Genomic DNA, 56,819 nt, shown 5'->3' with positions numbered 1-56,819 from the left:
GGTTATCTTTACCGTGTTCTTCCTGTGGTTCCCTTCAGGTCTGGTGCTGTACTACATCGTCAGTAACCTGGTAACGATTATCCAGCAGCAGCTGATTTATCGTGGCCTGGAAAAACGTGGTCTTCACAGCCGCGACAAGAAGAAAGCGTAAGACATTAAGGCGGGAGACATCCCGCGTTAAAACGGTCTATCCTGAGGCGGTCAAAGCGACCGCCTTTTGTTTTTTGTAGTGAGAGAGAATTTATGAGCCACAGCGATACTATCGTTGCCCAGGCCACGCCTCCCGGACGCGGCGGCGTGGGTATTCTGCGTATTTCCGGCGCGCGTGCAGCTGAGGTTGCGCAGCAGGTGTTGGGCAAACTGCCTAAGCCGCGCTATGCCGACTATCTATCCTTTAACGATGCCGACGGCAGCGTGCTGGATCAAGGCATCGCGCTGTGGTTTCCGGGCCCTAACTCGTTCACGGGTGAAGATGTGCTGGAGCTGCAAGGTCACGGCGGGCCGGTAATTCTCGATTTATTACTGAAGCGTATTGTGGCGTTACCGGGACTGCGTATTGCGCAGCCGGGTGAATTTTCTGAACGCGCTTTCCTGAATGACAAACTCGATTTAGCGCAGGCTGAAGCGATTGCTGACCTGATTGATGCCAGTTCAGAACAGGCGGCGCGTTCTGCGGTTAACTCATTGCAGGGTGCGTTTTCTACCCGTATCAACCATCTTGTGGAAGCACTTACGCACCTGCGAATCTATGTCGAAGCGGCCATTGATTTCCCGGATGAGGAGATCGATTTTCTCTCTGACGGCAAAATCGAAGCGCAGCTTAATACAGTGATTGGCGATCTCGACAGCGTCCGCGCTGAAGCGCGTCAGGGCAGCCTGCTGCGGGAAGGAATGAAAGTGGTGATTGCCGGACGTCCTAATGCCGGAAAATCCAGCCTGCTGAATGCGCTGGCAGGACGTGAAGCCGCCATCGTGACTGATATTGCGGGAACCACGCGCGATGTCTTGCGTGAACATATACATATTGACGGTATGCCGCTGCATATCATTGATACCGCAGGATTACGTGAAGCCAGCGATGAAGTGGAACGTATCGGTATCGAACGTGCCTGGCAGGAAATTGAACAGGCCGACCGCGTGCTGTTTATGGTCGATGGCACCACCACCGACGCTACAGAAGCCGCCGCCATCTGGCCCGATTTTGTTTCTCGTTTACCCGCTGAATTGCCGATTACCGTGGTACGTAACAAAGCCGATGCTACAGGCGAAACGCCGGGATTGAGCGAAGTAAACGGTCACTCATTGATTCGGCTATCAGCGCGCACCCGTGAAGGTGTTGATGAGTTACGTGATCATCTGAAACAAACCATGGGATTTGCGGGCAACGTGGAAGGCGGATTCCTTGCTCGTCGTCGCCATCTGCAAGCGCTGGAGTTAGCGGCGACGCACTTACTTCAGGGTAAAGATCAGCTGCTGGGTGCCTGGGCGGGTGAATTGTTGGCAGAAGAGCTTCGTCTTGCGCAGCAGGCATTGAGTGAAATCACCGGCGAGTTTACCTCTGACGATTTGCTGGGGCGGATCTTCTCCAGTTTCTGTATTGGTAAGTAGCATTCAAATTCCTTCTCCGGCGGTAAACGGCCGTCGGAGGCCCTCGCTTGAGCGTTAGCCTTCCCCTATTCAACGTTTTTCCTACATTCTTGCGTAGCACTTATGACGCAGCGACAAGCCTAATGGCTTTGGTCAGTGTCTTGAGATGCCCCATCCTGCGCTCCTTCGCTGTGGCTTAATAGCCCTTTCTCTGCATGCATTATTGCGACAATGTTATTTGGCTGCGCCGAAGCATTGCAGTATAACGATCAGTGCCTTGGGCGGTTATTTGTTCACTGCGGCTGTCACTGTTCTTATTGCTGCTTACGCATAGCGCGTGAAGTCATGATTAAAAGCAAAAGCGCACCGGCTAACCTCGGCGAGCCATTTATTGTCGTAAACATGGGTCTTAATTTTGCTGTTAATAAGGAATGTAGAATGAGTACACCGCTTGATACTGCTGCATTAGACACGCTGTTTAACCAAGCCCGCACACACAGTTACTGGCAGGATAAGCCGATAGACAGCGCCTTGCTGGAGCAGCTTTATGCGCTGACTGCGCTGGGCCCGACTTCGGCCAACTGTTCACCGGGACGCTTTGTGTTTGTTACCTCGGCTGAGGGTAAAGAGAAGCTCAAACCTGCACTCTCTTCCGGCAATCTGGAAAAAACCCTGGCTGCGCCCGCGACAGTCATCGTTGCCTGGGACAGCGAATTTTATGAGCAACTGCCCACGCTGTTTCCACACGGTGATGCGCGCAGTTGGTTTACCAGCAGCCCAGATTTAGCAAAAGAAACGGCATTTCGTAACAGCAGCCTACAAGCAGGTTATCTGATTCTGGCGGCGCGTTCGCTGGGGCTGGATGCAGGTCCAATGTCTGGTTTTGATCCAGCAAAAGTTAATGAAGCCTTTTTCTCCGGCAGTAAATGGCAGGTTAATCTGCTGATTAATCTCGGTTATGGTAATGACAGCAAATTGCATCCGCGTTTACCACGCCTGAGTTTTGAACAAGCCTGTAAATTCGCATAATGAGCAGGGCGTCGCGGTAGACTTCGCGACGCAATATTAGCGGCTTAACGCACACCTTGCTTTTCACTTCGCCTGTTTTGATCCTCTGTTTCGATAGTGCCGCGCACGTTTCTTTAATGTCATCATCATCAAGCGACACGGTTATTTGATGACAACCGTGCGCAAAAACAGGCCGTAGCCTTCGTCCTTTTCCTAATTTGTTCTATTCCGGCTTGTGCTGGATGCAATCAGCTCAGAAAATTCTTACAATGTAATTGATGATTATCTGACCATTTTCACGGAGCGACAGATGGCGGGACATTTTGTTCGTTGGACCGGCGACCCCGGATTTTTAGCCGAAGGGTTGCGCATTTCTCAAGACGTATTCGATACAGCACAACATTTTGCCGACAAGCGTCGTGGGCGGTTTCTTGCTGCGCGTGCGCTGTTAGCGCAATTAATGCTGCGGGTTTATGGCATTAATGAACTTCCAGCTTTGATCACCAACAGCAACGGTCGCCCCGCCTTTGCCGACCGGGATTTGCCTGATTTCAGCATCGCCTATGCGGGAAATATGATTGGCGTACTGTTGGCGGAAGAGGGTGGACGCGCAGGTCTGGACATGGAAATTGTGCGTGCTCATAGCCGACAAACACAAGAACAGCTCATGCAGGAGTTAACCTCCGGCGAAGTTGCCTGGATCAATGCCCAGCAAGATTTTATGGAAGCGGTAACGCAAATCTGGACGCTGCGTCAGAGCATCCTTAAATTAACCGGCGCAGGTGAAAGCGGGCTGGATTCGTTGCGCCTCCTGCCCGGCGCGGGTCGTTTGCGCTCAACGCTTTATCCCGACATTCAGGTGGTATGTGATGCAGAACCAACGCTGGTTTGGGCCTGTGCATTATCGCCAGCCACACAGCGTTTGCATCTGTGGGAGATGGACAGCTCGCATCAATGGCGCGCGCTTCGTGAAGTCGAGATGAGCAAACCCAATATCGGCCCGCATACGTTGCGTTTGACCAGTTTGCCGCACGAACGAAGCTTGCACCCTGAAATGTAAAAAAGGCCGCTATTGCGGCCTTTTTTCATTCAACGTGCAGCGATTTGTGGTTAATGTGCGTCGATAAAAGCTATTTTCAACACAAAAAGCAGTGCGACGATAACCACACAAGGGCTAATTTCACGCCAGCGTCCGGTGCCCAGTTTCATCACGCAGTACGCAATAAAGCCCAGCGCAATGCCTTCGGTGATGGAGAAACTGAACGGCATCATTGCTGCGGTCACAAAGGCAGGAACGGCTTCCGTTAAATCATCCCAACGCACGCGTGAAAGGCTGGATGTCATCAATACGCCAACATAAATTAACGCGCCTGCGGCGGCATAACTGGGCACCATTGCTGCCAGCGGTGACAGGAACATCACCAGCAGGAATAAAATACCGGTAACCACCGCCATCAACCCGGTGCGTCCGCCGATCGCTACGCCTGAAGTACTTTCAATATAAGCCGTGACCGAGGATGTCCCGATCAATGCGCCGCTTACTGAGCTGATGCTGTCGACATACAGCGCCTGCTTCATGCGCGGAAAAGTCCCTTTTTCGTCGGTTAATCCGGCTTTGTCCGTGACGCCAATCAGCGTGCCGGAAGAGTCGAACAGATTCACCAACATGAAAGAGAAGATCACGCCCGCCATGCCAATGTTAAAGGCACCTTTGATATCCACCTGGCCGACCACCGAGGTGACTGATGGCGGAGCAGAAAACAGACCAACAAATTTCACGTCACCCAGTATCCAGCCAATGGCGGTTGTTACCAGCATTGAAATCAATACCGCAGCATGAATATTACGTGACGCAAGGATAGCGATAATAAAGAAACCGAGCGCGCCAAGCAGCACGCTGTGCGAGGAGAGATTTCCCACCGCCACTAACGTATCAGGATTCGGCACGATGATACCGGCATTTTTCAGCCCCATCATGGCGATAAACAGGCCGATACCAGCGGTGATACCTACGCGTAAACTCAGCGGGATATTGGCGATCATCCAGTAACGCACACGCAGCAGTGTCAGGATCAACAGTCCCAGCGCACCCCAGAAAATGGCGCCCATGCCAATCTGCCACGAATAACCCATCGCACCTACCACCACAAAGGCGAAGAAGGCGTTCAGGCCCATCGCCGGCGCCAGCGCGACGGGCAGATTTGCAAATAATCCCATCAAAATACTGCCAAAGGCAGCGATCAGGCAGGTCGTTACAAATACCGCCTGGGTATCCATGCCCGCCACCCCTAAAATCTGCGGATTGACGAAGACGATATAGACCATGGTCAGAAAAGTGGTGATACCGGCAATCACTTCGGTACGCACCGACGTGCCGTGTTCCTGCAGCTTGAAGATGCGCTGCAAAAGGCCTTGTTTGTTCATTTCATCCATTCCAGAAGAAAAACTTTCGGCGCGTATCCTGGCGATTTTAACAGCGCAATACAATGATTTTTCGCAACCGATTGCCAATGGTAGAGTGTGAAGGTACCCACAAATCAAAGGATAGAGTCTGATGTCTGTAGAATGTGTATTTTTTGACTGCGATGGCACGCTGGTGGACAGCGAATTACTCTGTACGCAAGGCTATGTAAACACCTTTGCCCGCTACGGTATTACGCTTTCACTGCAGGAGATGTTTGAGAAGTATAAAGGCATCAAGCTTTACGACATCATTCGCGACGTGGGAGACGCGCATCAGGTGACGTTGCCCCTGGAAGAGGTTGAAACTGCCTACCGGGCTGAAGTTGCGCGGCTGTTCGATCTGGAGCTGAAACCGATTCCCGGTGCGAAAGCGCTGGTTGATCAGGTGAAAGTGCCGATGTGTGTGGTATCGAACGGTACGGTGAAGAAGATGCAGCACTCGCTGGGCCTGACCGGCATGCTGGCGCATTTTGAGGAGCATCTCTACAGCGGCTATGACATTTTGCACTGGAAGCCCGATCCCGAACTGATGTACCACGCCGCTGAACAGATGCAAGTACCGATTGAACGCTGCATTTTGGTCGACGATTCTGAAGCTGGCGCACGCGCGGGCATTGCGGCAGGCATTCCGGTATTTTACTACTGCGCTGATGCGCACAATCCTGAACTTGACCACCCGCTGATTACGCGATTTGAGGATATGGCGGAGCTGCCCGCGCTGTGGCGCGCTCGCGGTTGGAACCTGGTTTAACCTTTAACATCAGAGACAATGGATGCCGCAAACCGTCTGGTTCTTAACGCTGCCCGGTGTCATGGCGCTGGATGTTGCTGGCCCCGCTGAAGCTTTCACGCTGGCGGACGGCAACTTTACGCTGCGCTACATCGGTCCGCAGGAAAACGTGCTCTGCTCAACGGGTATGACGATTGGCAATATCGAGCCGCTGCCCGACACGCTGCCGCCTGAAAGTTTGCTAGTGGTACCCGGCGTCTACGACTCACGCAGTTGCTACGACACGCCGCAAGCGAAGCAGGCGCGTGACTGGCTGCAACGACAACAGGCGGCAATTCAGACGCAAACGCTTACGCTGGTTTGTGTCTGCTCGGGGGCTTTATTGGCGGCGCAGGCGGGTTTGCTCAATGGCATTCAGTGCACCACGCATCATGACGTGTTGGAACGCATGAAAGCCACCGCGCCTCAGGCAGTGATCAGAGAGAACCGTGTCTTCGTTGAAGATGGCAGCATCTGGACCAGCGCGGGTATCACCGCAGGCATCGATCTCGCTTTGCACTTGATCACCCGTTTATGTGGGGCGCAAACCGCGCTAGCCGTGGCGCGTGAAATGGTGGTGTGGTTTCGCCGTTCTGGTGATGACCCGCAACTTTCACCGTGGCTGCGTTACCGCAATCATCTGCATCCGGCGATTCATCGGGCGCAGGATGCGATGATGGCTCACCCGGAACATAGCTGGTCGTTGGGGGAACTCGCGACGCGTGTCCATGTGAGCAGCCGCCATCTGGCGCGGCTGTTTCGTCAGCATTTGGGTATCAGCGTGCGGGAATATCACGAGCAGCTGCGGGTAGGCATTGCGCGTCAGCGCCAGCAGCAGGGCGAAGCGGCAGAAAAAGCCGCGCTGGCGGCGGGATTTTCCTCGGCGCGCCAGTTGCGTCGTGCGCGCCAGCGCTGGGACGATCAGCTCACCAAATGATGTTTATCGACACGTTTTAATACCATTGCCAGCAACAGACTGCCACCTAAGGTCACGCCAAATACCCACGGCAGATCCAGCCACGGGCGCGACATATCGTCATAGTGATGAGTGCGGAGATAATGAATAAACAGCGCATGGAAACCATAAATCGGCAATGAATAGCGCGCAATCATCGCCATGCCGGGCACAGTGCGGCTATTGAGGATATTTTTAAATAAAACCAGCAAGCTGATGGCGGCGATAAATACCAGCGGGCCGCAATAGAGATACCAGGTATCGTTGAACGCGCCGTTGATCTTCAGTTCTTGCTTAGTGCCCAATGCAATGCCAATCACGCAGGCGATGAACCCGGTCGCAGCCAGCCAGCTTGCGCGGCGCCCTTGGGTTTCCATTGTGCCAATCGCGCGGCCCAGCAGCGCATAGAGTAAATAATAAATACTGTCACCGCTGACATATAAATTTACCGGTAGCCAGTGAAATCGACCCAACGACTGACTCGCGGTGTTGGGATTAGCCAGCACCGCCAGAACCACCACTAACAGCGCGACGTAGCGCGCCTGCACCGCTTTCACCTGAATCAGTGGCGAAAGCAGATAAATACCAATCAGCGCGAAGAAAAACCACAAGTGGTAGAACACCGGTTTTTGCAGCATTTTCAGCAGCGATCGACCTTCACTAATCGGCGTTAACCAAGTGATATAGGCCAGCGCCACCGCGCTGTAAAACAGCAAACAGAGCACCAGCCGCAGCATATGACGCGGTTGCGCACTGCGCTCACCGAAGAACAGATAACCCGAAATCATAAAAAACAGTGGCACGCAGACGCGCGACGCAGAGTTCAAAATGTTAGCCATATCCCAGTGAAAGCCTGTCACCGCTACCGGGCCGGTGATGTACCAGGTTGTGGTATGAATCACGATCACCATCAAACAGGCAATGGCGCGTAAATTATCGATCCAATAAATCTTTTGCTGCATGGTTTCCTCTTGCGCGGCGCTCCGTGCGAAGAAGGTTAGCCAGACATAGCCGCGCCAACAACCTTTGGCTCAAGGATTCAGAGCCATCCGGGAAAGTTGGCGCATAAACGTTGTTACCTAAACGTGGTCACGAATTTAGTCACGAACTAAGAATTTCTCGATCACAGCTTCATCGGGTTCGACACCTAAACCCGGCTCACTCGGCAGCCAGGCATAGCCGTCAGTGATGCGCACCGGATTTTTCGCCAGCGATCGACTGATTTCGCCCGGCTCGACGCAGTATTCCATCACCAGCGCATTCTCGATTGCACAGAGAAAATGCAGCGAGGCGGCGGTATTAATATCCGTGGTGAAGTTGTGATTGCAGACTTTGCGGCCACGGCTGTGGGCGTAGCTGGCAATTTCCATCGCCTGCGTAAAGCCGGTGCGCGTCAGGTCGATCTGCACGATATCAATGCCGCCTTCGTCGATCAGGCGCTGGAAACCTACCACCGAGCACTCTTGCTCACCGGCAGCAATGTGCTGCTGACAGGCGGTAGAAACCTGGCCATAGCCGGCGTAATTGTCTGGATGCAGCGGCTCTTCTATCCAGAACAAATTGAGATGTTCATAGCGCTGACTGCGACGAACGGTGGTTTTCGCATCCCAGACGTGGCCCACATCCAACATTAAATCAATGTCGTCGCCCACGGCTTTACGCAGTGCTTCAAGGTAACGTAAATCCTGGGCTTCATCGTGGCCAAACGGTTCCCAGCCAAATTTTACGCCGCTGTGTCCGGTATCGACGGCGTGACGCGCACGCGCCACAGTCTCTTCAACACTGAACTGAAACATGTTTGAAGAATAAACCCGCATCTTGTCGCGCATTGCGCCGCCGAGCAGTTCTACGATCGGCTTGCCAAGTGCTTTGCCTTTGATATCCCACAAGGCGATATCAATGCCCGCCATCGCCTGCAATACCGCACCGCTGCGACCGTAATAGATAGTGGCTTTATGCATCTTCTTCCACAAACGCGTCGTTTCCAGTGGATTTTCGCCAATTAGCAGCGATTTCAGCCCAGTAACCATCGTGTGTGAATAGGGAGCTTCAATAATGGCTTTGGTGACGTAAGGGCTGCCATCCACTTCACCCCAACCGGTGATGCCCGCGTCGGTGGTAATTTTGATCAGCAGCGCATCCTGAGAACTGTCGGTACGCGCTTCGATCACGGGAAGCCGCAAATAAAAGGCTTCAACATTGGTGATTTTCATCGTGCTTTTCCTGGTGTTAAAAGGTCAAACAAAGGCGTCAACTGGCGGAAATACGTTGCTGTCGGCGCTGAGTAATAATCGATTCGTAGTCCACATCCAGAGCCTGAATGCGCACGTGGTTTTCAATTTCGGCTGTCATTTTGTCGATATCGCCTTCAGCGAAGACGTTAATCAGCCGTTGGTGCTCTTCAATGATGTCGCTCATCGACTTGCCCATAGTGGAAAGGCCAAATATCACCGTTAGCTGGCGAGCAATCGACTCCCATAAATTGCTGAGCACCGGATTGTGGCCAAAGCTGCACAGCGTGCGATGAAAGTCAGTGTCGGCTGAGGCGAAACCGTAGACATCGTCGCGCTGCATCATCATCTGCATATCAGCCACGGCCTGATAAAGACGGGTTAACTGCGGTTGACCGTTGCGACCAGCCTCAATTGCACGGCGGCAGGCCAGCGTTTCCAGTGGGATGCGTACATCGATAATCTGTTCCAGCCGCTGATGTGAAATCTCCATCAGGCGAATGCCTTTATAGGGTTCGCTGGTCACGATGCCTTGGCTTTCCAGGATGCGCAGCGCCTCGCGAATCGGCACACGGCTCATGCCCAGACGCGAGACCAGGTCCGGCTCGGCGATGCGATCGCCAGGTAAAATTAATCCACGCGAGGCGGCGGCAAGAATAGCGTCCACCGCGTGATCGACCAGCGTTCGTGGGCGGGCGACACGCCATTGATCTGGCGACTGCTCTTTAAGCGCGAGCGGTGCGATATTTTTTTTGCTGCGGCCCGTCTGGGTAGTCGACTTTCCTGCCATGGTGTTGTCCTGTTAAGCCTGCCGGGTCAGAAACTGGCCGAAGCCGGGTTCAACCTGTATGTGATTGTCGTGATAAACCGTCACGCCGCGAATGAGTGTACGCATCACTTTACCCTGACAGTGCATCCCTTCAAATGCGCTCCATTTGCCGAGACCCTGAAAATCAGCACCGCGCACCGTCCAACTGACACTGGCATCGTAAAACACCAAATCCGCATCAAAACCCAGGGCGATGGCGCCTTTACGGCCCCATAACTGAAAGGCTTTCGCCGGGCCGCTGGCGGTCAGACGTGCAAACTCGCTCAAAGAGACGCCGTGTTTGACGTGTGCTTCGCTGAACATCATTGGGCTGAGAGTTTCAATACCGGTCAAACCCATGCCGGCATCCCAAATGCTGTCGAGTCCCGCCCGTTTTTGTTCAGGTGTATAAGGACAATGATCTGAAGCCACCATGTCGATATCGCCGCGTTCCAATAGTTGCCACAGTGCATCGACAACCGGACGTGGACGAATCGGCGGCCCGCAGCGTGCGTTCGGCCCGATGCGTACCAAATCTTCTTCGTCGAGAATCAAATAGTGCGGACAGGTTTCAAAGGTGGCGCGTACCTTTGGTTTGGCGGCGATAATGGTTTCGGCGGCGCGGGCCGAGCTGACATGCACGATATGACAGCGTGCGCCGGTCTCTTCGGCAATCGCCAGCACCCGGCCAACCGCTTCTATCTCAGCAATTTCTGGTCCGGCCTGCGCATGAGCACGAATATCTTTGCGGCCTGCGCGTCGCAATTCGCCCCCCGCGCCGATCAAAATGTCATGATTCTCGGCATGTACGCCTATCAGACCGTCGAAGGTTTTGAGTTCGCGCATGGCGCGCAGCAGGCCATCGTCGTCCAGGCGTGGCAAACCCTTTTCATCGGTAGCTTCGCCATTGGGCGCGCCGCTACACAAAAAGGCTTTAAAGGCGAGGGCGCCTGCGTTATCCAGCGCGGCTAACTGATCGACGTTGCGCCCGTCTAATCCGGCCCACATTGCAAAATCCACTGAGCAATTTTGTGTCAGCCACTCACGCTTGGCGACAAAGTTATCCAGCGTGGTAGCGGGCGGCAGCGAATGGGGCATTTCAATAATCGTGGTCACGCCGTGCGCAGCGGCACCCCGTGTTCCTTCCTGTAATTCTTGCTGCGGAAAGTCATGCGAACCGGTGAAATGGGTGTGCACATCAATGGCGCCTGGCACGATGATCATATCGCTGGCGTCGATCACTTCATCCACCGCAGGGCGCTCGCTGCCACGAGCCATAATGCCGCTGATCTTTCCTGCGTCAATCAACAGGTCGGCGGCCAGTTCGCCCTGCTCGGTAATCACCCGACCATTGATAATCAAGGTTTTCATTGGATCTCCTCCGGTGAAACCACCAGCGTGGCGTAAGGCACGGGCAGCTTGGGATTGAGCCAGCCGATGGCACTCAGCAGCTGGCTGAAGTGTTCAAATTCGCTGCGAGGAATTTGCGGCTTGCGGGCAAAAATATTCGCCTGTTGGTAGGCGTTAATCCCAATAATCAATGCGTCAAAAGCGTAGTCGGGATAATACGCCTGGACTTTTTCTGCTACCTCACGCGCATCAAGCTCTTCCAGCAAGCACAGTGCGTGAGCAATGGCGCGGGTAAAGGCGTTGAACGCAGTGGCTTTGTTTTGCATGACATTAGCGCGGGCGATATAGGCGCTCCACGGCACGTTGCCGCATAAAGCCGCCAGGCTGGTTATGCTAAAAAGTTGACCTTGTGCAATGGCCGGTGCCAGCGCATGCATGGCGTGTAGCGCGTAATCGGCCTCGCCATTCGTAATGGCGGCGTAATCGCGTTCAGCGTCACCGCTGCCAGGAATGAGGGTGACCGCATCGATCAAATCCTGTTGTGTCAGCAGCCAGCGGAAAGTCAGAGTAGCGGTGCCGACATTGCCGACGTCGATCACCCGTTTGCCACGTAATTGCGAGAACACAAAGTCAGGTTGGGGCTGTGCGGCGGCTAAGAACCACGGATTTGCCGCCACCGAGGCACAAAAGCAGCGTAAGTCAGGGCCGTTTTCCTGGAAATTTTTCATCACCACCATCGGACCACCCAACGTGAGATCGGCTTCGCCGTTCATCACTGCCGGAACCTGACCACCCTGAACGGTATGTCCACCGGATTCGCTGGTGGTAAAGGTGATGCTGAGACCTTCATCGGCAAACAGACCCATACTGTCGGCCAGATAATGTGCGCAGTAATATATGCGTGATTCGCTGGCGTCGCCTTGGTTAAAAATCAGATGCATACGCGCGCCTCCGTTAAATAGCTGCCGTTCAGCTCACACATATTGCTGACGCCACACCAATGGCTAACAGCCGCGATCTCGTTCTTCCAACCCTTTAGTAATGCGAAGACGGCTTCTTCACCACCCGCGACCAACGCACTGATCACCGGACGTACGCTGAGTGAAAGCTGTGCACCGAGGCAGCGCGCCACCACCGCGTCACTGCCGCTGCGAACGCTACCATCTAACAGCAGCGGCAATCGCGTTACCGCCTGGAGATCGGGTAATTGATCGACGGGGGTGGACCAGCGTGCGCTCTGTCGCAGTCCAATATTTGAGGCGATCAGCCCGCTGACGCCGTGCTGCGCGGCGGGAGCCGCATCGTCATGATGCAAAATGCCTTTCAGCAGCAGCGGCAGATCGCGGCTGGCGCAAAAGGCGGCGACTTCATCAATCTGTGTCCAGTTCCAGACCGGAAACGCAGGCAGAGGAAAAACGCCAGGCTCAGTGCCGCCAAGGGTGATCATGCCGCGCTTTTTCAGCGCCTCGCCGATGGAAAAACCGCCCGGTTGCAGGCCAGACACCGGATGCACTGGCGCAAGCACCGTGAGCACAATGCCTTTAAATCCAGCGTCTGCGGCCTGGTCGATCAAATCCTGAATGCGGCTAACGTCGCCAGCGGCTCGCAGTTGTAACCAGCAGCGGTCATATTCAGCGCCAATATCGCGCATCGGCGTGACGGTTTCTTCCGAGATCACTAATGGCAGTTGTAGGCGTTTACAGGCGCGAGCAATCGGCAGTAAACCTTCTTCATGGAAAATCTGGTCGCCCGCAAAAGCGCCAACGCCAATCGGCGCGGCCCAACGTTGCTCGAAAAGCGTCACCTCGGTATTAATCTCTTCATTACCTTGCAACACCCGCGGCAGCAGACGAAAGCGTTGCAGCGCGAGGTAATTGCTGTCGCTAACCTTGCCATACGCATCGGCAGGCTGACCGATCATATAGCGAAACAGGTCATCGCCCAGTCGCTGTTGGGCTTCCTGCTGGAAAGGCAAATCAGGCATGGACATGGTGCGCCTCCTTTTCATGCTCCAGAAAGGTGGCAAACTCAGGTGTGCTGGGGTGTTTAAGGATGGAAGGTGGGCCTTCTTCAATCAGCGCACCGTTTTGCAGAAACACGACGCGATCAGCCACACCCGCCGCAAAGGCGATGTCGTGCGTACTGATAACCATAGTAATGCCGGTTTGCGCCAGGCTGCGCATGGTCTGATTTACTTCACGCACCAACTCTGGATCGAGTGCTGAAGTGGGTTCATCAAACAGCAGGATTTGCGGTTCCGCCGCAAGGGCACGCGCAATACCAACGCGCTGTTTTTGACCGCCCGACAGTTCGTGCGGCAATGAAGCGAAGAAATCACCCAATCCGACCATCTTCAAAGCCCGCATCGCTTTTCCACGCGCGATTTCTGGTTGAGCACCCTGTACGCGCAGAGGAATGCTCATGACGTTTTCCAGCGCGGTAAGATGATCGAATAACGCAAAGTGCTGGAATACAATGCCAATCCCGGAACGTGCCCGGTTGACAGGCAAGTGACGCGCCGCCAGTGGTCGACCCAAGTCATCGCTGCCCATAAAATGGCCTTCGGTCTGAATAGTGCCCGATTGGCGTGGCGTTAAAGCGAGAATCGATTTCAGCAGTGTACTTTTACCTGAGCCAGAGCGACCCAGCAGCACCACCACTTCACCCCGACGCACGCTGAGCGACAGCGATTTCAGCACTGGCTTGCCCGCGTATTCAACGCACAGCTTGTCAATCTCCAACACCGGCGCGGCTGTTTGTGTTTCCCAGCGACGTTTCGGTAGCTGCATTTGCACCACCGAGACATCGGGCACCATTTTCGCTATGCGCAGCCGGGCGCGGCGGGCACGCTCATCAAGGTTATAAAATTTTTCCAGCCACCATTGTCCGGCGGCCAGCAGCGTCGACAGAATCAGGTAAATGCCGCCCGAAGCGACCAGCACCGGAATAAACAAGAAGTTTTGCGACACAATGGCCTGACCGCGCATGGTTAATTCGTTCACACCCACCACGGAAGCCAACGACGTAGATTTGAGCAGGCCAACCGTTTCATTGCCCATGGTGGGTAAGATGGCGCGCAACGCTTGAGGAATGACAACGTGGATCATCTCTTTGGTGCGTGAATAACCAAAAGCTTGCGCTGCCATACTCTGATCGCGATCGGTCGCCATAATCCCACCACGAATGATTTCGGCACAGAAGGCGGTTTCGTTGATCATCAACGCTAACATGGCGCTGGCGAATGGGCTGAAGCGCAGGCCAAACTCCGGCAGCACGTTGTATAACAAAATTAATTGCAGCAGCACCGGCGTGCCGCGCAGGGTGTAAATATAAATCTGCACCGGCAAGCGGATCATTCGATGCTTAGAGGTGCTGGCGAGCGCCAGGAAAAAACCAATAAAAATGCCACCCGCTAATGCGCCGACCAGCAGTTGCACTGCGATTACGGCACCTTGCCAAAGATAAGGCAGGGTTAAATATTTTAGAAAATCATCCAAGGTGCTCTCTCCGACAGGAGGTTAATACCCGTCATTTTTCGGGTTGCGGATGCGTTGGCGGCATCGGTTTGCCGCCTTCCTGCACGCCAAATTATTCAGGGTATTGATAAAAACTATTAGCCACGTGAAACCGCTGGTCGCTCAGCGCTGCTGCCCTGGCCCCAGTAATCCAATAATTTTTTCTGTGCGCCGCTTTCCTGAATCACTTTCATGGCATCCAGTACTGCGCTGCGCATGGTGACGTTGTCTTTAGCGATCGGGAAACCGACCATGATCGGCAGATCAACAGTAAAGGCGCTGGCGAGTGTGGGAGCGGCTTTCGCGATAGCGCGGGCGGAGCCTGCTTCAGTGAGATAAATATCCGCACGACCGCTTTTCACTGCCTGGATGCTGTTATCGGTGTTCTGCACCATCAGCATGCTGACTTCTGGCTTACCAGCAGCGCTGCATTTCTGACTTTGCTCAGGCACCAGTTTGGTGGCTTCGTAGGTGCCTGCAGCAGCGGCAACGGTTTTGCCACAAAGATCATCGACGCTATTAATTTTCTTAGGATTACCTTTGGCGACCACGGAACCATCCTGCACTTGCACGGAGGCAACGAAAGCGATCTGCTTCAGGCGCTCATCAGTGACGTATAACATCGGGCCAATATCAGCACGTCCGCTGGTGATAGAGGTCAGTAACACGTTGAATGAGCCGTTTTGATAGGTATGTTTGAAGCCAAGGCAGCTGCTGATGCGCTCAAAAAGGGACGGATCCAAGCCTTCTATAATGCTGGGATCTTTTTCAGATGGCGCTTCGAAGCCTTTGGTGTAGCCCCCAAGGCCGACAACCACCTCTTTACCAACCAAAGAGGTGTATTTCGTTTGCAACGTTTTGCACTGCGTCATGGCGGCAAAGTCGCTGGCGGTGGGTGTAACAGGATCGGTGGCAGCGTGTGCGCTGGATAAGCCAGTAAGTAACGTACCGGTGATACCGGATAACAACAACGCGAGACGAGCAAATTTCATAATAAGGTTCCCTGGTGCTGATGAATGAGTAAGCGATGACCTTGATACTTATGAACGTTTAGGACTTTTTTCTTGATGGGTGTGTGCTGTCCCCCATCCCAACCTTGCCCTGCATGGGAGAGGAATGAAGTCGGGGGCGGCCAGCACAATGTTGCTAAACAGCCTGCACAATCTAATATCCGCGCACCGTATCAACCTGATTGCGCAGCGGCGTTTGCTGGCGATAGCGCGCCAGGTTATCGATAAAAACGTCAAGACAGCTTTCGAGATAGGCGCTGTGATCGTCCAAGCTGCAATGTGGTGTCATGATTACGCCCGGCGTGCCCCACAACGGATCGTCCTGCGGCAGCGGCTCTTGCGGATAAACATCCAGCACTGCACCGGCTAACTCGCCTGCGGTCAGCATTTCGCGTAGTGCGGTGTAATCAAACACATCTGCACGACCCACAATCACCACACCAGCATGCGCAGACAACAGCCCCAAACGACGGCGATCAAACAGCTGATGTGTTTGAGGTGTCAGTGGCAGCGTCGAAACCAAGACATCGACCTGCGGTAAAAAATCGTCCACGTCATCAATGGTGATGCAGTCCGCTACATCAGCCTCACACTTGCCGCTGCGCGTCACGCCCAGCACGCGATAACCTTGCGCGCTTAGCAAATTAGCGGCGGCCGAACCGATGCCACCAACACCTAACAGCATCACGGTTTTACCCCGTGCGCAGCCGCCAAAGCTTGGACGCCACAGACGCAACGTCTGATCCTGTAAAAACCCCGGCATGCCAAAATTGAACATTAGCGACGCCATCAAAATAAATTCAGCGCCTTTATCGCCATGCACACCTGAGGCGTTAGTCAGCGTGATGCCGTCGCGCCAATGCGCCAGCCATTGCTCTACACCGGCTGACATGACCTGTACCCAGCCGAGGCGCGGCGTGTCGAAGCTATCAATCTCCAACTTGCGTCCAGCCCACAGAATGTCGCTCTCGACAAGAAAAGAGGCGGTTTGTGTGGGATCGCTGTTTTCGGTCAGGGTAAATCGATCTTTCAACTGCGGATGATCGTCCAGCGCCTGACGCAGACGCGCGAGCGTCAGCTGTAATGCACTGACAGCGTTAGCATCGTTTTCAATATGAATATTCATTAGCGCATCGCCGTGACTTCCATCTCGACCAGTAGGTCAGGATGGTTGAGTTGAATACCTACAGTGGCGCGGGCCGGGAAAGGGAACGTGAAAAATTCGCTGTAAGCGGCGTTCATCTCGCTGAAGGTGGTGAGATCGGTTAGATAAATGGTCACACGGACGACGTTATCGAACGACATCTTGGCTTCGCCTAACAAATCGCCCACGTTTTTCATGACCTGACGCGTCTGGCTGACAATGTCGTTACCGACGATGCTGCCGCTGTAAGGATCGATAGCAACCTGTCCCGAAATAAACAGCATCGGTTCGTGAAGGACTGCTGCAGAAAGCGGCGCTGGACCCATCGGACGGTCGGCGGCGTTCATACCTGGATAAGTAATCGCGGTTTTCATGGTCGTTTTCCGAACAAAACTGTTTCACCGCAATTTCGTATACGATCATACCGGTGTCAATGTTCGATTTTTGACCATAAGGTCAAAAAGGTGATTTATGTCACATATAAAGGAAGGGTTTTTTTAATCTTAAGTTTTTGAAAATATTGTATTTAAGATGAATTAGAATGCTGAAAAGTCGAGCGGATTTATTTCGTATACGATTTTCTTATCTTAATCCTATCGACACCGGGGAAAGGTTCCAGGCCGCTCAGGATTTCCGGCTGCACAACACGCGGTCAAAGGGTATACTGGCGCACTCTTTTTTCATCTAGCCGAATCGCGTGCGAATTCAACATGCAAAAGTTTGATACCAAGACCTTTCAGGGCCTGATCCTGACCTTGCAGGATTACTGGGCGCGTCAGGGCTGCACCATCGTTCAACCGCTGGACATGGAAGTGGGCGCTGGCACATCTCATCCAATGACTTGCCTGCGTGCTATCGGCCCAGAGCCGATTGCTACCGCTTATGTGCAGCCGTCACGCCGTCCAACCGACGGTCGCTACGGTGAAAACCCGAACCGTTTACAGCACTATTACCAGTTCCAGGTGATGATCAAGCCTTCTCCAGACAACATTCAGGAGCTTTATCTTGGGTCGCTGAGAGAACTGGGTCTGGACCCAACGGTGCACGATATTCGCTTCGTTGAAGATAACTGGGAAAACCCAACGCTGGGCGCATGGGGATTGGGCTGGGAAGTCTGGCTCAACGGCATGGAAGTGACGCAGTTCACCTACTTCCAGCAAGTGGGCGGCCTGGAATGCAAACCCGTTACCGGTGAAATCACCTACGGCCTTGAGCGCCTGGCGATGTATATCCAAAGCGTCGACAGTGTTTACGATTTGGTGTGGAGCGATGGCCCGCTGGGTAAAACCACTTACGGCGACGTGTTCCATCAGAACGAAGTAGAACAATCTACTTACAACTTCGAATACGCCGACGTCGATTTCCTGTTCTCCTGCTTCGAGCAGTATGAGAAAGAAGCACAGATGCTGTTAGCGCTGGAAAAACCGCTGCCGCTGCCCGCTTACGAACGCATTCTGAAAGCCGCACACAGCTTTAACCTGCTGGATGCGCGCAAGGCGATCTCAGTGACCGAGCGTCAGCGTTATATTCTGCGTATCCGCACCCTGACCAAAGCCGTGGCTGAAGCGTATTACGCTTCCCGCGAGGCGCTGGGCTTCCCGATGTGCAAAGACAAAAAGTAAGAGGCAGCCATGACAGATAAAACCTTCCTGGTGGAAATTGGCACCGAAGAGCTGCCACCGAAAGCCCTGCGCAGTCTGGCGGAAGCCTTTGCTGCTCAGGTCACCGCTGAACTGGATGCAGCGAATCTGGCTCACGGCGAAGTGAGCTGGTTTGCTTCGCCGCGCCGTCTGGCGCTGAAAGTCGCCACATTGAGTGCTGCACAGCCAGATCGTGAAGTTGAAAAACGCGGCCCGGCGATTGCCGCCGCTTTTGATGCCGAAGGCAATGCCACTAAAGCGGCTGAAGGCTGGGCGCGTGGCAACGGCATTACCGTTGATCAAGCAGAACGTTTGAGCACCGACAAAGGCGAATGGCTGGTTCACCGTGCGCAAGTTAAAGGTGAAACGGCGCAAGCGCTGCTGCCGGCGATGATCGCCACGGCGCTGAGCAAGCTGCCAGTACCAAAGCTGATGCGCTGGGGTGCGAGCGACGTACAGTTCGTGCGTCCGGTGCATACCGTGACGCTGCTGTTGGGCGATGAGCTGATTCCAGGCACCATTTTAGGTATTGAGTCTGCACGCATTATTCGCGGGCACCGTTTCATGGGCGAGAAAGAGATCACGCTTGAGAATGCCGATCAGTATCCAGAAATTTTGGAAAAACGCGGCCAGGTGATCGCAAATTATCAGACGCGTAAAGCGATGATCAAAGCGGATGCTGAAGCGGCGGCACGTCAATTGGGCGGCGTCGCTGACCTGAGCGATAGTCTGCTGGAAGAGGTGACTTCGCTGGTGGAGTGGCCGGTGGTGCTGACCGCAACCTTTGAAGAGAAATTCCTCAAGGTTCCGGCTGAAGCGCTGGTTTACACCATGAAAGGTGACCAGAAATATTTCCCGGTTTACGACAATGACGGCAACCTGTTGCCGAACTTCATTTTCGTCACCAACATCGAATCCAGCGATCCACAGCAGATTATTTCCGGTAATGAAAAAGTGGTTCGCCCACGTCTGGCGGATGCGGAATTCTTCTTCAATAACGATCGGAAAAAGCGTCTGGAAGATAATCTGCCGCGCCTTGAAACCGTGCTGTTCCAGAAAGAGCTGGGCACGCTGCGTGATAAAACCGATCGTATTCAGGCTTTAGCAGGCTGGATTGCCGCGCAGATTGGCGCAGACGTTAATCATGCGACGCGCGCCGGTTTGCTGTCGAAGTGTGACCTGATGACCAATATGGTGTTTGAGTTCACCGACACCCAAGGCGTGATGGGCATGCACTACGCGCGCCATGATGGCGAAGCCGAAGACGTCGCGGTGGCGCTGAACGAGCAATACCAGCCGCGTTTCGCGGGTGACGAATTGCCATCCAGCCCTGTTGCTTGCGCATTGGCGATTGCTGACAAAATGGACACGCTGGCGGGTATTTTCGGTATTGGCCAGCATCCGAAAGGTGATAAAGATCCGTTCGCGCTGCGCCGTGCCGCGCTGGGCGTGCTGCGTATTATCGTCGAGAAGAACCTGCCGCTCGACCTGCAAACGCTGACCGAAGAAGCTGTGCGTTTATATGGTACCAAGCTGAGCAATGCCAAAGCGGTTGATGATGTTATCGACTTTATGCTGGGACGTTTCCGCAGCTGGTATCAGGAAGAAGGTCACAGCATTGATACGCTGCAAGCGGTGTTGGCGCGTCGTCCAACGCGTCCGGCTGACTTTGATGCGCGCATGAAAGCGGTATCGCACTTCCGTACGCTGGAAGCTGCCGCAGCGTTGGCAGCAGCCAACAAGCGTGTGTCTAACATTCTGGCTAAATCGACGGAAACCCTGAACGACAGCGTGCAGGCTTCGCTGCTGAAAGAGAATGAAGAGATCCAGTTGGCGACCTTCGTGACCGCTTTGAGCAGTAAACTGCAACCTTACTTCGCGGAAGGCCGTTATCAGGATGCGCTAATTGAACTGGCGCAACTGCGTGAAGCGGTAGATAACTTCTTCGATAAGGTCATGGTTAATGCAGAAGATCCCGCCGTGCGCGTTAACCGTTTGACGCTGCTGTCGAAATTGCGTGAACTGTTCTTACAGGTCGCGGACATTTCACTGTTGCAGTAAGCTGAATTCATAATCTAAAAAGGGAGACGAAGATCATCGTCTCCCTTTTTTATGGTGCATTCTGGCTTTAATCATTTTTAAAAAAGCTTTCCTGTCCCACTCTTCTGGCTCACCACTTTCCACCCCTTCTTTTAATCGCGCTTTTAGGGTGTCCAGTTGCGTATTAGCCTGCTTTTCACGTCCCGTCCCGCACCATTTCGCTTTGCGTACGGCAGTCGCCTGATTCATTCAGTGATTCAACAAACTTACGAAGTTCATCAGCTAAATCAAACGCCTGGTACGCGCCACTATCGTTATCTGATGTAAGAGTATTTCTTACATCCTGGCTTATTTTTGGGCAAGGCTGAACAGGCGATGTGTCATGGATCAGGCTGAAGGTGGCGTAGTGCGCGCGAAACTTTCGCGCTTAAACAGCGTTTCGGCCAGCTTGACCAGCGCCGGGCGATTCACGCACCAGTTAGGCACCACACGGCGGAAGTTGAGATAACCAATCATGCAGCCCACAGCGATATCGGCCAGGTTAACCTGCTCACTGTTGAGGTGTTTTTTCTCGGCGGCATTTTTTTCCAGCATATCGAGGCCACGCTGAATTTTCTCACGGTTGCGCAGCAGTACCTCTTCAGATTGCAGATCGCCGGGACGCAGTTGTTCCCGCACGATCACCAAAGCTGCATCGCTGACGCCGTCCGCCAGCTTTTCCAGTTGGCGAATGTGTAAGGCTGCAAGGGGATCATCAGGTAATAACGCGGGTGCGTCGCCACGGAGTTCGAGGAATTCGGCAATAATTGAGGAATCAAACCAGATCTGCTGATCGTCAGCTACCAACGCAGGCACTTTCCCTAACGGATTGTATTGAGGAACGTGGCTTTCATCGCTGTAGGGCGATGCATTTACGAACTCAAATATGATGCCTTTTTCCAGCATGATGATGGAAATCTTACGTACAAACGGGCTGGTATAGCTGCCAATCAGTTTCATTAATGGCCTCCAATAGACGTTTAACTACCTACACGACTTGCCTGAAAATTACTGTTCACCCGGAAATAAGAACGGATTGAGGCTGCTACGAGCAAAACCTTCCTGTTCCATGCGTGCATCTAACACCAGCGAGGCGAGATCGTCCGCCACGGGGTCAACCGCAGGATTTTTTTCCTGATACAACAGCTTGAGATAAGTGCCGCAATCACCACAACTTTCCGCTTTCACTGCCGCTCGCTCGCTGTCCAGCGACCAGTAATGCAGATCGCGTGTTTGCTCGCAATAAGTACATTTGTTGTATGTAACATACCATTCGCTTTCGCACAGATTGCAGTGCAGATAGCGTGAACTGTCGTTAGGGTCCATGTGAACGATGCTGGCAACGGGCTTGCTGGCGCAAACCGGGCAGAACTGACGCTGTTCGCCATATTCGGCACGCGCTTTGCCAGGGATCAGCGACGCCATTTGCGCCCAGTAAATCGACAGCGCTGCCCAAATAAACGGGGATTTGTCGCTGCTGACCTGCGCAAATTCACCGGCAAACAGCGCGCTGGCAAGCGTTTCCAGCTCGCTTGCCGACGCCTTTTCCAGATTCTCCAGCACCGCCAGCGCCTGACCGCTCATCTCTGGTTTAAGTTCGGCAATCAGCGAGTGCAGCAAACGGTGCCAGTGCAGGTCACGCGGCAAAGTGTGAATATCCAGCGGCGGTTTCTCTTCGCTGGCGCTTTGTACCAGTCGGGCATGCAAATCCATGTGGAGCGGATGATCATAAAGGACAATCTCTTGCGCCTCGGCAATGACCGCGGCAAAGCGCAGATAGTCACCCAGTGGATTTTTTGCCGCCAGATCGCGCAATCGCGCCGCGCGTCGACTGTATAAATTTTTCAGCCTGGGGAAAAGTAATGGCGGAATCATCTCCGCCGTCGTTTTATCGCTCTTCTCCGGCTGGTCTTGCGGGATTATGCGAATACTCATCAGGGGCGTATTTCCTGTTTTTTTGGCCGATTACGCTGCTTACGATACCCGCGAGGATGCTGCTGTCTCGCCCAGTTTAACGAGACCCAGCCTTCCGCCATCGCAGTAAGGGTGCCTTTGACCCAAAGCGCGGCATAAATGTGCACCATAATGACGATAATCAGTGCCGCTGCCGACACCGAATGCACCACCAACGCCAGGCGAATCAACGGAATGGCAAACGCGCCAGCAAAGCAAGGGCGTCAGATGACAATGCCGCTGACAAGCAGCAGGACTAAGCTGATGATAGCAGCCCAGAACCGACCTTTCTGACCAAAGTTATCTCTACCGGTGTCACCGTCCTCTTCGTTCAGGACGATTTTATCGATGTTTTTTGCCCAGAACCGATCTTTCCAGTTAACCGGGTTATGTTTCCAGTAATACATAAACATCAGTATGAATGCAGTAAATATCACGACACCAACACCAAGCAGAACGCCAGAATTTAGTGATTAATGCGCGGTGTAGCGTACAAAGCGATCGCGCTTTTTCATGACGGGTTTCTTTATCGTTACCGCTTTGTGCTGTTAGCTTGTCGCCGTTGCGGTGTGGGTTCAGAATAAGCGGTGGCTTGAAAAGCGACGCGATAATGCCTTTTATTCATTGTGGTTTTAGTCGGACAAAGACAAAGTGAAACGAAACGAAGCGGAAAGTGACATGAACGAGATCGAGATCGTGGGGCTGCAAAAAACCCAGGTCTGGCAGCGCAGCGATTTAGCGCAATCACAAGCCGATTGGTTAGCGGAAGAGGTGCCGGTGGCGCTGGTCTACAACGGTATTTCGCACGTTGTGATGATGGCGACACCCAAAGATCTTGAGGCATTCGCGCTGGGCTTTTCGCTTTCAGAAGGCATTATTGATGCGCCCAACGAGATTTTTGGTCTGGATGTGGTGCCGAACTGCAACGGCATAGAAGTGCAGATTGAGCTTTCCAGCCGCCGTTTTATGGCGCTAAAAGAGCAGCGCCGAGCGTTAGCTGGCCGCACGGGCTGCGGCGTGTGCGGTGTCGAACAGTTGGATCAGATTGGTAAACCGGTCACGCCGCTGCCTTTCACTCAGACTTTTGAACTGGCTAATTTGGATCGGGCGTTAGGGCAGCTGAAAGATTTTCAGCCGGTTGGCCAGAGAACCGGCTGTACGCATGCAGCGGCGTGGATTCAACCCAACGGCGAACTGGCGGGCGGGAGTGAAGACGTTGGACGTCACGTGGCACTGGATAAGCTGTTGGGCTATCGCAGCCAAACCCACTGGAATCAGGGCGCGGTGCTGGTTTCCAGCCGCGCCAGTTATGAGATGGTGCAGAAGTCAGCGATGTGCGGCGTTGAAATCTTGTTTGCCGTTTCTGCGGCAACACGCCTTGCCGTTGACGTGGCGGAACGGTGCAATTTAACACTGGTTGGCTTTAGCAAGCCGGGTCGCGCGACCATCTACACCCATCCACAGCGGCTGATTTAAACCATTAACACCTGCGGCAAAACCTGGTGTAGCGCCTCAAGCGCCGCAGGTTTGTCGCCGCCATTATCGGTAATCAACAAATCAATCTCTTGCGGTGGCGCGTACACCGTGCGGCTAACCACGCCTAACTTGCTGTGATCGGCCAGCAAATAGCACTGTTTTGACTGGTTCACCATGGCGCGGGCAATGGCGGCTTCATGGAGATGAAAGCTGGTTGCTCCGCTTTTTGCGTCAATGCCAACCGGTGAAAGCAGGGCGACATCGGCACGATAACGCATGATCTCGCCAACGGTAATCTCACCGCGCGTTTGATGTGCGCCTGCGCTCATATTTCCGCCCAATAAAATAATCTGATTATTCAGGATCTCATGCTCTTCACCCGCGCTAAGCGCCAGCGCGGCTTGCAAGCTGTTGGTCAAAATGGTCAGGCCGGACATGGTGCGTAGCGCTTCTGCCAGTAACGTGGTGGTGCTGCCAGCATCCAGAAACAGCGTTTGACCTGGCTGTAATAATTGCGCTGCCGCTTGAGCTATCGCCTGTTTCTCTTTCGCTTGTGCTGCTCGACGCACGGTTAGCGGCGGCTCCGGCTGCGTAGCAATGGCCACTAAACCACCATGTACCCGGCGCGCCAGCCCTTGGGCTTCCAGCTCAATGATGTCGCGCCGCGCCGTCTCACGTGAAATGCCCAGCTCTTTGATGATGCGCTCAGTACTGACTTGATTGAGCGTACTCAACAAGGCGCGAATACGGTGAAGGCGCGTTTCCTGCAACATGAAAAATTCCTTATGAAGCGTTCAGAGATACCTTGAACATCTGCCTAAGCTTACCTGAGCGCAGTAACGGCGTCATGTGTATTTAGTTGTATTTGTGTATTTGGTTGCATTTAAAATAAAAGCAGGCAAGATGGCTTTATCAGCTGCATCCCTTTTACCTTCGCAACGGGAGTGATCATGGTTACGCGTTCTACCATCATGGATACCAACAGTTTTCGGGCAGAAGATGCTGAGGCGCTGGACGTCGATACGCGAAAGCTAACCGATAAACGCAGCAAAGTGCTGGGCGAATCGTATCGCCTGTTCTACCGCAAACCGGTGCATCTGGTGCGCGGCGAAGGGCAATATTTGTGGGATGCGGCGGGTGATAAATATCTCGACGTTTACAACAACGTGGCGAGCATCGGGCATTGTCATCCCGCAGTGATTGACGCGGTCACGCAGCAGATGAAAATGCTGAATACCCACACGCGTTATCTGCATGAAAACATTCTCAACTACAGCGAAGAATTGCTGGCGACCACGCCGGATGAGATCGATCGCGCCATGTATATGTGCACGGGTTCAGAAGCCAACGATTTGGCAATTCGCGTAGCGCGTGCCTTTAGCGGCGGAACCGGCATCATTGTTACCAAAGAGGCGTATCACGGCACCAGCGAACTGACATCAGGCGCGTCGCCCGCGTTGGGAAGCGGTCAACCTTTGGCTGCGACCACGCGTTTAGTGATGCCGCCGGATGCGTATCGTGTCGATGCGCCAGATTTAGGCGAATGGTTCGCCACTGAAATTCAAAAGCAAATCGATGACATGAAAGCACACGGCATTAAATTTGCTGGCTTCCTCGCGGACTCGATTTTCTCCTCAGACGGCGTGTTGCCTAACCCGCGTGGCTTCCTGAAAAAAGCGGTCGATGTGGTACATGCCAACGGCGGTATTTTTATCGCTGATGAAGTGCAGCCAGGCTTTGGGCGAACCGGTGATGCGTTCTGGGGTTTTGGTCGTCATGGCGTGGTGCCAGATGTGATTACCACCGGTAAACCGATGGGCAACGGCATTCCTGTTTCTGGCCTGCTGGCGAGAAGCGATGTGCTGGCGGCGTTCAGCGACGAGATTCCTTACTTCAACACCTTTGGTGGTAATCCCGTGGCGATGGCGGCGGCGCAGGCGGTATTGAAAGTGATCAAAGAAGAAGGGTTGCAAGAGCACAGCCGCGTAGTGGGCGCGAAGTTACACGCTGAGTTGAGCAAATTAATGGCGCGATTTGAATGCGTCGGTGACGTGCGCGGTGCCGGATTGTTTATCGGCTTTGAGCTGGTAGAAGATCGCAGCAGCAAAACGCCGGACAAAACACTGGCATTGAACGTGATTGAGAAACTCCGTGAGCATCGCGTGTTGACTTCAGTAGCCGGGCCTTACGGCAACGTATTGAAGCTGCGCCCGCCGTTGGCATTTCAGGAAAGCGATATTGACTGGCTGGTTGGCGCATTAGACAAATCACTGCGCGAATTAGGCAAATAACAGGAAAATGTAAACCGGCGGCGTAATTGCCGCCGGTTTACTGTTACGCCGCCGTCTCGCGGGCGAAAATCGATTCCATCTTCTGCCAGGCTTCCGCGACATCATTATCCAGATTGAATAAGCCGGATGTCCCCACGATAAACACCTCTACGCCAGAAGCGGCGACCTGTTTAAAGGTTTTGGCGTTGCAGGAACCGTCTATCTCAGTCAAATAGTGAAAGCCATGCTCTTCACGCATCTCAATCAATTTGCGAATTTTATCCAGCGTTTCCGGGATGAATTTTTGTCCGGCAAAACCGGGATCAACTGACATTACCGTCACTTTATCTAATAAATGTGCATATTCTCGAATGCTATCAGCGGGTGTTGCCGGGTTTAATACCACGCCGCAGCGCCGACCCGCCTCTTTGATCTGTGTTAATAAGCGAAATATTTTATTGTTCGCGGTTTCCGGGTGAAAGCTAATGATATCTGCACCGGATTCAATGCACATGGGAATAATATCTTCTGGATGATTAACCATTAGATGTACATCAATCGGGACGTCTGTGATTTTTCGCAGGTGCTCAATAAAGAAGGGCGACAGCGTAATATTTTTAACGTAGCTGCCATCCATAATATCAACATGATAAAAAGCTGCGTAATTATTCATGGCTTCAATCTGTTCGCGAAAGCGGGTTAAATCCATGCACATCAGCGAAGGGGAAAATTTGGCGATCATAGTGATTCCTCATTATATGAGCGGCTTAGGGCCGCTCATCACCTCAATGGAAGAAAGAGATAATATGGCCGAGAATAATGCCGACAATACCGAAGTCTGCATCACCAAACGTGGTGGAAGCGAAACCGAGATCGCCCATGAGCGGCAGCAAAATGGCGGGCAGGAAAGAGATCAGTAACCCCTGAACGAAGGAGCCGATTACCGCACCACGGCGTCCACCGGTAATATTGCCGTACACGCCTGCGGTGGCTCCGCAGAAAAAGTGCGGAACAAGGCCGGGAACAATGACGCTCAAACCAAATAGCGGGCAGAGAAACATGCTGATCAGGCCAGCGGCAAAGCTACACAGAAAGCCAATAATCACGGCGTTTGGCGCAAACGGGAATACCGTTGGGCAATCCAGTGCGGGTTTCGCGTCTTTAACCAGTTTGTCAGCAATGCCTTTAAAGGCTGGCACGATTTCGGCAATCACCATGCGTACACCAGCAAGGATGATATAGACGCCTGCGGCAAAAGTGATTGACTGAATGATGGCGAAGACAATGAAGTTCTGCCCGTCACTGACTTGCGTTTCCGTGAACGTTTTGCCTGCCACCAGCACCAGCGCGATAAACAGAATCATCATGGTCAGCGAGATGGCAACGGAAGAGTCACGCAGGAAGTTCAGGGTTTTAGGGACTTTTAGCTCTTCAATGGAAGGGCTGCCTTTACCCACCACTTTGCCGACCAGCGCAGCCAGCAGATAGCCGCTTGAGCCAAAGTGACCCAGTGCCAAATCATCTGAATTGGTAATTTTACGCGTAAACGGCTGCAAAATGGCGGGAGAAACCACCATCATGGTGCCGAGAATCAGCGCACCAATAAACACCAGCCAGAAACCACTGATGCCGCCCACCGACAAAATCACCGCCAGCATCGCTGACATATATAAGGTGTGATGGCCGGTCAGGAAGATGTATTTCAGCGGCGTAATGCGCGCCAGCAAAATGTTCACCAGCATACCGAATACCATGATCATTGCGGTTTCAGTGCCGTAATTCTTCTGCGCCAGCGCCGCCATTGCATCGGTATTTGGCACCACGCCCTGAATCGAGAAGGAGTGTTCAAACAGTTGGCTGAAAATGGTGAGCGTGGCGGCAATTAAATTGGCCCCGGCAATAAGAATAACAAAACCCATGATGGTTTTTAGCGTGCCTGAAATAACATCGCTGATCGGTTTCTTTTGCAATAATAAACCGATCAGTGAAAACAGGCCGACAAGTATTGCAGGTGTTCCAAGAACATCCTTAATAATAAATTGCAGCATAAGCGGCTCCATGCAATATCCATCATAATTTACGTTGCATGTGCATTGGCCTTGCCCATTTAGCGCATTAACACGTTTGTCTGTGTGGTAAGCAGCGATGGGCTTGCCGAATTATTGCAGCGAAAAAGAGTCAGGATTTTGAAATAAGGTAATTACAGGTTTTCAGCCAAAATCTCTTTAATACGTGCGTTATCCAATAAATTGGTTAAACCAAATAGGGGGGCGCTGTGGCCTGCGAGTTGTTCGGCAATATCCTTGGCAGCAATAATCAGATCAGCCTGTTCTGATTTGGCCGAGGTTAAATCGGTATGGCTGACGTCAGCTTCCTTACCTAATTCCGCCACAATCTTTTTCACGTTCATTTCAACAATAAAGCTGCTGCCTAAACCGTTGCCACACACAATCAGTACTTTTTTCATGTTCGTTATCTCTGGTGATTTACGAGTGAATAACCGCCTGAATGGCGGGTAAGGTATTTGCCGACAACAGCTGTTGCAGGCGTGAATCATCGCTGAAGAGTTCAGCCAACGCGGTAATCATCTGGATATGCTCTTCGCCAGAGAGGGCGCACAGCATAATCACCACGTAGACAGGATCGTTTTCATCCGCATCAAAATTAACGCCGTTCTTCACATGCAGCAGCGACAGGCCATTTTTATGTGTGCCCTGTTCTGGTCGCGCATGCGGCATGGCTAATCCTGGCGCCAACACGTAATAGGGGCCGATTTCAGCATGTGACGTAAAGATAGCGTCGAGGTAAGCGGGCGTAATCGCGCCTTGTGCCAGCAGCGGTTCAGCAGATTTACGTACCGCGTCTTGCCAGTCGATAACATCGTCAACGATATGAATCGCATCAGCGTTAAGCCATTGAGTAAGCATCTTGAGTTTCCGTTGGTGGCTGAATGACCTGCATTCTGGGTGATTTAGTGAACGACTTTCTGTGATGGTAGTCACAAAAGTTAGCGCTAACACGAATATTGTTAAAAACTGTGTTATCGCTAACATTTTATGTGATCGTGATTGCGTTGTTTGCAGCACGCTGACAGGCTGAGTTTTTCTGATTTCCTGTTACTCACTCAGGGATAACCAAAAGTGTGGCTTTTAACATGGCGCGACGCCCTAATTAATCTTAAGCTGCGTCCAGTTGAAAAAGGCTAGCCAGTCAGGAGAACGCATGGCAGAGAAGCGACGGCGCAGTACTGGCAAAAGTACGTTAGCCGATGTTGCCCGTTTAGTGGGTGTGAGTACGATGACCGCCTCGCGTGCGTTGCGCATGCCAGAAAAAGTCTCTGCTGATATCCGTGAAAAAATCGATGCGGCAGTAATTGAGTTGGGCTATGTGCCTAACGTGCAGGCACGTAATTTGGCTTCAGCATCCTCACGATTAGTCACGATGGTGGTGCCGTCTTTTGCCACGCCAGGCTGCGCGGCGGTATCCGAAGCCTTGCAGGAAGTGCTACGTCCGCAGGGATACAACATGATGTTGGCTGAAGCGAACCATTCGGCGGCCGAAGAGAGCGAGCTGATAGAGATGCTGCTTTCCTACAACCCAGCGGCAATGGTGCACTTTAACTTTGATAACGCTTCTGACGCGCATCGGCTGCTGAGTAATTCCGGTTTGCCTGTGATTGATATTGGCGGTGTACATCATGATTCCACCGGGATCAGCGTCGGCGTTGATTACGCTAAAGCGATTCGCCAACTGGTGCAAAATCTGGTTGATCGCGGCTATCGCAACTTAGGTTTACTCTGCACCCAAACCAACAGTACCGTTTTCAGACAACTGCTAAATGGCTGGCACAGCGGAATGTTGGCGATGAATCAGGCACCGCATCGTGTTGTTACCTCACCGAAGCCGCCAACCTTCGCCACCGGGCACGCACTGCTGGCGGAAATTCGTTTGACGTGGCCTGAACTGGATGTGCTGATTTGCACCACTGAAGAGGTGGCTTGCGGCGCGATCATGGCTTGCCACGCGGCGGGCATCGCCATTCCCAGCCAGCTAGCGATCGCCAGTATTGGCGGCGGACAGTTATCTGCGGTCTGTTCGCCACCCCTGACCAGCGTAGCGCTGCCCTATGAAGAGATGGGGCGAATGGCGGGTAAGCGTCTGTTAGCTGCACTCAACGGCGACGAACCGCCCGTTTTCAATGAACTTCCCGTGACGCTAAAAATGCGCGCCAGTACCGGCAAGCCTTAAAAACAAGGGTTTGCTTTTGCCAGCCCATTCAAATCCTTATGCTTAATGGGGCATTGATTACCCTTTTATGGATCATGAATTTAACTATAATGATTCGACTGCTTACGCGGCACGCTCACAATCAAGTGCTGCTCAAACACTAAATGGAGAGGAAGAACATGAGTTATTCACTGCCATCCCTGCCTTACGCATACGACGCACTGGAACCGCATTTCGACAAGCAGACGATGGAAATCCATCACACCAAACATCACCAGACTTATGTCAACAACGCCAACGCGGCGCTGGAAGGCACTGAATTTGCCGATCTGCCGGTGGATGAGCTGATCACTAAACTGGATCAGCTGCCAGCAGACAAAAAAGGTCCACTGCGTAACAACGCAGGTGGCCACGCTAACCACAGCCTGTTCTGGAAAGGCCTGAAAATCGGCACCACGCTGCAGGGCGACCTGAAAGCCGCCATCGAAAAAGATTTCGGTAGCTTTGAAAAATTCCAGGAAGAATTCGAGAAAGCGGCAGCGACCCGTTTCGGTTCTGGCTGGGCGTGGCTGGTTAAGAAGGGTGATAAACTGGCTGTGGTTTCAACCGCAAACCAGGATAACCCACTGATGGGCGAAGCGGTTGCCGGCGTGTCTGGTTTCCCAATCATCGGCCTGGACGTGTGGGAACATGCGTACTACCTGAAGTATCAGAACAAACGTCCTGATTACATCAAAGCATTCTGGAACGTGGTTAACTGGGACGAAGCAGCAGCACGCTTCGCTTCAGCGAAGTAATTTAACCTTAGGTTAAATTCGCCATGATGAACCGGTGGAAGAAATTCCATCGGTTTTTTTATGTTCTTTATCGGGCTAAAGCCTGCCATAACCTCTGTGCATTGCATTTTACGCCGACAAAATGCCCATCCAATCCCGCTGCGCCAATTAAAGTCTTGTCCCGTCCCAACCGATAGAAGATTTCAGCAGTAACTATTATCCGCCTCAGTAAATTTTTGTGCGGAACTGCCAACACCATCCTCATCATGCAATTGAGCAACGGGACTTCAGATCATCATGATTAAGGCATTCAGACGACGTATCGAGAATTTACGAGTAGGGAAGAAGCTAGGCGTTGGCTTTGGATTGGTTTTGATTTTAGCCGCAGTCATTGCAGTGGCTGGCATCGACCAGTTTCGCGACATTCAGGACCGGAATGCGAAGATCAATTACAGTCTGGAGATTAGCGCTGCTGTTAACCAGGCATTGGCTGCGCAGCGCCATTATCAGGCTGATTACGCTGAAGAAAATATCGCGCAAAGCCAGAAGTACCTGCAACAAGGCCTGGCGTCTTTCAATGAAATGGAAAACACCTTGTACTGGAACGCGGAGATGCGTGCCTGGCTCGACACGTTTCCTGGCCTGGTCAAGGCGTATCAGCAATCACAGCAGCAGTTCGTTGCGGCTGTTAATGCACGCCAATCGATCAGAGAGAGTTGGAATTTGTCGAAAAGCGAAGCCGCTTTTCAGGACATAAAGCAGGAATTGAGCCTGGGCGCTGACTTGATGTTGCAGTTGCAGATGAGCAAGCTCGATCACGCGTTGCTCGATGTCCACTATACGGTGCGCGGTGTTGCGGCCGACCCAAATGAAAACAGCGCTGCGAGGCTTTCCACTGCAGCCGATAACGCCGCCGTGATGCTGGACACGTTTGCCAGCCTGGTCACACCGCAGCAGGAGCAGGCGCTGCAGCCGCTGAAAAGTCAGCTCATTCGCTATAAAAAAAGCGTTCTCTCCTATGTTCCTGCTTCTGCTCAGCAGCAAAAAGCCGCAGCGGACATGTCGCAGCAGGCGAAGAAGATGAACGATTTAGTCGAGCAACTGGTGAAGCGGGAAGTGGACATCGCCTCCAGCAGCGTTAAAAAAGGCATCAATATGATGGTCTTGGTGGCGTTAATTGCTTTGCTGATCGGCTGTATCATCGCTTTTTGGATCTCCCGTCAAATTACCCGGCCGCTGCGCGACACGTTGCAGGCAACCCAGCGCATTGCCGAAGGCGATTTAACCCAGCATCTCACCACCGATCGACGTGATGAGTTAGGATTGCTGCTCGCCGCCGTAGGTGCGATGGGAGACAGTTTGCGCACCATGATCGGTGAGATTCGCTCGGGTGTATTGGAGGTGTCTCACGCTGCAACGGAAATCAGCGCGGGCAATATTGATCTCTCTTCGCGTACCGAAGAACAGGCCGCGGCTGTGGAACAAACCGCTGCCAGCATGGAACAGCTGAGCTCAACGGTGAAACAAAATGCTGATAATGCTCATCAGGCCAGCAAATTAGCGGCAGAAGCGTCAGACACGGCGCAAACCGGTGGGCGTCAGGTGGCGGCGGTTGTCGAAACCATGCAGCAAATTACCCAAAGTTCGAAACGCATTGCTGATATCACCAGCGTTATCAATGGCATCGCTTTCCAGACCAATATTTTAGCGTTAAACGCAGCGGTTGAAGCTGCACGCGCAGGCGAGCAAGGGCGTGGATTTGCCGTGGTGGCCAGCGAAGTCCGTAATCTCGCCCAGCGTTCAGCCCAGGCGGCAAAAGAGATTGAAGCGTTAATCGCCGAGTCGGTTGAACGGGTTAATAGCGGTGAGAAACTGGTAGAGAGCACCGGTAGCACCATGCAAACCATCGTGACGTCGGTAAGTCACGTGCGTGACATCATGGGTGAAATCGCGTCTGCCTCTGATGAACAGAGCCGGGGAATCAGTCAGGTTTCGCAAGCGGTAGTGGAAATGGACAACAGCACGCAGCAGAACGCCGCTTTAGTCGAGCAATCGGCGGCTGCGGCCAGTTCGCTGGAAGATCAGGCTGCGGCATTGGCGCGTGCAGTTTCTGTTTTTCGCCTAACAGAGCAGCCAGAACCGGTATCCGCACCGCGCAAGATCGCTACCCCGATATTAAAGCGAGCACCCGCTTTGCCTACGCACGTCGCCGCTGATGAAGGTTGGGAACAATTCTAATTTTATAAACTAAACGTAAACAAAAGGGAGAATCTTACTTCTCCCTTATTAACTTCGCCTGGCATTAACTCGCCGTTGATAATTTTCGCCGTACTCTTAGCGACATTGCCATTTAAAGGTGTGACGCTACCATGTCTATTATTACCACGCATGAGGCGAATAAAAGTTCGTCCGCTTCGCTGTTTTTTCCGTTAATCAGTGGGAAATATATTCCAAATAAACTGTGGCTGAGTAAACGCTTCCGTTTTAAATTTGCCTTAAGGTCGTTAATTTCACCGATAACAACGTTACGTTATTTACATCAGCTTTCACATTTGCCACAGATCGATCAGATGATGAACCTGCAAGGCCTGTTGCCCGCTAAGCTGCATCGTCCTTATTTGCGGGCGGGATTCAGCGTGGCGGCGCGTGCGCAGGCTATCCTTGATCATTATCAGTTTATTGAACAGCTGAAAAATATGCCATTGCGTCAGCTGCTGCAAAGTGCTGGAGATAATGTTATCGCGACGTTTTTGGGCAAAACTGGCGAGACGTTTTTAATGACTTGTAGCCCAGGTTATTACGATCGTGAAGGTGAAGTCACGCTAGTGTTGCGCTATCAACAGCAGGTGATTGCCTCGCTCTCGTTTTCAATTATTAATGAAAACCAACAGCGAATCTTATTAATTGGCGGGTTGCAAGGCCCACGAAAAAATATCAGTAATGAGGTTATTCGTGAGGCGACTAAAGCGGCACACGGCGTATTTCCTAAACGTTTATTAATGGAGGCGGTGTTTATTTTTGCACAACAATGTGAGGCGAATAAAATAGCCGCTGTCGGAGAAAATACGCATGTCTTTAGCAGTATGCGTTACCGTCACAGCAAAAGTGGCCATTTTTTTGCCAGCTACAGTGAGTTTTGGTTATCACTCAATGGCGAGGCGCGCGCAGATGGCTTGTTCACGCTGCCGTTAAACTTGCCGCGTAAATCTTTAGAAGATATTGCCAGTAAGAAACGTGCCGAATATCGCCGTCGCTACGAACTGTTAGATGGTCTGGCGGAGCAGGTTTATGCCGCCGCCGGACAGCGCAAAGTCGATCAGGCCGCAGCCTGATCCAAACTCAGAACGCGTTTTTAGCGAAACCTGTCATGACTTTCAGGTCCATTTCACGTCCCAGCGCGGTCATTGGATGCACCACAACCAGGCCGCGCGCGCTTTTCTTCAGCGCGCCTAAGTTCGCCTGCTCTTTCTTGGTAATTTCGCGGCTGAACGGCAGCTTTTGCAGCTTCTGTGCTTCCACACTCAGCTTCTCGACGCGCTGGTTACGCAGACGCTCGATCTCAATAACCAGGGTTTCTTTCTCTTTTAACAGCGCACCCAGCTTCTCTATATCACCCGATTCCAGCAGCAGCGGCTCTTTACGGTTCAGGGCGTCCAGCTGATCGCTGAGGCGTTTGATTTCGTTCTTTTCTAGCTCTTTCATGACCACAACTCGTTGAGGAAAACAGGCAAAGGATACACCAAATTCGGCGCATATTCTCGGTGAGGTTAGGGTGATAACAGGCGGCAATGCGCCTGTTGAGGTTTAGCCGTTGGGCTTTTTAAACGCCTGCTTCAGGCTGATGCGGGAAATCAGCTCGGTGAGCGACAGCACCATGGTGGAACGCACCATCTGTAAATAGCGCTGCTGCTGCATGGCGCGAAGCTCCGCGTCATCGGGATGAAAAGCCGGTACGGGCGGCCACGCCGTTACGCAATGCAGCTCGCCAAAAGGGCCGAGAATCTCATCGTCAGTGAAGCGATAATCACCCATGTCGTGATTCAGCTCTTCACGTAAGGCGATCAGCAGTTCACAATCTTCATACTCATGGCGATTGATCACGCCAAGGCCGTAAATCAACTTGAGCCGCACCGGCAACTCACCCAGCGGACCATTGCCGAGCAGCAACGGTTCAACTGCGTATTTTACGGCGTAGTCGTCTTTACGAAATACCTGTAATACCAGCAGATTAACCGCTTCGGCCAACAGCTCGACAGCGGCGATCAGAAAGCTTCTCACCGAGCGACCGGCGTTCAGGCGCTCAAGCACCCGGTTTTCAAAAGCTTGCTTCTCTTCCATTATTGCCTGCATGGGTTCAATACTGCTGTTGGGCGCAGGCGAACTGCGCCCGACTTGCTTCGCTAACACGCGTGCATCATGCCATAGCGTTATAGGCGCTCACCACCGAAGCCACCACTTCGCTGTCGGCCTCAAGGCCTGAAATCTCTGCCAGCGTAGTTTGCGGACCTTTCTCCTGCAACAGCGCGGTTAATTCTTGCGCCTGCGGATCTTGCTCGCTGCGATAGTGCATGGCAGCAGCAATGCCCTGAACCAGATTGGTGTGCGGCAGTTGATATTCCAGCGTGCCCAGTGTGGGCTTGATCAAACGATCGCCTGCGCTTAGTTTACGCAGCGGTTGGCGACCTACGCGTTCAACATCATCTTTCAGATAAGGATTTTCGAAACGTCCAAGAATTTTCTGGATATAAGCGGCATGTTTGTCGGCTTCAAAACCGTAACGCTTGATCAGCACCGCACCGCTCTCTTCCATCGCACCTTTCACCACGGCGCGAATTTTTTCATCCAGAATGGCATCGCGAATAGTTTGGTGGCCGGCTAACTGGCCGAGATAGGCGGTAATCGCATGTCCGGTATTCAGGGTAAAGAGTTTGCGCTCGACAAATGCCATCAAGTTGTCGGTCAGTTCCATACCGGGAATAGTAGGCAGATCGCCTTTGAACTGGGTTTTATCAACAATCCACTCGCTGAAGGTTTCAACGGTGACTTCCAGGGGATCGTTGCTGCCCGCTTCTGAAGGCGGCACGATGCGGTCTACCGCAGAATCCACGAAGCCGACATGCTGCTCCAGCCATGCATGATATTGCTCTGGCAGCGCCTTGAGCACATGCTGTTTCAGCTGGCTGGTGCCGCGCACCATGTTTTCACAGGCGATAATGTTTAATGGACGGGAATTACCGTTGTCGCTGCGCTTGGCCAGGCCTTTCGCTACGCTGCCGGCGATACGCTCCAGAATCTGTGGGCCAACCGCCGTGGTAACGATATCAACCGCTGAAATCAGCGTAATGATCTCATCACTGGTGCTGTTGACCGCGCTTACGCCCTTGACGATTTCGACTTTAGCCTGCTCGCCTACAACATGAACGGGATACTCATGACGCGCGTTTAGTGCATCCAGCACCGCCTGATTCACATCTGCAAACACCAAGTCGATGCCTGCATCAGCTAACAGTTTGCCAATGAAACCACGGCCAATGTTTCCTGCTCCAAAATGTAACGCTTTCATAATGTTGACCCATTTAAAAGACGATGGGGCGAGCATGTCCACCCCGGAATTCGGGGCGGGCTTACCCACCCCAGGGAAAATAATCTGTCAGAACGCTGCGCTAACTATACGGTTGCCGTGCTGCCGGAAAGCAGATCCAACACTTCCTGGACGCTGGTCGTGTTGGCCAGCTTCTCGATCACCGTGTCGTCGTCCAGCGCATTGGTCAGGCTGGTAATCACCTGGATGTGCTCGTTATTGCGGGCTGCAATACCGATGACTAAACGCGCAATATCTTCTGGCTCTTCACCAAACAGCACACCCGCCGGATATTGGCAGAACACTACACCGGTTTTCAGTACGCGATCTTTGGCTTCCACGGTACCGTGCGGCACCGCAATAGATTCACCCAGATAGGTTGGCGTCAGTTTCTCACGCTCCAGCATCGCTTCAACATATTCAGGCTCAACATAACCGCCTTTCACCAGCTGTTCACCCGCAAAGCGAATGGCCTGCTCTTTGTTGGTCGCGCTTTTGCCAAGGAACACGTTGTCTGCGCCCAGTTTGAACAGATGCGCATTGCCTTCATCGTAGCTATCAGCCAACGTTTTTTGCACAGTACCGCGATGGGTTTCGCTGCGATTAGCTGCAACCAATCGTTCAGTCAGCGTGGCGTACAGCGCGCTGTCGAGGAAGTTATTCAGCGAGATATGCTGCGCATGCGGCGCCTGACGAATGGCACGTTCAGTTAGATCACGGTGAGTAATCACCAGATCCACATCGCCCGGCAGGGCGTTGATCGCGGTATTCGTTACCGACACACTGCTCAGGCCAGCGTCCTGCACTTTCTTACGCAGTACACCTGCGCCCATGGCGCTTGAACCCATTCCCGCATCACAAGCGACAATGATTTTACGTACGTGGTTCAGGTCAACGCTCATGGCATCGCTCGCGACAGCCGCTCCGGCTGCACCCGCAGCGCCCTGGCCTTTAGACTGCGCTTTCATGTCCTGCATGCGCTGGGTTGCCGCTTCAATGTCGTCGTCTTCTTTCACTTTGCTGGTTTTCAGCAGAATGGCCGATACCACGAAGGAAACAGCAAAGGCAGCAACGATCGCAGCGATGTTAGCGAAGTAGGCTCCTTTTGGCGTCATGGCTAACACCGCCAGGATAGAACCGGGTGAGGCGGGAGAAACCAAACCGCCATTCAGCAGAGTCAGCGTGAACACGCCAGTCATACCGCCGAGGATGACCGCTAACAGCAGGCGCGGCGCCATCAACACATACGGGAAGTAAATTTCGTGGATACCACCGAAGAAGTGGATGATTGCCGCACCGCCCGCAGACTGTTTAGCACTGCCACGACCAAAGAACATGTAAGCCATAAGCACACCCATTCCTGGGCCTGGGTTCGCTTCAATCAGGAAGAAAATAGACTTACCGGCTTCACTGGCTTGTTGGATACCCAGCGGCGAGAAAATACCGTGGTTAATCGCGTTATTGAGGAACAGGATTTTCGCCGGTTCAACAAAGATGGAGGTCAGCGGTAGCAGGTTATTCTGCACCATCAGATTCACGCCAGCGGCGAGAATATGCGACAGACCTTCCACCAACGGACCAATAGCCATAAACGCCAGCAGCGCCAACAACATACCGATGATACCGGCAGAGAAGTTGTTAACCAGCATTTCAAAGCCGCTTTTGATCTTACCGTCAATGGCGCGGTCGAATGATTTGATCGCCCAGCCGCCCAGTGGACCGGCAATCATTGAGCCGAGGAACATCGGCATATCCGCACCAACAATCACGCCCATGGTGGTAATTGCACCGACCACACCGCCGCGATCGCCGCCAACCAAGCGTCCACCGGTAAAACCGATCAACAGTGGCAGCAGATAGGTGATCATTGGGCCAACCAGCTTGGCCAACGTTTCGTTTGGAATCCAACCTGTTGGAATAAACAGCGCGGTGATGATGCCCCAGGCGATAAACGCCCCGATGTTTGGCATCACCATATTACTCAGAAAGCGACCAAAGCTTTGTACTTTGACCTTCACCGATGAGGACATAAACCCACCCCTTATTGAGACGCGCTGCAATAGGAGAGCGCGTTTGTTTTTGTTAAGTGACCACGGCGGGGAGCCGTTGGTATTACTGTATGCACGCGGACTCTATCACGCGAATATGACGCTGCGTAGCACAGGGGAAAAGTGTGATTCATATCACGCAATTACGGTGGCGTCAGGGGTGATTTAAGTGATGGCGATCACAAAAAAGTGCTGTAAGAAAAGTACGATGGCGATTATTTGAACGGAAACAGGGTCGTTATGTGAGTTATGTCACCTTTTGGATGGGACGGTTTGTTGCTGTTATGTGATTCAGATCACAAACAATCGTTGGTCGAAAATGCGTCAGTTCACACTTTGTGGGGGAGTCATTTTGAAGAGAGAGAATTTGGAAAGAAAGGACAGAAAAGAGAGCAGGGCAAACCTCAAGATTTGCCCTGCTTGATATCTTATTGCGGGCTGCCCTGCACAGCATTTTGTGCCTGGGTCAGTGCTTGTGCATTCGCTGACAAATTGCTCATTAATGTATTGTATTGCGTGGCCTGATCCTGCGTTGGGAACTGGACGCCGCCATCGTTGAAGCTCACGCGATTACCTTGTGTCTGCAAGAAGTCACCGGTTTGCACCGCGCCCTGGCTCAACGCTTGCAGTTTCGGCAATAACGGAATCAGCACATTAGCGGGCTGCGTTACCACTTTGTCATAAGCGCTGTCGTAAACTTTCTTCAAGTCGTCCGACTGTTTCAGCGAGGCTTTGCTGCTGTCAGCTTGCATCTTAGCGCTTTCAATCTGCTGCGTAACAATCACTAACGCGCTGTTAGCCTGACGCAACGAATCACGGCGAGTGAGATAATCTTGCGGCACGCGAATCGCAGATAACTCATCAACCACGGGGCGCATGCCTTGTTCAACCGCTTTGTTCGCCTGCTGAGAGAAACCATAAATGATGGCGTAATCGCTCGCGAATTTACCGAAGGTCTGCTTTTGGTTTTCGCTCAGGCTCGGTAAGTGCTCACCGCTGCGCATCACGGTATTTTGGAGAAAATCGCTGAAGGCTTTGCGCTGATCGCCTTCTTTATCACCACACGCGGTGAGTTGCAGCACGATAAGCGCGCCAGCAAGCATTATGCCGCTGCGCGTCCAAAGGCGGGAAAGTCCTGAAGCCATTCGTTCAACTCCTGTCAGTAAACGGGCTGATGTCTATGTAACAATGGCCTAAAGAATAGAACAAACAAGGGAGCGCACACAACGTGAAACCCGCGCGGTTGATCAGGAGAGAGCCACACTTCATCCCTTCCTTGTGTAATGCGCAAAGGAAGGGATGCTTAAGGTGCTTAATAATCAGCGTTAAAGACGTAATGCTGGGTGCTTTTCAGAGCAGCACACCAGACGATTAATAAACCAGCGCTTGACCATCTTTACGGCTTTCGGTTGCGGCAATATAGAAACCTTGCGGATCGCGCACAATCACTTGCGCACCGCCAAAGTTATAGCTGCTCAGCGGATCTTCCAGCACCACGTTGTGTCCCATGCGGCGTAGCGTACTTAACGTATTGCGATCGATGGTCGATTCAAACACCACTTCACGCCCTTGCACCATACGCCAGCGCGGCGCATCAATCGCGGCCTGCGGGTTTTGTTTATGTTTCATAATGCGTAACGCCAGTTGCAGATGTCCTTGTGCCTGCATCGGTCCACCCATCAGACCGAATGACATCAGCGGTTGGCCCTCTGCATCCAGCGCAAAGGCGGGAATGATGGTGTGGAACGGACGTTTATTTCCTGCCACCACATTAGGATGATCGGCATCCAGCGAGAAGCCTGCGCCACGGTTTTGTAGGCTAATGCCGGTTCCCGGCACGACGACACCTGAACCGAATCCCATGTAGTTTGACTGAATAAACGACACCATCATGCCGCTAGCGTCGGCGGTTGAGAGATAAACCGTGCCGCTCTGCTGCGGTGATCCAAAGGTGAAGTCACCCGCTTGCCTTGGATTAATCAACGCCGCACGCTGTTTAAGATAACCTTCGCTTAACAGCAAATCGGCTGGGAATTCGAGGTGATCTTCATCAGTGACGTAACGCTCTAAATCCACCAATGCCAGCTTCATCGCTTCAATGGAAAGATGCAGCCACTGCGGCGAATCGGGGGCATATTGTCCAATATCCCACTCTTCCAAAATGCCGAGCGCGATCAGTGTCGCAATGCCCTGGCCGTTTGGCGGCAGTTCCTGTACAGAACCGCCAGCAAAGGGATGCGACAGCAGCTTCACCCAATCAGCACGATGATTTTTTAAATCTTCCAGCGTCAGCGCGGCGTTGTGCTCGCGGGCAAAAGCAGCAATCTTTTCCGCCAGTTCACCGCGATAAAAACTTTCACCGTTGCTTTCGGCGATCTTTTGCAGCGTCTCAGCTTGTGCTGGATTACGGAACAGCTCACCGATGCGCGGCGGGCGGCCTTCCGGGGCAAAACACGCGGTGAAGCCTGGCTGGTCTTTCAGTTTTTTGTAGCCGCGCTGCCACAGCTGACCAATCAGCGGCGAGACCGGAAAACCGTCGCGCGCGTATTCAATTGCCGGTTGTGCCAGTGTGGTCAGCGGCAAGGTGCCAAAACGTTCAGCCAGCGTAACCCAAGCCGAAACAGCGCCGGGCACGGTGACGGCATCCCAGCCGGTTTCGGGCATTTGGCTGTGACCCGCAAATCGTTCTGGGCTCCACGCCGCTGGAGCGCGTCCTGATGCGTTTAATCCGTGCAGCTCTTTGCCGTCCCAGATAATCGCGAAGGCGTCGCTGCCAATGCCGTTGCCGGTTGGCTCCAGCACCGTCAACGCAATGGCGGTGGCGATCGCGGCATCGACTGCGTTGCCGCCTTGCTGCAACATGCGAATACCCGCTTGCGCCGCCAGCGGCTGCGAAGTGGCAACCGCATTGCGGCCCATCATCGGGGCGCGATGAGAGGGATAGCTGACATCAAAATCTAATGCTTCTTTCATAATGATTCCTTTTATTCAGTCGTTACGCGGATCAAGCGCATCGCGCAATCCGTCGCCGAGCAGGTTAAAGCCCTGCACGATCAGAAAGATGGCAAGCCCAGGGAAAATCGACATCCACGGCGCTTGCTCCAGATAGCCTTTGGCAGTATTGAGCATCGCACCCCACGAAGGCGAGGGCGGTTGTTGTCCCAGCCCGAGAAAGGAGAGGCTGGCTTCAGTAATAATGGCGGAGGCGATAGCTAAGGTAGCCTGCACCAAAATCGGTGACATCACGTTAGGCAGCACGTAGCGCAGGATAATCCAGCGATCCGGCAAACCAATCGCTCGCGCGCCGTCGATATACTCTTCATGACGAATGGCGATCACCTGACCCCGCGTCAGACGGGCAAAGATCGGCATCGCCGACAAGCCAATGGCGATCATCGCATTAGTCAAACTCGGCCCAAGAAACGCGCCCAGCGCAATGGCCAGAATCAAGAACGGACAGGCCAGCAGCGCTTCGATAAAGCGTGAAATAATGCCGTCACACCAGCCTTGCCAGTAACCCGCGATCAGCCCAAGCGGCACGCCAATCAAAATAGCGATCAGCACCGAAATACAGCCCGCCAGCAATGAGGTACGTGCGCCCCAAATCATACGCGACAGAATATCGCGGCCTAATTCATCGGTGCCAAGCCAAAACAGTTCCGACGGCGGTTTGCGCACCGCCAGAAAGTTCGCCTTGATCGGATCGGCGGGTGCCAGCCACGGCGCGAAAATGGCTATCGCGACAAACAGCGTGACGATCACCGCGCCAATCAGCGCGCTTTTGTTACGCAGAAACTTCTTCAGCACCCGGCTGTTAGCACGTAGCAGCGGTTTTGCGGCGCCTGCCGTCAGCACTTCGCTCATGATTAGCCTCGCATTTTCGGGTTGATTAACACATACAACACATCGGCGAGCAGGTTGAGCAGCAGGAAGCCAATCGCCACCACCAGCACCACGCCTTGTACTACCGCGTAGTCGCGGTTAAACACCGCATCGACAATCATTTTGCCAAAGCCAGGCAGGGTAAAAACTTGCTCAGTCAACACCGCGCCGCCGAGCAACTCGCCGAACAGCAGCGTGGTCAGCGTAATCACCGGCACCAGCGCATTACGAAAGGCGTGTTTCAGCACCACCTTCTTGCCCAATAATCCTTTGGCGCGCGCGGTGCGGATGTAATCCGCTTTCAGCACGGCAATCATCGAGGCGCGCGTATGACGCATCAACGTAGCGGCTAAACCGGTACCCAACACCAGCGCAGGCAACAGCAGCGTTTTCAGGTTTTGCGGAATGCTCTCACTCAGCGGGACATAACCGGATGCGGGTAACCATTGCAGGTGCACCGAAAACAGCAAAATCAGTAAGATACCTAGCCAAAAATGCGGCACTGAAATCCCCGACAGCGCGACAAAATTGCTGGTGTGATCCACCCACGTATCTTTGCGCACCGCCGCGATAATGCCCATGCTGATGCCAATCACCAGCGCGATAATCATCGCCATCAAGGAGAGCTCCAGCGTGACCGGCAGCTTGCTGGCAATCAACGACGTTACCGGCTCTTTGGTGCGCAGTGATTCACCCAGATCGCCGCGTAACGCATTGCCCATCCAGTAAAAATACTGGCTGGGCAGCGGATCGTTGAGATGATAAGCCTCACGCAGTTGGGCGATAACTTCCGGGTCGCGCTCTTCGCCCGCCATCGCCAGCACCGGATCGCCCGGCAGCAGTTTCTGCAGGGCGAACACCATGATGCTCACTAACAGCAGCGTTGGGATGGCGAGCAGCAGGCGTTTAACGATCAGTTCCAGCATCTTTATTCCTCAAAGCATTTACTGCGCCATGCTGACGCCAGCCAGACGCACTAAGCCGTCCGGCCAGGCTTTAAAGCCCTGCACCTTTTTCGACAGGCCAAATATACGTGGCTCGAAGTAGAGGTAAGCAATTGGCATGTCGGTTTGCAGCTGTTTCACCACGTTGTCGTACAGTGTCTGACGCTGTGCCGGATCGTTGGTGAGACGTGCCGCATTCAGCCATTCATCAACCTGCGGATTGCTGTAGCGTCCGTCGTTGAGCGTGCCTTTGCTGTTAATAAACGAATAAATGCTGCCATCGGGATCGGGACGACCCGACCAGCCAGACAAGCTGAGCTGGTAATCGCCGCGCTGCTGGCGATCCAGTAAGCTGGCAAATTCGCTCATTTGCAGATTCACGTTGAAGCCCGCTTCGCTCGCCATCGCCTGAATGACCTGCCCAACCTGCTGTGAAGTCGGGTTATTCGTCACCAGCAATGTCACGTTAAGCGGTGTAGTGACGCCTGCTGCTTTCAGCAGTGAAGCGGCTTTTTCCACATCGCGGGCTGGAACCGGCAACTTGACGTGATACGGGCTGACCGGTGACAGCGCCTGATTAGCTGGGGTGTAAAGCCCTTCAAACGCGACCTGATTCAACGCATCGCGATCGATAGCCAGCGAGAAAGCTTCACGTACGCGTGCATCTTTGAAGGGGCTTTTCGGATCGACTTTGCCGTTATTGATGTTGAAAGTAATGCCCTGATAACCCAAACCGGTGACTTTGGCTAAGGCGAGTTTGCTGTCGCCCTGCACGGTTTTCACGTCGCTGGCTGCGATACCCTCGGTCAGATCGAGATCGCCAGCACGCAGGTTAGCCAGACGGACAGAAGCATCAGGAATCGGCAGGAAAATCACTTTATCGAAGTGATAAGCCGCTTTGTTCCAGTAATTGTCATATCGTTTCAGCACAATACGATCCTGCTGTACGCGACTTTCGAACTGATACGGGCCGGAACAGACCGGATGGGTAATGAAGTCCGGTTTTTTCGCCGCTTCTGGCGCTAACATTGCGCCAGCGCGATCGGTTAACTGGCTGAGCAAGGCGGCATCAGGGTTTTTCAGATGAAATTTAACCTGGAGCGGGCCGGTGACTTCCACGCTTTGAATCGAAGAGATCTCACTTTTACGCAGCGAACCCGGCAATGTCAGGGCGCGTTCGATATTGAATTTCACGGCGTTGGCATCAAATTTTTCACCATCATGGAACGTAACGCCGCTGCGTAGGTTCATGGTGAGGATTTTCGCGTCGTCGCTCCATGACCAGTCGGTCGCCAGGCCTGGGATCACTTTCAGATGTTCATCCACATCCACTAAGCGATCACACATCGCAGCAAACACAAAGCGGCCATAGTAGGTTCGCGCCAAATGCGGATCGAGCATGTCTGGATCGGCACCTAAACCAATGCGAATCACGCTTTCAGCCTGGCTGTGCGCGCTGGCGCCGAGCAGCATCAGGCCGCCGAGTGCCGTTAATAACGTCTTGCGGGCTTTCTTCACGACATATCTCCAGAGATTAGGACGGTTGATTCACCGCGTGCTCGAACAAGGCACGGCGGCGTAAAAAAGCGGCAGACGGCGGCGCGATAAGAATGGCGCTGCGATCGCGATTAATTTCCTGCCAGCGGTGGCAGGCGACCTGACGTCCACCGGGTAAAACCTGATTGATCGGCTCTAACTGGCGGCACTCATCGGTGACATAGGGGCAACGGGTATGAAAGCGGCAGCCGCTCGGCGGGGATGCCGGATTAGGCAAATCGCCCTGCAGCAGCGGCTGCGTGCGTGGCACGCCTGGCTGCATTTGCGGTGCCGACGCAATCAGCGCTTGGGTATAAGGATGCAAGGGCGCATCAAAAATTTCGTCAACGCTGGCAAGCTCAACGATTTGCCCGAGGTACATCACCGCAACGCGATCGCTCATGTGGCGAATCACCGCCAGACCGTGCGCGACGATGATCATCGTCAGACCAAACTGCTGTTTCAGGCTCTCCAACAGATTCACCACCTGCGCCTGCACTGAAACGTCCAGTGCCGAAACCGGTTCGTCGCCAAGTAACAATGTCGGTTCAGACGCCAGCGCGCGCGCAATGCCGATGCGCTGGCGCTGACCACCAGAAAATTCATGCGGATAACGTTGCGCCCAGGCGGGCGGCAAACCCACGGTGCGCAACAGCTGATGCACTCGCGCCTGGCGATCGTCACGTGTGAGTTTGGTGTGCAACCACAACGGTTCACCCACAATGCTTTCAACCGTCATACGCGGATTCAATGAAGCAAACGGATCCTGAAAGATGATTTGTAACTCGTGGCGCAGCCGATTGAGATGCGCACCATTCGCATGGGTAATCTCTTCACCCTGATAAAAAACCTGACCCTGGCTGGCGGCCAGCAGGCGCAGTAGCAGGCGGCCCAAAGTGGATTTGCCCGAGCCAGATTCGCCCACGATCGCCAGAGTTTCACCCGCTTTTACCTGCAACGAGATGCGATCCACCGCTGTCACCTGTTTATTACGTTTGAACAGTTGAGTGGGGCCAGCAAAGGTTTTGCTCAGGTCGCGGCATTCCAATATCGGTTTCATGCAATCTCTCCCAGCGAGACGTGCTGTTCCAGCGGCGCGCGAAAGCAGGCCACCTGATGGGCGGGTGCCAAAGCGTGCAGCGCAGGACGCGTTTGATGGCAACGCGTTTCAGCGAATGGGCAGCGCGTCGCGAAGCGGCAGCCGGCAGGCATTTGCTCGGGTAAAGGCACGTTGCCCGGAATGGTGGACAGCGGGCCGCTGCGGGCAGCAAGACTGGGAATCGAGCCCATCAAGCCAATGGTGTACGGATGTTGCGGATCGTTGAAAATCGCCTCGACTGAACCGGTTTCCACCACTTGTCCGGCGTACATCACCGCCACCTGCTGCGCAACTTCCGCCACCACGCCAAGATCATGGGTGATCATCAGAACCGCAGTGCCGGTTTCTTTTTGCAGGCTGTTTAACAGCTGAAGGATTTGTGCCTGAATAGTGACGTCGAGCGCGGTAGTCGGTTCGTCAGCCACCAGCAGCTTGGGATTGTTGATCAGCGCCATGGCGATCATCACGCGTTGACGCATACCACCCGAAAGCTGATGTGGATAGGCTTTGAGTCGCATTTCCGGTGCGGGAATTTGTACTTTTTTCAGGATTTCCAACGCGACGTCCATCGCTTCACGACGACTGACGCGGCGGTGTCTTAATACCGCCTCGCTGAGTTGATCGCCAAGCGTAAACGCCGGATTGAGTGAGGTCATTGGCTCCTGAAAAATCATTGCCAACTGATTGCCGCGTAAACTGGCGTAATCGGTGTTGCTGAGGTGACGTAATTCACAATCGTCGAAGCGCATTTCACCTTCAAGAATCTGCGCACTGGCAGGCAATAAACCCATTAGCGCCAGCGAGGTAATGCTTTTACCGCAACCTGATTCACCCACCAATGCCAGCGTTTCACCGGCGTTTAGCGTAAGCGAAATGCCATCCAGCACCGTGACCGGCGAGCCGCGAAACTGCACGCGTAAATTACGTACCGCCAACACCGGGCGGGAAGAACCGTCACTCATAACGTCTCCTGATCGGGCTGATGAAGGGCTTCCATTAACGCTTGTTGCAGCGCTAATAGGTGCTCGCGCATGGCGGCGGCGGCTTCTACAGGCTGACGCTGCGCGATATGCGTGACCAGCCGCAAATGATGCACATCGTAGGTATCCAGCCGCGCAGGGGTGCGCGCTTGTACTCGCAGATGCTGCCAGCCGGGATCGCGGCGAATGGCGTCAATGGCATCGAATAAACCCAGCATCAAGCGATTGCCCGCAGCTTCAGCAATCGCACGATGAAAGGCGCTGTCCCATAACTCATGTTGATCGCCATCACCGGGTGCGACCTGATGCATGCGCTCCAGTAAGCGATGCAGCAGCGAGATCTGCTCTTTGCTGGCGCGTAGCGCAGCTAATCTCGCCAGGCCGGGTTCAAGCTGCAAGCGCGCCTCCATCACTTCCAGCAAATTCGATTGCTGCGGCAAAGCGTGCAGCACCAAGGGCTGAACCGGCGCGGATGGGCCAACAAACGTACCTTTGCCTTGCTTACGCCAGATGCGGCCTTCTTCTTCCAGCACATCAAGCGCTCGGCGGATTTCACGTCGGCCTACGCAAAAACGCTCCGCCAGCTCTCGCTCGGTGGGTAAAGCGAGTTCAGGTGTGCTGTCGTGCTGCTGAAGCAGCTGCCGCAGTTTTTCCAGTGCTGAACTGGAGTTGGCTGAGGTTTCGGGCGTATCACTCATTATTGGTTCGCCTGTCATCTATCAGAAAAAGATGGGGTAAAGCCGGTTTTCATAAGTTTTTGTTTATGAATTAAACAGTTGGGCTCTATGTAGCGTAGGCAAGAACTGAACCAATTTTTAATTGGTTCAGTATGATTAAGGGCAAAATTGAGGTATTCCATTGATTAATAACAATGAAATAATTGCAGTGATCCCTGTTGTTTCACTTACCCTGGCGAATAACGACCAGGTGAGGAAAAGCGCATTGCGCCAGAACAGTGCGTGATTGCTGTAAAAGTGTGCAATACTGCGCGGGTTTACGTCAGTGCGCGCGACAAAACTTCGCTTAATCCGTGAAGCATTGAAACGAATAACCGCCCGCGCTGGGAGCAACATGCGAAAGCCTGTTGATGCGAGCGCAGGCGTCGTAGAGATGGCGTGGAAATTGCAGTGACTTCTGTGAACAGGAAGAATGCGAGCCTGCAATGCTATTGCAATATTGACTCGCCACAATGCGTAAGACGATCTTTGAATGCGACGGTGTTATGAACGCCGTTTAGTGTCTTTTGACGTGGATGATGACATTTGCCTGAAAAAAAGCTGCATTCATAAGCATTATTTTTCAATTTAAGCCAACAGAAACCCTCTTTAAACCGTATTAAATTCAATCGGTTAGTGAATTTTGGCCGAAAGTGGCAAAGCATAGATAAAAAAAAATTATAAATTGCGCAGCAAATCGTCAGGACTCTATCCATACTTAGCTTCCCGACTTTTGTTGCATTGTTCTGACACCTTTTAAAAGCAGTGCACAACAGGCTGTGTCCCGTAATGGTTTTACTCATAACAAAAACAAACCCTTGCGGGATGCAGCCTGAACAGGCCGGTTTCAGAACCTGACTTCAGGTTCGTACCTCTCTACTTTCACGTGATTCATAGTGAGTTTTTAAGGAGTTCTCTATGGAATTAAAAGACCCAATGTTTGAATTGCTCAGCAGCCTTGAGCAGATTGTATTGACACGTGATAAACGTCCTGCTGATTTGGAAATTCAACTCCAGCCTACGATGCCCGAACCACAACGCTTACGCGAAATGACCGGTATGCAGCTTGATGAATTTGCCAAAGTAATGGGCGTTAGCGTTTCTTCTGTGAAAAGTTGGGAGGCACGTCGTACGCGTCCTTCAGCCACGGCGCAGAAACTAATGAAGTTGCTTCATGCCAACCCGTACCTTGGAAGGCAGTTGCTTGAGTAAGCACTGATAAGACGAGAAGAACAAAAGAACCCGCCGCTGGCGGGTTTTTTCAGCTTAAGCCGCCATATTTAGCGGCTTGTTTAACGAACCAACTCTCCGGCACGCTATAGGGCGGCTCACCTAACTGCGCAATGCCTGCTTCGATAATGGTTGAAGCCTGCTGCCACAATTGAGCGTCACCTTGCTTCAGCAATTCGATTTGCACCTTTTTCTCTACCAAATAGATACGAGCAAAGTGCGGATCAAACCGCACAATTGAGCGCGTATTGTCGATGATATCTGCAAGTTTAATGGTTTGCGCTTCCGGCGCTGCGTTAGCCGTGTGCTGAAAATGTGCCAGCTTGCGGGCCGCTCGGTTTTTAGCGGTCGGCTGGGCACTGTCTGTTAACATTTCTACCAGCTCGGCGACTCGTGGGCCAAAGTGAGTGTCGATATCGTTTAGTGTGGTCGCGGTATCTTCTACCGTGTCGTGTAACCAGGCTGCGGCCAGCAAATTTTCATCACTCGTAATGCTGCGAACCAATTCAACGACTGCCGCCGGATGCACAATATAGGGTTCATCAGTGTATTTGCGTCGCTGACCCGTTTCGGCATGGGCTTGTGTTGCATAGCGTCGCGCCTGATCTTCAAGAGAATCCATCATGCTTTTACTCCTTAGCATAATATGTTGCTTGCAATTGTGTAGCGCGCTATCTATATTCTAGCCATGAACAGTAATCAAGATGACAAAAAAGTGAAAGCAGCGCCACTGTTGCTGGATCAGCAGCTCTGCTTCGCGCTCTATTCTGCCAATCTGGCGATGAATAAGGTGTATCGCCAGCTGCTTACGCAACTCGACGTGACCTATCCACAATATCTGGTGATGCTGGTGCTGTGGCAAAAAGATGATGTCACCGTCTCGGAGATTGGTGAGCAGCTCTTTTTGGATTCCGCCACGCTGACACCGCTGCTTAAAAGGCTGGAAAGCGCCGGACTCATTAATCGTCAGCGTTCGCGTCAGGATGAGCGGCAAGTAGTGGTGACGTTGACCGAAACAGGTCGAGCCTTGCGTAGCAAGGCAGAAAGCATTCCCGACGCCATTCAATGTGCGGCGGCCTGTGATGAATCCGCTTTGAATGCGCTGAAAACGCAGCTGGACGATCTTCGCAATAATCTGAATCGTTCGCGATAAGAATTCATAATGTGGGTGCCACGCACCCGCTAAATTTCACCCGTTCGACTACGCTTATTTAAGTAGTGGGCGATTAAATAGCATATAGCGAGGAATTTATGTCATTAGAACAAGTAGTTTACCGTGCAAAAGCCAAAGCAACCGGCGGTCGTGATGGTCGTGCAACCTCTTCTGACGGTGTGCTGGACGTTAAATTAGGTGTGCCGAAAGAGATGGGCGGCGCAGGCGGCGAAGTGACCAACCCAGAGCAGCTGTTCGCAGCGGGTTATTCAGCCTGTTTCCTCGGCGCAATGAAGTTTGTAGCGGGTCGCGACAAGATTTCTATGCCTAAAGATGCATGGATTGAAGGCGAAGTCGGCATTGGCCCAATCCCGAACGGTTTCGGCATTGAAGCCACCCTGAATATCCATCTGCCTGAGATGGATGAAGCGGAAGCGAAAAAATTGGTTGATGCAGCACACATCGTCTGCCCTTATTCCAATGCAACCCGCAACAACATTGACGTGACGCTGAACATCGTTCGCTAAACGTTTTTACGGGCCTGCAAAGCGGGCTCGTAATGTTTCAATACACTCTTTTCCCTCGATTTTCCCACACTATTTATCCAGACCTCTTACGCTTAGTTAGTCTGCTAACTTCTTCTGGAGAATCCCCTATGACTTCACGCCTGCGCGCCTTACTGCCTGGCTTATTACTCAGCGTCGCCTTTACTGCGGCAGCCGCTGACAATGTGATTACCCCTATGCGCGGCACCATTGATGCCATCAGCGGCAACCAGCTGGATGTCACCACGCGTCAGGGCGATAAAATTAAAGTCGAGATCAACGACAAAACTAAAGTTAACAGCGTCAGCAAAGCGCAGATGAGCGACATCAAACCAGACAGCTTTATCGGTACCGCCGCGGTACCGCAAGCGAATGGCGAACTGAAAGCGCTTGAAGTCCACGTATTTGCGCCAAGCCTGCGCGGCAGTGGTGAAGGCTTTAATCCTTTCGAATCAGCCGATGGCAAAATCAATACCATGACTAACGGTACGGTCGGCAAACTGGTTAACAGCAATGGCCGCACCATGACGGTTAAATATGGCGACAAGCAAAAAACGGTGCAGGTTCCTGATGATGTACCGGTGGTGCTGATTGAGCCGGGCAATAAAAGTTTGCTGAAGCCGGGCGGCAAAGTAGTGCTGTTTGGCAGCAAAGCCAGCGATGGTCACATCGTGGCTCGCGGTATTTCTGCTGGTAAAGATGGTCTGACACCACCGATGTAAATCATGAAAAAAGCATCGGGTTCACGTCATCCCTGGCCGATTCGGCTTTGTCACTGGACAAATGTGCTGGTGATGATCGGCATGCTGATGAGCGGCTGGGGCATTTACAACGCCTCGCCGCTGTTCAATTTCACTTTTCCCGCATGGATGACGCTCGGCGGCTGGCTCGGCGGCCACATCGCCTGGCATTTGGCGGTGATGTGGTTGCTGTTTGCTAACGGGGTAAGTTATCTGCTGTGGGGCATCATCAGCGGGCAATTTCGTGGCCGCTTTTTACCGCTAAGTGGGCGCGCGCTCTGGCAAGATCTTTTCTCGGCATTGCGGCTGCGGCTGCATCATCGCGGCAGCGACTACAATGCGGTACAGAAATTGATGTACCTGTTTGTGTTGGTGGACGGCGTGCTGCTGGTGCTATCGGGTTTATCTATCTGGAAACCGGTGCAGTTTAGCGGGTTGGTGGCGCTGTTCGGTGGTTTTGATATGGCGCGTTATGTGCACTTTTATGCCATGAGCGGCTTGGTGCTGTTTACAGTGGTTCACGTGGTGATGGTGATCCTGGTGCCGCAAACGTTGTGGCCAATGCTTACCGGTGGCAAGCGGAGTGCAGATCGTGAGTGAACAACCCAAAAGTAAAATCATCCTGGAACCTGATCAGCACAAACAGCTGATCAATCTACAACGCCGCATGCTGCTGCGCAGCGGATTAACGCTGGGTGCCGTCTCGCTGCTCAGCGGTTGTAACTTACAGGATGGCGATAGCGTCGATAAAGTTTTATGGGCGATGTCACGCTGGAACGATCGGGTACAAAGCTGGTTATTTAATGGTGAGAAGCTGGCACAAACCTATTCTGCCGATCAAATCACCCGTCCGTTCCGGTTTAATGCCTTTTATCCCGAATACAATGTGCCGGAGATAGATCTTGCGGATTACCGGCTGGAAGTGTCGGGCAAAGTCTCGAACAAAGCGCCCTGGACGTTGGAGCAATTGCAGCGCTTGCCGCAGACCGAACAAATTACTCGCTTGATTTGCATTGAAGGCTGGAGCGCGATTGGCCAATGGCGCGGCGTTCCACTTAAGACCTTTCTGCAACACATCGGGGCCGATTTAACCGCACGCTATGTCGGTTTCAAATGCGATGATCGTTACTATTCCAGCCTGGATATGCCCACGGCGCTGCATCCACAAACTATTCTCGCGCTGGATTTTGACAACAAACCGCTGCCGCCAGATTTCGGTTATCCGCTGCGGCTGCGCGTGCCCACCAAGCTTGGCTTCAAGAACGCCAAGCATATCGGCGCGATCTTTGTTACCGATCAGAATCCAGGCGGCTATTGGGAAGATCAGGGCTATAACGGTTTTAGCGGGATTTAGTGAACAAAAAGTGTGCAATTGTTCACGCTTTTGATTATTTTCTGGCCTAACCATTTCTTGCATGTTCTACTGTGCCACCTCGCAGTAACGCGTTCAGAATCCTCCTGCATCTTGTCCGATGCGCTTACTAATCGAACTCTACTGCAATCTGATAGTCACACTAACGTTCGATAAAGCGCATCACTCCAGGGAAACACCATTTTTCATGAATTATATTAAGAGTTTAACCCAGCAAAAGTTGTCGCTATTGCTGGCGTTGTACATCGGTATCCTACTGAATTTACCAATTTTTTATCGCCGTTTTGACGGTTTCTTGACGCATTCCACACTGTTAAATTGGGTGACTGCAGCCACAGAAGTCATTGCGATTGTCATACTGACTTTTTTCCTCATGCGTTTGTTGTCGCTAGGCGGCAAGAAAATCTATCGTGTGCTCGCCACCTGTATCGTGCTGATCTCTGTTGCTTCAGCCTATTACATGGCTTTTTTCAATGTGGTGATTGGCTACGGCATCGTGGCATCGGTGATGACCACCGATATGGATTTGTCGAAAGAGGTCATTGGGTTTCACTTCGTGGCGTGGATGGTGCTGGTTAGTGCATTGCCGCTGCTGATGATTTGGCGAAATAACCTTCGCCTGACGCTCAATGAACAGCTGCGTACGCCGGGTCATCGCCTTAAACCGACGTTAGTCATGTTAGTTTGCGTCGCGCTGGTTTGGTTGCCGATTCGCTATTTCGACAAGCTGCAAAAAGCCAATGAAGAGATAACCAACATCGATCTGCCAAGCTACGGCGGCGTGGTTGCACACTCTTATCTGCCTTCTAACTGGCTGGCCGCGGTTGGACTGTTTGCCTGGACGCGACTGGATGAAACCCTGGAGAGCCAGGAACTGCTCGATCCCGCGAAGAAATTTACCTATGTTGCGCCGCAAGGTTTGGATGACACCTATGTAGTGTTTGTCATCGGTGAAACCACCCGTTGGGATCACATGGGCATGCTCGGTTATGAACGTGATACCACGCCAAAACTCTCTAAAGAGAAAAACCTGGTCGCGTTCCGTGGCGAATCCTGTGATACCGCGACGAAGCTTTCTCTGCGCTGCATGTTTGTGCGCGAAGGCGGCACAATGGACACACCGGGACGCACGCTGAAAGAGCAGAACGTCTTTGCAGTGATGAAAGAGCTGGGCTTCACTTCTGAGCTGTTCGCAATGCAGAGTGAAGTGTGGTTTTACGATAACGTCAACGCGAACAACTTCGCTTTCCGCGAGCAGATTGGCTCCGAGAAGCGTAATCAGGGTAAATCGGTCGACGACATGCTGCTGGTGCCTGAGTTAAAAACGTCGCTGGAGCGTTTCCCGAAAGGCAAACACTTAGTGGTTTTGCACACCAAGGGTTCGCATTATCTCTATTCGCAGCGTTATCCACGTAGCTTTGCGCGGTATCAGCCGGAATGTATGGGCGTTGACGAGACGTGCAGCAAAGCACAATTGATCAACGCTTATGACAACTCAGTGTTGTATGTCGACACCATGCTCGACAGCGTTTTGGATCAGCTGCGTGATAAGAAAGCGATTGTTTTCTATGCAGCCGATCATGGCGAATCGATCAGTGAAAACATGCACCTGCACGGTACGCCACGTGAAATGGCACCACCAGAACAGTTCCGCGTGCCGATGATTGTTTGGGCATCAGATAAATATCTGGAAGACCCCACTAATCGTAGTAACTTTGAGCGCCTGCAGGCGCAGCAGCGCGTAGGTAAAACGCACCGCCACGTTGAGCTGTTTGATACCATTCTGGGATGTTTGGGTTATACCTCGCCAGATGGTGGCATTAAAGCGGCCAATAACTGGTGTCAGGCACCGGCTTCGAGCCAGACGAGTTCGCTATGATTGCTGCCTGGAACTTATTGACGCGTGGGTGTTTTTTTCATGCTGCATGCTTTCCAGGCGATTGACGGTCAAAGTGTAAAAAGCGGTTGACGCTCCCGGTGGGTCGCAGTAACATGCGCCCCCATCGGCGAGTAGCGCAGCTTGGTAGCGCATCTGGTTTGGGACCAGAGGGTCGGAGGTTCGAATCCTCTCTCGCCGACCACATTTAGAAAACCTGCTTTTAAAGCAGGTTTTTTTTCGCCTGTAGTAAACAGAGGATGAGAACCTCCGAAGGAGGTTTGAGCCGAGCGTAGCGAGACCACGTTGCTTCAGCAACGGCCCGCAGGGCGCTTCTCAGCGAGAAGCGTAATCCTCTCTCGCCGACCACATTTAGAAAACCTGCTTTTAAAGCAGGTTTTTTTTCGCCTGTAGTAAACAGAGGATGAGAACTTCAGAAGGAGGTTTGAGCCTCGGCAAAAGAGTTATCCCCCTAAAGCCGTTTAATCAAATCGCTTAGACCAAACCTTCCGATAACTTCCTAATAATCCTCATTCGCCGTTGTTAATTATCCTGGCTGTAATGTCGCTTGCTTATCCTTTGTAGGCCTTGCTGCATCGGGCCTGCGTAGTTAATTTGCGACACATTCTTCTTATGACCGAAAGCTGCATATTGCTGATTTCTTATACCATTGAGACAGCATATTTCGCTGGTTGAACGTCATAACGCACGGTGAATCGTTCAGTTATTCAACATTTGCCGGTAAAAGTTTTTTGTTTTTTAGCGGTGAGAATCACTAGCGTCAAAGTTAAGAGCCAGCACAAAGCACGGTTTTTAAGCTAATGACACTGTGTAATGTGTGGCATTTCAGCGGAAACTGTTTTTTTTAGCGTTGCTTGCTATCCCTCACACTCTGTGTAAATAACTAACCGTTGTATTGACGTTCTTTGCAACTGTTGACAAATTGATGCGTCAATAAAGAAGCAGAAGCGGCGTTGTCTGGCAGATTCCACGGTGTCAGAGAAATCAAAAATAACGTTTCGCTCTTTTCCACCGAAAAGGTGGGTCGCCTGAACCGCATAAAAAAATCAGAGGTCAGGTAATGCACACAACATCACATCACAATGGAGCAAAAGCATGATCAACTCCCTGGCTAAATCCAGGATGCTGAAGGTCGGTCTGAGCCTGATTGCCATGACTGTAGCCGCCGGTGTTCAGGCAAAAACCCTCGTTTATTGTTCTGAAGGTTCCCCGGAAGGTTTTAACCCGCAGCTGTTCACCTCTGGCACCACCTATGACGCCAGCTCACGCCAGATTTATAACCGTCTGGTTGAGTTCACTATCGGCACGACCGAGTTGCACGCTGCTTTGGCAGAAAAGTGGGACGTCAGTGAAGATGGCAAAACCTACACTTTCCACCTGCGTAAAGGTGTGAAGTGGCAAACCACCAAAGACTTTAAACCGACGCGCGATTTAAACGCCGACGATGTGGTGTTCACTTTTGAACGTCAGCTGGATACAAACAACAAATATCATGGTGTTTCCGGCGGCAGCTATGAGTATTTCCAGGGCATGGATATGCCTAATCTGATCAGCAAAATCGAAAAAGTGGACGAGAATACCGTGCGCTTTGTGCTGACACGTCCTGAAGCGCCGTTCCTTGCCGACCTTGGTATGGACTTCGCCTCAATTCTGTCAAAAGAGTACGCCGATAACATGCTGAAAGCCGGTACGCCGGAAAAAGTGGATCTTAACCCAGTGGGTACCGGTCCGTTCCAGCTGCTGCAATACCAGAAAGACTCACGCATCCTTTATAAAGCTAACCCGGATTATTGGGGAACCAAGCCAAAAATCGATCGTTTAGTCTTCTCGATTAC

The 56,819-nt window shown here is 52.7% G+C and carries 53 protein-coding genes, 1 tRNA gene, 1 other RNA gene and 2 pseudogenes (2 of these 57 cut by a window edge); 24 read left to right on the top strand and 33 right to left on the bottom strand.

The annotated features are described in order from the left end of the window. The 4 genes from yidC to MUG06_RS19750 all read left to right on the top strand — a co-directional run. On the top strand, positions 1–151 hold the 3' portion of the coding sequence (gene yidC, locus MUG06_RS19765) for a membrane protein insertase YidC (RefSeq protein WP_215848061.1). It extends 1,496 nt beyond the left edge of the window; the window shows 151 of its 1,647 coding nt (coding positions 1,497–1,647); its start codon lies beyond the left edge, outside the window; it ends in the stop codon at positions 149–151. A gap of 92 nt (positions 152–243) precedes the next feature. Then, a complete protein-coding gene (gene mnmE / locus MUG06_RS19760; protein ID WP_215848060.1) occupies positions 244–1,608 on the top strand; it encodes a tRNA uridine-5-carboxymethylaminomethyl(34) synthesis GTPase MnmE in 1,365 nt (454 codons plus the stop codon). 417 nt (positions 1,609–2,025) lie between these two features. Beyond that, on the top strand, positions 2,026–2,616 hold the full coding sequence (locus tag MUG06_RS19755; RefSeq protein ID WP_243079783.1) for a malonic semialdehyde reductase: 591 nt from the start codon (positions 2,026–2,028) through the stop codon (positions 2,614–2,616). A gap of 289 nt (positions 2,617–2,905) precedes the next feature. After that, positions 2,906–3,655 carry a 4'-phosphopantetheinyl transferase superfamily protein gene (locus MUG06_RS19750; RefSeq protein ID WP_243079782.1) on the top strand — a complete coding sequence of 250 codons (750 nt, stop codon included), beginning with the start codon at positions 2,906–2,908 and terminating at the stop codon, positions 3,653–3,655. Positions 3,656–3,705: 50 nt separating this feature from the next. Here MUG06_RS19750 and MUG06_RS19745 read toward each other — a convergent pair whose 3' ends face one another. Continuing rightward, positions 3,706–5,019, bottom strand: a complete 1,314-nt coding sequence (locus tag MUG06_RS19745) for an NCS2 family permease (protein ID WP_215848057.1) — start codon at positions 5,017–5,019, stop codon at positions 3,706–3,708. A 130-nt stretch (positions 5,020–5,149) separates the two neighbouring features. Here MUG06_RS19745 and yieH point away from each other — a divergent pair, with 130 nt between their 5' ends. Together yieH and MUG06_RS19735 are read left to right on the top strand one after the other, a co-directional pair. Further along, a complete protein-coding gene (gene yieH / locus MUG06_RS19740) occupies positions 5,150–5,809 on the top strand; it encodes a 6-phosphogluconate phosphatase (RefSeq protein ID WP_243079781.1) in 660 nt (219 codons plus the stop codon). A gap of 22 nt (positions 5,810–5,831) precedes the next feature. Next, positions 5,832–6,764, top strand: a complete 933-nt coding sequence (locus MUG06_RS19735) for a helix-turn-helix domain-containing protein (protein WP_243079780.1) — start codon at positions 5,832–5,834, stop codon at positions 6,762–6,764. Here MUG06_RS19735 and MUG06_RS19730 read toward each other — a convergent pair. From MUG06_RS19730 to MUG06_RS19685, 10 genes are all read right to left on the bottom strand, one after another. Continuing rightward, entirely contained in the window at positions 6,749–7,744 is a 996-nt protein-coding gene (locus tag MUG06_RS19730) for an acyltransferase (RefSeq protein ID WP_243079779.1), read from the bottom strand. The genes MUG06_RS19735 and MUG06_RS19730 overlap by 16 nt on opposite strands. A gap of 135 nt (positions 7,745–7,879) precedes the next feature. Further along, complete coding sequence (locus MUG06_RS19725; protein ID WP_243079778.1) at positions 7,880–8,995, bottom strand: mandelate racemase/muconate lactonizing enzyme family protein; 1,116 nt, start codon at positions 8,993–8,995, stop codon at positions 7,880–7,882. A 37-nt stretch (positions 8,996–9,032) separates the two neighbouring features. Further along, positions 9,033–9,803: a GntR family transcriptional regulator gene (locus MUG06_RS19720; protein ID WP_243079777.1), complete on the bottom strand. Its 771-nt coding sequence runs from the start codon at positions 9,801–9,803 to the stop codon at positions 9,033–9,035. 12 nt (positions 9,804–9,815) lie between these two features. Beyond that, positions 9,816–11,192, bottom strand: coding sequence for an allantoinase AllB (allB, locus tag MUG06_RS19715; protein ID WP_243079776.1), 1,377 nt, complete (start codon positions 11,190–11,192; stop codon positions 9,816–9,818). Next, entirely contained in the window at positions 11,189–12,112 is a 924-nt protein-coding gene (locus tag MUG06_RS19710; RefSeq protein ID WP_243079775.1) for an ABC transporter substrate-binding protein, read from the bottom strand. Before MUG06_RS19710 ends, allB begins: the two co-directional genes overlap by 4 nt. Further along, positions 12,103–13,161, bottom strand: coding sequence for an alpha-hydroxy acid oxidase (locus tag MUG06_RS19705; protein WP_215848051.1), 1,059 nt, complete (start codon positions 13,159–13,161; stop codon positions 12,103–12,105). Before MUG06_RS19705 ends, MUG06_RS19710 begins: the two co-directional genes overlap by 10 nt. Beyond that, positions 13,148–14,668, bottom strand: a complete 1,521-nt coding sequence (locus MUG06_RS19700) for an amino acid ABC transporter permease/ATP-binding protein (RefSeq protein WP_243079774.1) — start codon at positions 14,666–14,668, stop codon at positions 13,148–13,150. Before MUG06_RS19700 ends, MUG06_RS19705 begins: the two co-directional genes overlap by 14 nt. Positions 14,669–14,784: 116 nt before the next feature. Continuing rightward, the gene (locus MUG06_RS19695) at positions 14,785–15,678 is read right to left on the bottom strand and encodes a transporter substrate-binding domain-containing protein (protein WP_243079773.1); all 894 of its coding nucleotides are present in this window, start codon (positions 15,676–15,678) and stop codon (positions 14,785–14,787) included. A 172-nt stretch (positions 15,679–15,850) separates the two neighbouring features. Then, positions 15,851–16,822, bottom strand: coding sequence for a D-2-hydroxyacid dehydrogenase (locus MUG06_RS19690; RefSeq protein ID WP_243079772.1), 972 nt, complete (start codon positions 16,820–16,822; stop codon positions 15,851–15,853). After that, the gene (locus MUG06_RS19685) at positions 16,822–17,214 is read right to left on the bottom strand and encodes a Rid family detoxifying hydrolase (protein WP_243079771.1); all 393 of its coding nucleotides are present in this window, start codon (positions 17,212–17,214) and stop codon (positions 16,822–16,824) included. Before MUG06_RS19685 ends, MUG06_RS19690 begins: the two co-directional genes overlap by 1 nt. 336 nt (positions 17,215–17,550) lie before the next feature. Between MUG06_RS19685 and glyQ the strand changes: the two genes are divergently transcribed. After that, positions 17,551–18,462 carry a glycine--tRNA ligase subunit alpha gene (gene glyQ, locus MUG06_RS19680; RefSeq protein ID WP_215848047.1) on the top strand — a complete coding sequence of 304 codons (912 nt, stop codon included), beginning with the start codon at positions 17,551–17,553 and terminating at the stop codon, positions 18,460–18,462. Between the two features lie 9 nt (positions 18,463–18,471). Beyond that, positions 18,472–20,541 carry a glycine--tRNA ligase subunit beta gene (glyS, locus tag MUG06_RS19675; RefSeq protein ID WP_243079770.1) on the top strand — a complete coding sequence of 690 codons (2,070 nt, stop codon included), beginning with the start codon at positions 18,472–18,474 and terminating at the stop codon, positions 20,539–20,541. A 33-nt stretch (positions 20,542–20,574) separates the two neighbouring features. Here glyS and MUG06_RS19670 read toward each other — a convergent pair. The 4 genes and pseudogenes from MUG06_RS19670 to MUG06_RS19655 form a co-directional block, all read right to left on the bottom strand. Continuing rightward, positions 20,575–20,773, bottom strand: a pseudogene (locus tag MUG06_RS19670) (type II toxin-antitoxin system ParD family antitoxin). Between the two features lie 134 nt (positions 20,774–20,907). Beyond that, positions 20,908–21,519: a glutathione S-transferase gene (locus MUG06_RS19665; protein ID WP_243079769.1), complete on the bottom strand. Its 612-nt coding sequence runs from the start codon at positions 21,517–21,519 to the stop codon at positions 20,908–20,910. Between the two features lie 48 nt (positions 21,520–21,567). Beyond that, positions 21,568–22,494 carry a formate dehydrogenase accessory protein FdhE gene (gene fdhE, locus MUG06_RS19660; protein WP_243079768.1) on the bottom strand — a complete coding sequence of 309 codons (927 nt, stop codon included), beginning with the start codon at positions 22,492–22,494 and terminating at the stop codon, positions 21,568–21,570. Further along, positions 22,494–22,967, bottom strand: a pseudogene (locus MUG06_RS19655) (formate dehydrogenase subunit gamma). The gene fdhE and the pseudogene MUG06_RS19655 overlap by 1 nt, the downstream one beginning before the upstream one ends. Before the next feature lie 223 nt (positions 22,968–23,190). Between MUG06_RS19655 and fdhD the strand changes: the two are divergent. Beyond that, positions 23,191–23,988 (top strand): formate dehydrogenase accessory sulfurtransferase FdhD, encoded by a 798-nt coding sequence (fdhD, locus tag MUG06_RS19650; RefSeq protein ID WP_243079767.1) that lies wholly within the window; start codon positions 23,191–23,193, stop codon positions 23,986–23,988. On the opposite strand, the gene MUG06_RS19645 is transcribed toward fdhD, so the two are convergent. Further along, a complete protein-coding gene (locus MUG06_RS19645) occupies positions 23,985–24,761 on the bottom strand; it encodes a DeoR/GlpR family DNA-binding transcription regulator (RefSeq protein ID WP_243079766.1) in 777 nt (258 codons plus the stop codon). The genes fdhD and MUG06_RS19645 overlap by 4 nt on opposite strands. 177 nt (positions 24,762–24,938) lie before the next feature. Between MUG06_RS19645 and MUG06_RS19640 the strand changes: the two genes are divergently transcribed. Then, the gene (locus tag MUG06_RS19640; protein ID WP_243079765.1) at positions 24,939–26,279 is read left to right on the top strand and encodes an aspartate aminotransferase family protein; all 1,341 of its coding nucleotides are present in this window, start codon (positions 24,939–24,941) and stop codon (positions 26,277–26,279) included. Positions 26,280–26,322: 43 nt separating this feature from the next. Here MUG06_RS19640 and alsE read toward each other — a convergent pair whose 3' ends face one another. The 4 genes from alsE to MUG06_RS19620 all read right to left on the bottom strand — a co-directional run bounded on the left by alsE (position 26,323) and on the right by MUG06_RS19620 (position 29,185). Then, a complete protein-coding gene (gene alsE, locus MUG06_RS19635) occupies positions 26,323–27,000 on the bottom strand; it encodes a D-allulose 6-phosphate 3-epimerase (RefSeq protein WP_243079764.1) in 678 nt (225 codons plus the stop codon). A gap of 43 nt (positions 27,001–27,043) precedes the next feature. Further along, positions 27,044–28,306 (bottom strand): PTS ascorbate transporter subunit IIC, encoded by a 1,263-nt coding sequence (locus tag MUG06_RS19630; protein WP_215848041.1) that lies wholly within the window; start codon positions 28,304–28,306, stop codon positions 27,044–27,046. Between the two features lie 152 nt (positions 28,307–28,458). Then, the gene (locus MUG06_RS19625; RefSeq protein WP_243079763.1) at positions 28,459–28,725 is read right to left on the bottom strand and encodes a PTS sugar transporter subunit IIB; all 267 of its coding nucleotides are present in this window, start codon (positions 28,723–28,725) and stop codon (positions 28,459–28,461) included. Between the two features lie 19 nt (positions 28,726–28,744). Continuing rightward, positions 28,745–29,185, bottom strand: coding sequence for a PTS sugar transporter subunit IIA (locus MUG06_RS19620; protein WP_243079762.1), 441 nt, complete (start codon positions 29,183–29,185; stop codon positions 28,745–28,747). Positions 29,186–29,480: 295 nt separating this feature from the next. Between MUG06_RS19620 and MUG06_RS19615 the strand changes: the two genes are divergently transcribed. From MUG06_RS19615 to MUG06_RS19595, 4 genes are all read left to right on the top strand, one after another. Then, on the top strand, positions 29,481–30,506 hold the full coding sequence (locus MUG06_RS19615; protein ID WP_243079761.1) for a LacI family DNA-binding transcriptional regulator: 1,026 nt from the start codon (positions 29,481–29,483) through the stop codon (positions 30,504–30,506). A 158-nt stretch (positions 30,507–30,664) separates the two neighbouring features. Further along, positions 30,665–31,282: a superoxide dismutase [Mn] gene (gene sodA, locus MUG06_RS19610; RefSeq protein WP_243079760.1), complete on the top strand. Its 618-nt coding sequence runs from the start codon at positions 30,665–30,667 to the stop codon at positions 31,280–31,282. Between the two features lie 276 nt (positions 31,283–31,558). Further along, complete coding sequence (locus MUG06_RS22835; RefSeq protein ID WP_279234062.1) at positions 31,559–33,499, top strand: methyl-accepting chemotaxis protein; 1,941 nt, start codon at positions 31,559–31,561, stop codon at positions 33,497–33,499. A 131-nt stretch (positions 33,500–33,630) separates the two neighbouring features. After that, a complete protein-coding gene (locus MUG06_RS19595; RefSeq protein WP_243079759.1) occupies positions 33,631–34,593 on the top strand; it encodes a VirK/YbjX family protein in 963 nt (320 codons plus the stop codon). 7 nt (positions 34,594–34,600) lie between these two features. On the opposite strand, the gene MUG06_RS19590 is transcribed toward MUG06_RS19595, so the two are convergent. From MUG06_RS19590 to MUG06_RS19535, 12 genes are all read right to left on the bottom strand, one after another. Further along, positions 34,601–34,963: a YibL family ribosome-associated protein gene (locus MUG06_RS19590; protein ID WP_243079758.1), complete on the bottom strand. Its 363-nt coding sequence runs from the start codon at positions 34,961–34,963 to the stop codon at positions 34,601–34,603. Positions 34,964–35,065: 102 nt separating this feature from the next. After that, positions 35,066–35,611, bottom strand: a complete 546-nt coding sequence (gene mtlR / locus MUG06_RS19585; protein WP_215848364.1) for a mannitol operon repressor MtlR — start codon at positions 35,609–35,611, stop codon at positions 35,066–35,068. A gap of 64 nt (positions 35,612–35,675) precedes the next feature. Continuing rightward, the gene (gene mtlD / locus MUG06_RS19580; RefSeq protein WP_243079757.1) at positions 35,676–36,824 is read right to left on the bottom strand and encodes a mannitol-1-phosphate 5-dehydrogenase; all 1,149 of its coding nucleotides are present in this window, start codon (positions 36,822–36,824) and stop codon (positions 35,676–35,678) included. Between the two features lie 104 nt (positions 36,825–36,928). After that, a complete protein-coding gene (locus MUG06_RS19575) occupies positions 36,929–38,872 on the bottom strand; it encodes a PTS mannitol transporter subunit IICBA (protein ID WP_215848033.1) in 1,944 nt (647 codons plus the stop codon). Between the two features lie 446 nt (positions 38,873–39,318). Beyond that, positions 39,319–40,035, bottom strand: a complete 717-nt coding sequence (locus MUG06_RS19570) for a DUF3053 domain-containing protein (RefSeq protein WP_215848032.1) — start codon at positions 40,033–40,035, stop codon at positions 39,319–39,321. 226 nt (positions 40,036–40,261) lie between these two features. Further along, the gene (locus tag MUG06_RS19565; RefSeq protein WP_243079756.1) at positions 40,262–41,863 is read right to left on the bottom strand and encodes a gamma-glutamyltransferase family protein; all 1,602 of its coding nucleotides are present in this window, start codon (positions 41,861–41,863) and stop codon (positions 40,262–40,264) included. A 15-nt stretch (positions 41,864–41,878) separates the two neighbouring features. Then, entirely contained in the window at positions 41,879–42,754 is an 876-nt protein-coding gene (locus MUG06_RS19560) for an ABC transporter permease (protein ID WP_215848030.1), read from the bottom strand. Between the two features lie 2 nt (positions 42,755–42,756). Continuing rightward, the gene (locus MUG06_RS19555) at positions 42,757–43,698 is read right to left on the bottom strand and encodes an ABC transporter permease (RefSeq protein ID WP_215848029.1); all 942 of its coding nucleotides are present in this window, start codon (positions 43,696–43,698) and stop codon (positions 42,757–42,759) included. Positions 43,699–43,716: 18 nt separating this feature from the next. After that, a complete protein-coding gene (locus MUG06_RS19550; protein ID WP_243079826.1) occupies positions 43,717–45,189 on the bottom strand; it encodes an ABC transporter substrate-binding protein in 1,473 nt (490 codons plus the stop codon). Positions 45,190–45,250: 61 nt separating this feature from the next. Then, positions 45,251–46,312, bottom strand: coding sequence for an oligopeptide/dipeptide ABC transporter ATP-binding protein (locus MUG06_RS19545; protein WP_243079755.1), 1,062 nt, complete (start codon positions 46,310–46,312; stop codon positions 45,251–45,253). After that, on the bottom strand, positions 46,309–47,313 hold the full coding sequence (locus MUG06_RS19540; protein WP_243079754.1) for an ABC transporter ATP-binding protein: 1,005 nt from the start codon (positions 47,311–47,313) through the stop codon (positions 46,309–46,311). Before MUG06_RS19540 ends, MUG06_RS19545 begins: the two co-directional genes overlap by 4 nt. After that, a complete protein-coding gene (locus MUG06_RS19535) occupies positions 47,310–48,029 on the bottom strand; it encodes an FCD domain-containing protein (protein ID WP_243079753.1) in 720 nt (239 codons plus the stop codon). The genes MUG06_RS19540 and MUG06_RS19535 overlap by 4 nt, the downstream gene beginning before the upstream one ends. Before the next feature lie 936 nt (positions 48,030–48,965). Here MUG06_RS19535 and MUG06_RS19530 point away from each other — a divergent pair. Further along, complete coding sequence (locus tag MUG06_RS19530; protein WP_215848026.1) at positions 48,966–49,259, top strand: HTH-type transcriptional regulator; 294 nt, start codon at positions 48,966–48,968, stop codon at positions 49,257–49,259. A 49-nt stretch (positions 49,260–49,308) separates the two neighbouring features. On the opposite strand, the gene MUG06_RS19525 is transcribed toward MUG06_RS19530, so the two are convergent. Beyond that, on the bottom strand, positions 49,309–49,902 hold the full coding sequence (locus MUG06_RS19525) for an HD domain-containing protein (RefSeq protein ID WP_243079752.1): 594 nt from the start codon (positions 49,900–49,902) through the stop codon (positions 49,309–49,311). Between the two features lie 63 nt (positions 49,903–49,965). Between MUG06_RS19525 and MUG06_RS19520 the strand changes: the two genes are divergently transcribed. The 9 genes from MUG06_RS19520 to dppA all read left to right on the top strand — a co-directional run. Continuing rightward, positions 49,966–50,430 carry a MarR family transcriptional regulator gene (locus MUG06_RS19520; protein ID WP_243079751.1) on the top strand — a complete coding sequence of 155 codons (465 nt, stop codon included), beginning with the start codon at positions 49,966–49,968 and terminating at the stop codon, positions 50,428–50,430. Positions 50,431–50,528: 98 nt separating this feature from the next. After that, positions 50,529–50,957 (top strand): organic hydroperoxide resistance protein, encoded by a 429-nt coding sequence (locus tag MUG06_RS19515; protein WP_243079750.1) that lies wholly within the window; start codon positions 50,529–50,531, stop codon positions 50,955–50,957. A gap of 128 nt (positions 50,958–51,085) precedes the next feature. Then, positions 51,086–51,697, top strand: coding sequence for a DUF5666 domain-containing protein (locus tag MUG06_RS19510; protein ID WP_215848023.1), 612 nt, complete (start codon positions 51,086–51,088; stop codon positions 51,695–51,697). A 3-nt stretch (positions 51,698–51,700) separates the two neighbouring features. Then, the gene (locus tag MUG06_RS19505; RefSeq protein ID WP_243079749.1) at positions 51,701–52,315 is read left to right on the top strand and encodes a cytochrome b/b6 domain-containing protein; all 615 of its coding nucleotides are present in this window, start codon (positions 51,701–51,703) and stop codon (positions 52,313–52,315) included. Then, positions 52,305–53,069 carry a molybdopterin-dependent oxidoreductase gene (locus tag MUG06_RS19500; RefSeq protein WP_243079825.1) on the top strand — a complete coding sequence of 255 codons (765 nt, stop codon included), beginning with the start codon at positions 52,305–52,307 and terminating at the stop codon, positions 53,067–53,069. Before MUG06_RS19505 ends, MUG06_RS19500 begins: the two co-directional genes overlap by 11 nt. Before the next feature lie 205 nt (positions 53,070–53,274). Beyond that, positions 53,275–54,966, top strand: a complete 1,692-nt coding sequence (gene eptB, locus MUG06_RS19495; protein WP_243079748.1) for a kdo(2)-lipid A phosphoethanolamine 7''-transferase — start codon at positions 53,275–53,277, stop codon at positions 54,964–54,966. A gap of 125 nt (positions 54,967–55,091) precedes the next feature. Next, a tRNA-Pro gene (locus tag MUG06_RS19490) sits at positions 55,092–55,168 on the top strand. A 34-nt stretch (positions 55,169–55,202) separates the two neighbouring features. Then, positions 55,203–55,332: non-coding RNA, RtT sRNA (locus MUG06_RS19485), on the top strand. A 747-nt stretch (positions 55,333–56,079) separates the two neighbouring features. Further along, positions 56,080–56,819, top strand: partial view of a dipeptide ABC transporter periplasmic-binding protein DppA gene (gene dppA, locus MUG06_RS19480; RefSeq protein ID WP_215848020.1) — the 5' portion only. 871 nt of this gene lie beyond the right edge of the window; the window shows 740 of its 1,611 coding nt (coding positions 1–740); its start codon is at positions 56,080–56,082; its stop codon lies beyond the right edge, outside the window.

Origin of the sequence: Pantoea sp. MQR6, assembly GCF_022761075.1 — a bacterium.
In the GTDB taxonomy this organism is placed as follows: Bacteria; Pseudomonadota; Gammaproteobacteria; order Enterobacterales; family Enterobacteriaceae; genus Pantoea; species Pantoea phytostimulans.
The sequence above is the reverse complement of the archived record's forward strand: the minus strand, read 5'-3'. Positions and strand labels throughout refer to the sequence as shown.

What these genes read in the sequence shown, in the direction of transcription:
- mnmE (WP_215848060.1), top strand. Translation starts at nt 244, where the DNA reads ATGAGCCACAGCGATACTATCGTTGCCCAGGCCACGCCTCCCGGACGC.
- MUG06_RS19755 (WP_243079783.1), top strand. Translation starts at nt 2,026, where the DNA reads ATGAGTACACCGCTTGATACTGCTGCATTAGACACGCTGTTTAACCAA.
- MUG06_RS19750 (WP_243079782.1), top strand. Translation starts at nt 2,906, where the DNA reads ATGGCGGGACATTTTGTTCGTTGGACCGGCGACCCCGGATTTTTAGCC.
- MUG06_RS19745 (WP_215848057.1), bottom strand. Translation starts at nt 5,019, where the DNA reads ATGAACAAACAAGGCCTTTTGCAGCGCATCTTCAAGCTGCAGGAACAC.
- yieH (WP_243079781.1), top strand. Translation starts at nt 5,150, where the DNA reads ATGTCTGTAGAATGTGTATTTTTTGACTGCGATGGCACGCTGGTGGAC.
- MUG06_RS19735 (WP_243079780.1), top strand. Translation starts at nt 5,832, where the DNA reads ATGCCGCAAACCGTCTGGTTCTTAACGCTGCCCGGTGTCATGGCGCTG.
- MUG06_RS19730 (WP_243079779.1), bottom strand. Translation starts at nt 7,744, where the DNA reads ATGCAGCAAAAGATTTATTGGATCGATAATTTACGCGCCATTGCCTGT.
- MUG06_RS19725 (WP_243079778.1), bottom strand. Translation starts at nt 8,995, where the DNA reads ATGAAAATCACCAATGTTGAAGCCTTTTATTTGCGGCTTCCCGTGATC.
- MUG06_RS19720 (WP_243079777.1), bottom strand. Translation starts at nt 9,803, where the DNA reads ATGGCAGGAAAGTCGACTACCCAGACGGGCCGCAGCAAAAAAAATATC.
- allB (WP_243079776.1), bottom strand. Translation starts at nt 11,192, where the DNA reads ATGAAAACCTTGATTATCAATGGTCGGGTGATTACCGAGCAGGGCGAA.
- MUG06_RS19710 (WP_243079775.1), bottom strand. Translation starts at nt 12,112, where the DNA reads ATGCATCTGATTTTTAACCAAGGCGACGCCAGCGAATCACGCATATAT.
- MUG06_RS19705 (WP_215848051.1), bottom strand. Translation starts at nt 13,161, where the DNA reads ATGTCCATGCCTGATTTGCCTTTCCAGCAGGAAGCCCAACAGCGACTG.
- MUG06_RS19695 (WP_243079773.1), bottom strand. Translation starts at nt 15,678, where the DNA reads ATGAAATTTGCTCGTCTCGCGTTGTTGTTATCCGGTATCACCGGTACG.
- MUG06_RS19690 (WP_243079772.1), bottom strand. Translation starts at nt 16,822, where the DNA reads ATGAATATTCATATTGAAAACGATGCTAACGCTGTCAGTGCATTACAG.
- MUG06_RS19685 (WP_243079771.1), bottom strand. Translation starts at nt 17,214, where the DNA reads ATGAAAACCGCGATTACTTATCCAGGTATGAACGCCGCCGACCGTCCG.
- glyQ (WP_215848047.1), top strand. Translation starts at nt 17,551, where the DNA reads ATGCAAAAGTTTGATACCAAGACCTTTCAGGGCCTGATCCTGACCTTG.
- glyS (WP_243079770.1), top strand. Translation starts at nt 18,472, where the DNA reads ATGACAGATAAAACCTTCCTGGTGGAAATTGGCACCGAAGAGCTGCCA.
- MUG06_RS19665 (WP_243079769.1), bottom strand. Translation starts at nt 21,519, where the DNA reads ATGAAACTGATTGGCAGCTATACCAGCCCGTTTGTACGTAAGATTTCC.
- fdhE (WP_243079768.1), bottom strand. Translation starts at nt 22,494, where the DNA reads ATGAGTATTCGCATAATCCCGCAAGACCAGCCGGAGAAGAGCGATAAA.
- fdhD (WP_243079767.1), top strand. Translation starts at nt 23,191, where the DNA reads ATGAACGAGATCGAGATCGTGGGGCTGCAAAAAACCCAGGTCTGGCAG.
- MUG06_RS19645 (WP_243079766.1), bottom strand. Translation starts at nt 24,761, where the DNA reads ATGTTGCAGGAAACGCGCCTTCACCGTATTCGCGCCTTGTTGAGTACG.
- MUG06_RS19640 (WP_243079765.1), top strand. Translation starts at nt 24,939, where the DNA reads ATGGTTACGCGTTCTACCATCATGGATACCAACAGTTTTCGGGCAGAA.
- alsE (WP_243079764.1), bottom strand. Translation starts at nt 27,000, where the DNA reads ATGATCGCCAAATTTTCCCCTTCGCTGATGTGCATGGATTTAACCCGC.
- MUG06_RS19630 (WP_215848041.1), bottom strand. Translation starts at nt 28,306, where the DNA reads ATGCTGCAATTTATTATTAAGGATGTTCTTGGAACACCTGCAATACTT.
- MUG06_RS19625 (WP_243079763.1), bottom strand. Translation starts at nt 28,725, where the DNA reads ATGAAAAAAGTACTGATTGTGTGTGGCAACGGTTTAGGCAGCAGCTTT.
- MUG06_RS19620 (WP_243079762.1), bottom strand. Translation starts at nt 29,185, where the DNA reads ATGCTTACTCAATGGCTTAACGCTGATGCGATTCATATCGTTGACGAT.
- MUG06_RS19615 (WP_243079761.1), top strand. Translation starts at nt 29,481, where the DNA reads ATGGCAGAGAAGCGACGGCGCAGTACTGGCAAAAGTACGTTAGCCGAT.
- sodA (WP_243079760.1), top strand. Translation starts at nt 30,665, where the DNA reads ATGAGTTATTCACTGCCATCCCTGCCTTACGCATACGACGCACTGGAA.
- MUG06_RS22835 (WP_279234062.1), top strand. Translation starts at nt 31,559, where the DNA reads ATGATTAAGGCATTCAGACGACGTATCGAGAATTTACGAGTAGGGAAG.
- MUG06_RS19595 (WP_243079759.1), top strand. Translation starts at nt 33,631, where the DNA reads ATGTCTATTATTACCACGCATGAGGCGAATAAAAGTTCGTCCGCTTCG.
- MUG06_RS19590 (WP_243079758.1), bottom strand. Translation starts at nt 34,963, where the DNA reads ATGAAAGAGCTAGAAAAGAACGAAATCAAACGCCTCAGCGATCAGCTG.
- mtlR (WP_215848364.1), bottom strand. Translation starts at nt 35,611, where the DNA reads ATGCAGGCAATAATGGAAGAGAAGCAAGCTTTTGAAAACCGGGTGCTT.
- mtlD (WP_243079757.1), bottom strand. Translation starts at nt 36,824, where the DNA reads ATGAAAGCGTTACATTTTGGAGCAGGAAACATTGGCCGTGGTTTCATT.
- MUG06_RS19575 (WP_215848033.1), bottom strand. Translation starts at nt 38,872, where the DNA reads ATGTCCTCATCGGTGAAGGTCAAAGTACAAAGCTTTGGTCGCTTTCTG.
- MUG06_RS19570 (WP_215848032.1), bottom strand. Translation starts at nt 40,035, where the DNA reads ATGGCTTCAGGACTTTCCCGCCTTTGGACGCGCAGCGGCATAATGCTT.
- MUG06_RS19565 (WP_243079756.1), bottom strand. Translation starts at nt 41,863, where the DNA reads ATGAAAGAAGCATTAGATTTTGATGTCAGCTATCCCTCTCATCGCGCC.
- MUG06_RS19560 (WP_215848030.1), bottom strand. Translation starts at nt 42,754, where the DNA reads ATGAGCGAAGTGCTGACGGCAGGCGCCGCAAAACCGCTGCTACGTGCT.
- MUG06_RS19555 (WP_215848029.1), bottom strand. Translation starts at nt 43,698, where the DNA reads ATGCTGGAACTGATCGTTAAACGCCTGCTGCTCGCCATCCCAACGCTG.
- MUG06_RS19550 (WP_243079826.1), bottom strand. Translation starts at nt 45,189, where the DNA reads ATGCTGCTCGGCGCCAGCGCGCACAGCCAGGCTGAAAGCGTGATTCGC.
- MUG06_RS19545 (WP_243079755.1), bottom strand. Translation starts at nt 46,312, where the DNA reads ATGAAACCGATATTGGAATGCCGCGACCTGAGCAAAACCTTTGCTGGC.
- MUG06_RS19540 (WP_243079754.1), bottom strand. Translation starts at nt 47,313, where the DNA reads ATGAGTGACGGTTCTTCCCGCCCGGTGTTGGCGGTACGTAATTTACGC.
- MUG06_RS19535 (WP_243079753.1), bottom strand. Translation starts at nt 48,029, where the DNA reads ATGAGTGATACGCCCGAAACCTCAGCCAACTCCAGTTCAGCACTGGAA.
- MUG06_RS19530 (WP_215848026.1), top strand. Translation starts at nt 48,966, where the DNA reads ATGGAATTAAAAGACCCAATGTTTGAATTGCTCAGCAGCCTTGAGCAG.
- MUG06_RS19525 (WP_243079752.1), bottom strand. Translation starts at nt 49,902, where the DNA reads ATGATGGATTCTCTTGAAGATCAGGCGCGACGCTATGCAACACAAGCC.
- MUG06_RS19520 (WP_243079751.1), top strand. Translation starts at nt 49,966, where the DNA reads ATGAACAGTAATCAAGATGACAAAAAAGTGAAAGCAGCGCCACTGTTG.
- MUG06_RS19515 (WP_243079750.1), top strand. Translation starts at nt 50,529, where the DNA reads ATGTCATTAGAACAAGTAGTTTACCGTGCAAAAGCCAAAGCAACCGGC.
- MUG06_RS19510 (WP_215848023.1), top strand. Translation starts at nt 51,086, where the DNA reads ATGACTTCACGCCTGCGCGCCTTACTGCCTGGCTTATTACTCAGCGTC.
- MUG06_RS19505 (WP_243079749.1), top strand. Translation starts at nt 51,701, where the DNA reads ATGAAAAAAGCATCGGGTTCACGTCATCCCTGGCCGATTCGGCTTTGT.
- eptB (WP_243079748.1), top strand. Translation starts at nt 53,275, where the DNA reads ATGAATTATATTAAGAGTTTAACCCAGCAAAAGTTGTCGCTATTGCTG.